Annotated in this window: 54 protein-coding genes, 1 tRNA gene, 2 pseudogenes and 1 riboswitch (1 of these 58 only partly in view); of the genes and pseudogenes, 16 read left to right on the forward strand and 41 right to left on the reverse strand. The window is 72.1% G+C overall.

Annotated elements, in window-relative coordinates:
- Positions 1-3 precede the first annotated feature (3 nt).
- Genes AB0E85_RS10640 through AB0E85_RS10650 form a run of 3 tightly spaced genes read right to left on the reverse strand, consistent with a single transcriptional unit; the run spans position 4 to position 2,994 of the window.
- On the reverse strand, positions 4-903 hold the full coding sequence (locus AB0E85_RS10640) for a thiamine pyrophosphate-dependent dehydrogenase E1 component subunit alpha (RefSeq protein WP_361924732.1): 900 nt from the start codon (positions 901-903) through the stop codon (positions 4-6).
- On the reverse strand, positions 903-2,300 hold the full coding sequence (locus AB0E85_RS10645) for a Xaa-Pro peptidase family protein (RefSeq protein WP_361924735.1): 1,398 nt from the start codon (positions 2,298-2,300) through the stop codon (positions 903-905). Before AB0E85_RS10645 ends, AB0E85_RS10640 begins: the two co-directional genes overlap by 1 nt.
- A 52-nt stretch (positions 2,301-2,352) precedes the next feature.
- Entirely contained in the window at positions 2,353-2,994 is a 642-nt protein-coding gene (locus AB0E85_RS10650; RefSeq protein ID WP_361924737.1) for a cupin domain-containing protein, read from the reverse strand.
- A gap of 321 nt (positions 2,995-3,315) precedes the next feature.
- Between AB0E85_RS10650 and AB0E85_RS10655 the strand changes: the two genes are divergently transcribed.
- The 8 genes and pseudogenes from AB0E85_RS10655 to AB0E85_RS10690 all read left to right on the forward strand — a co-directional run.
- Positions 3,316-3,492 (forward strand): hypothetical protein, encoded by a 177-nt coding sequence (locus AB0E85_RS10655; RefSeq protein WP_361924739.1) that lies wholly within the window; start codon positions 3,316-3,318, stop codon positions 3,490-3,492.
- A 191-nt stretch (positions 3,493-3,683) separates the two neighbouring features.
- Positions 3,684-4,107, forward strand: a pseudogene (locus tag AB0E85_RS10660) (response regulator transcription factor).
- 110 nt (positions 4,108-4,217) lie between these two features.
- On the forward strand, positions 4,218-5,033 hold the full coding sequence (locus AB0E85_RS10665) for a hypothetical protein (protein WP_361924741.1): 816 nt from the start codon (positions 4,218-4,220) through the stop codon (positions 5,031-5,033).
- Between the two features lie 148 nt (positions 5,034-5,181).
- Positions 5,182-5,994, forward strand: coding sequence for an SAM-dependent methyltransferase (locus tag AB0E85_RS10670; protein WP_361924743.1), 813 nt, complete (start codon positions 5,182-5,184; stop codon positions 5,992-5,994).
- A gap of 47 nt (positions 5,995-6,041) precedes the next feature.
- Positions 6,042-7,445 (forward strand): glutamine synthetase family protein, encoded by a 1,404-nt coding sequence (locus AB0E85_RS10675; RefSeq protein WP_361924745.1) that lies wholly within the window; start codon positions 6,042-6,044, stop codon positions 7,443-7,445.
- A gap of 1 nt (position 7,446) precedes the next feature.
- Entirely contained in the window at positions 7,447-8,586 is a 1,140-nt protein-coding gene (locus tag AB0E85_RS10680) for an amidohydrolase family protein (RefSeq protein ID WP_361924747.1), read from the forward strand.
- Between the two features lie 85 nt (positions 8,587-8,671).
- Positions 8,672-9,199 carry an NUDIX hydrolase family protein gene (locus AB0E85_RS10685; RefSeq protein WP_361925033.1) on the forward strand — a complete coding sequence of 176 codons (528 nt, stop codon included), beginning with the start codon at positions 8,672-8,674 and terminating at the stop codon, positions 9,197-9,199.
- Between the two features lie 33 nt (positions 9,200-9,232).
- Positions 9,233-9,448 (forward strand): annotated as a pseudogene (locus tag AB0E85_RS10690) (glycoside hydrolase); the annotation flags it as partial.
- 209 nt (positions 9,449-9,657) lie between these two features.
- Here the strand turns inward: AB0E85_RS10690 and AB0E85_RS10695 are convergent.
- Positions 9,658-9,731: transfer RNA gene (locus AB0E85_RS10695), tRNA-Pro, on the reverse strand.
- Positions 9,732-9,863: 132 nt separating this feature from the next.
- Between AB0E85_RS10695 and AB0E85_RS10700 the strand changes: the two genes are divergently transcribed.
- Both AB0E85_RS10700 and AB0E85_RS10705 read left to right on the forward strand, forming a co-directional pair.
- The gene (locus AB0E85_RS10700) at positions 9,864-10,568 is read left to right on the forward strand and encodes a transketolase (protein ID WP_361924749.1); all 705 of its coding nucleotides are present in this window, start codon (positions 9,864-9,866) and stop codon (positions 10,566-10,568) included.
- A gap of 27 nt (positions 10,569-10,595) precedes the next feature.
- The gene (locus AB0E85_RS10705) at positions 10,596-11,507 is read left to right on the forward strand and encodes a transketolase C-terminal domain-containing protein (RefSeq protein ID WP_361924752.1); all 912 of its coding nucleotides are present in this window, start codon (positions 10,596-10,598) and stop codon (positions 11,505-11,507) included.
- Between the two features lie 13 nt (positions 11,508-11,520).
- On the opposite strand, the gene AB0E85_RS10710 is transcribed toward AB0E85_RS10705, so the two are convergent.
- From AB0E85_RS10710 to AB0E85_RS10765, 12 genes are all read right to left on the reverse strand, one after another.
- Positions 11,521-11,877, reverse strand: coding sequence for an MmcQ/YjbR family DNA-binding protein (locus AB0E85_RS10710; protein WP_361924754.1), 357 nt, complete (start codon positions 11,875-11,877; stop codon positions 11,521-11,523).
- Between the two features lie 30 nt (positions 11,878-11,907).
- Complete coding sequence (locus AB0E85_RS10715; RefSeq protein WP_361924756.1) at positions 11,908-12,390, reverse strand: GNAT family N-acetyltransferase; 483 nt, start codon at positions 12,388-12,390, stop codon at positions 11,908-11,910.
- Positions 12,391-12,431: 41 nt separating this feature from the next.
- Positions 12,432-13,004, reverse strand: coding sequence for an XRE family transcriptional regulator (locus tag AB0E85_RS10720; RefSeq protein ID WP_361924758.1), 573 nt, complete (start codon positions 13,002-13,004; stop codon positions 12,432-12,434).
- 46 nt (positions 13,005-13,050) lie between these two features.
- Entirely contained in the window at positions 13,051-13,953 is a 903-nt protein-coding gene (locus AB0E85_RS10725) for a LysR family transcriptional regulator (RefSeq protein WP_184852357.1), read from the reverse strand.
- 36 nt (positions 13,954-13,989) lie between these two features.
- The gene (locus AB0E85_RS10730) at positions 13,990-15,183 is read right to left on the reverse strand and encodes a glycine C-acetyltransferase (protein ID WP_361924761.1); all 1,194 of its coding nucleotides are present in this window, start codon (positions 15,181-15,183) and stop codon (positions 13,990-13,992) included.
- 36 nt (positions 15,184-15,219) lie between these two features.
- On the reverse strand, positions 15,220-16,248 hold the full coding sequence (tdh, locus tag AB0E85_RS10735; protein WP_361924763.1) for an L-threonine 3-dehydrogenase: 1,029 nt from the start codon (positions 16,246-16,248) through the stop codon (positions 15,220-15,222).
- Positions 16,249-16,428: 180 nt separating this feature from the next.
- Complete coding sequence (locus tag AB0E85_RS10740) at positions 16,429-17,001, reverse strand: GAF domain-containing protein (protein WP_361924765.1); 573 nt, start codon at positions 16,999-17,001, stop codon at positions 16,429-16,431.
- A gap of 61 nt (positions 17,002-17,062) precedes the next feature.
- A complete protein-coding gene (locus tag AB0E85_RS10745) occupies positions 17,063-17,692 on the reverse strand; it encodes an ATP/GTP-binding protein (protein ID WP_361924767.1) in 630 nt (209 codons plus the stop codon).
- Positions 17,670-18,041, reverse strand: a complete 372-nt coding sequence (locus AB0E85_RS10750) for a DUF742 domain-containing protein (RefSeq protein WP_359630657.1) — start codon at positions 18,039-18,041, stop codon at positions 17,670-17,672. Before AB0E85_RS10750 ends, AB0E85_RS10745 begins: the two co-directional genes overlap by 23 nt.
- A 2-nt stretch (positions 18,042-18,043) precedes the next feature.
- The gene (locus AB0E85_RS10755; RefSeq protein ID WP_031135180.1) at positions 18,044-18,475 is read right to left on the reverse strand and encodes a roadblock/LC7 domain-containing protein; all 432 of its coding nucleotides are present in this window, start codon (positions 18,473-18,475) and stop codon (positions 18,044-18,046) included.
- A 68-nt stretch (positions 18,476-18,543) separates the two neighbouring features.
- The gene (locus AB0E85_RS10760; protein ID WP_361924770.1) at positions 18,544-20,787 is read right to left on the reverse strand and encodes an ATP-binding protein; all 2,244 of its coding nucleotides are present in this window, start codon (positions 20,785-20,787) and stop codon (positions 18,544-18,546) included.
- Between the two features lie 655 nt (positions 20,788-21,442).
- Positions 21,443-22,708 carry an MBL fold metallo-hydrolase gene (locus AB0E85_RS10765; protein WP_361924772.1) on the reverse strand — a complete coding sequence of 422 codons (1,266 nt, stop codon included), beginning with the start codon at positions 22,706-22,708 and terminating at the stop codon, positions 21,443-21,445.
- A gap of 128 nt (positions 22,709-22,836) precedes the next feature.
- Here AB0E85_RS10765 and AB0E85_RS10770 point away from each other — a divergent pair, with 128 nt between their 5' ends.
- Together AB0E85_RS10770 and AB0E85_RS10775 are read left to right on the forward strand one after the other, a co-directional pair.
- Positions 22,837-24,015: a Glu/Leu/Phe/Val dehydrogenase dimerization domain-containing protein gene (locus tag AB0E85_RS10770; protein WP_361924774.1), complete on the forward strand. Its 1,179-nt coding sequence runs from the start codon at positions 22,837-22,839 to the stop codon at positions 24,013-24,015.
- Between the two features lie 97 nt (positions 24,016-24,112).
- Positions 24,113-24,772: a TetR/AcrR family transcriptional regulator gene (locus AB0E85_RS10775; protein ID WP_361924776.1), complete on the forward strand. Its 660-nt coding sequence runs from the start codon at positions 24,113-24,115 to the stop codon at positions 24,770-24,772.
- 193 nt (positions 24,773-24,965) lie between these two features.
- On the opposite strand, the gene AB0E85_RS10780 is transcribed toward AB0E85_RS10775, so the two are convergent.
- From AB0E85_RS10780 to AB0E85_RS10795, 4 genes are all read right to left on the reverse strand, one after another.
- On the reverse strand, positions 24,966-25,751 hold the full coding sequence (locus AB0E85_RS10780) for an SGNH/GDSL hydrolase family protein (RefSeq protein ID WP_361925036.1): 786 nt from the start codon (positions 25,749-25,751) through the stop codon (positions 24,966-24,968).
- A 145-nt stretch (positions 25,752-25,896) separates the two neighbouring features.
- Positions 25,897-26,613, reverse strand: coding sequence for a DUF6250 domain-containing protein (locus AB0E85_RS10785; RefSeq protein ID WP_361924778.1), 717 nt, complete (start codon positions 26,611-26,613; stop codon positions 25,897-25,899).
- Between the two features lie 193 nt (positions 26,614-26,806).
- The gene (locus AB0E85_RS10790; protein ID WP_361924780.1) at positions 26,807-27,736 is read right to left on the reverse strand and encodes a peptidoglycan DD-metalloendopeptidase family protein; all 930 of its coding nucleotides are present in this window, start codon (positions 27,734-27,736) and stop codon (positions 26,807-26,809) included.
- Positions 27,737-27,740: 4 nt separating this feature from the next.
- A riboswitch (cyclic di-AMP (ydaO/yuaA leader) is annotated at positions 27,741-27,903 on the reverse strand.
- A 310-nt stretch (positions 27,904-28,213) separates the two neighbouring features.
- Positions 28,214-30,289, reverse strand: coding sequence for an alpha-galactosidase (locus AB0E85_RS10795; RefSeq protein WP_361925038.1), 2,076 nt, complete (start codon positions 30,287-30,289; stop codon positions 28,214-28,216).
- Positions 30,290-30,468: 179 nt separating this feature from the next.
- On the opposite strand from AB0E85_RS10795, the gene AB0E85_RS10800 reads away from it, so the two are divergent.
- Positions 30,469-31,266, forward strand: coding sequence for a tyrosine-protein phosphatase (locus tag AB0E85_RS10800; RefSeq protein ID WP_361924783.1), 798 nt, complete (start codon positions 30,469-30,471; stop codon positions 31,264-31,266).
- Between the two features lie 16 nt (positions 31,267-31,282).
- Here AB0E85_RS10800 and AB0E85_RS10805 read toward each other — a convergent pair whose 3' ends face one another.
- From AB0E85_RS10805 to AB0E85_RS10900, 20 genes are all read right to left on the reverse strand, one after another.
- Positions 31,283-31,402, reverse strand: a complete 120-nt coding sequence (locus tag AB0E85_RS10805) for a DUF6126 family protein (protein WP_361924785.1) — start codon at positions 31,400-31,402, stop codon at positions 31,283-31,285.
- The gene (locus AB0E85_RS10810) at positions 31,399-32,043 is read right to left on the reverse strand and encodes an XRE family transcriptional regulator (protein WP_361924787.1); all 645 of its coding nucleotides are present in this window, start codon (positions 32,041-32,043) and stop codon (positions 31,399-31,401) included. The genes AB0E85_RS10805 and AB0E85_RS10810 overlap by 4 nt, the downstream gene beginning before the upstream one ends.
- A gap of 111 nt (positions 32,044-32,154) precedes the next feature.
- A complete protein-coding gene (locus AB0E85_RS10815; protein WP_361924789.1) occupies positions 32,155-33,570 on the reverse strand; it encodes an aspartate aminotransferase family protein in 1,416 nt (471 codons plus the stop codon).
- Positions 33,567-35,462 carry a 1-deoxy-D-xylulose-5-phosphate synthase gene (dxs, locus tag AB0E85_RS10820; protein ID WP_361924792.1) on the reverse strand — a complete coding sequence of 632 codons (1,896 nt, stop codon included), beginning with the start codon at positions 35,460-35,462 and terminating at the stop codon, positions 33,567-33,569. Before dxs ends, AB0E85_RS10815 begins: the two co-directional genes overlap by 4 nt.
- 28 nt (positions 35,463-35,490) lie before the next feature.
- Positions 35,491-36,648: a flavodoxin-dependent (E)-4-hydroxy-3-methylbut-2-enyl-diphosphate synthase gene (gene ispG / locus AB0E85_RS10825; RefSeq protein ID WP_361924794.1), complete on the reverse strand. Its 1,158-nt coding sequence runs from the start codon at positions 36,646-36,648 to the stop codon at positions 35,491-35,493.
- A 4-nt stretch (positions 36,649-36,652) separates the two neighbouring features.
- Entirely contained in the window at positions 36,653-37,675 is a 1,023-nt protein-coding gene (gene hpnH / locus AB0E85_RS10830; RefSeq protein WP_361924796.1) for an adenosyl-hopene transferase HpnH, read from the reverse strand.
- 5 nt (positions 37,676-37,680) lie between these two features.
- The gene (locus tag AB0E85_RS10835; RefSeq protein ID WP_361924798.1) at positions 37,681-38,322 is read right to left on the reverse strand and encodes a 1-hydroxy-2-methyl-2-butenyl 4-diphosphate reductase; all 642 of its coding nucleotides are present in this window, start codon (positions 38,320-38,322) and stop codon (positions 37,681-37,683) included.
- Positions 38,322-40,316: a squalene--hopene cyclase gene (gene shc / locus AB0E85_RS10840; RefSeq protein ID WP_361924800.1), complete on the reverse strand. Its 1,995-nt coding sequence runs from the start codon at positions 40,314-40,316 to the stop codon at positions 38,322-38,324. The genes AB0E85_RS10835 and shc overlap by 1 nt, the downstream gene beginning before the upstream one ends.
- Positions 40,317-40,438: 122 nt before the next feature.
- Complete coding sequence (locus AB0E85_RS10845) at positions 40,439-41,572, reverse strand: polyprenyl synthetase family protein (protein WP_361925040.1); 1,134 nt, start codon at positions 41,570-41,572, stop codon at positions 40,439-40,441.
- Positions 41,572-42,984 carry a hydroxysqualene dehydroxylase HpnE gene (gene hpnE / locus AB0E85_RS10850; RefSeq protein ID WP_361924802.1) on the reverse strand — a complete coding sequence of 471 codons (1,413 nt, stop codon included), beginning with the start codon at positions 42,982-42,984 and terminating at the stop codon, positions 41,572-41,574. The genes AB0E85_RS10845 and hpnE overlap by 1 nt, the downstream gene beginning before the upstream one ends.
- A complete protein-coding gene (locus AB0E85_RS10855; RefSeq protein WP_361924804.1) occupies positions 42,981-43,172 on the reverse strand; it encodes a DUF6380 family protein in 192 nt (63 codons plus the stop codon). The genes hpnE and AB0E85_RS10855 overlap by 4 nt, the downstream gene beginning before the upstream one ends.
- A complete protein-coding gene (gene hpnD / locus AB0E85_RS10860) occupies positions 43,169-44,119 on the reverse strand; it encodes a presqualene diphosphate synthase HpnD (RefSeq protein ID WP_361924806.1) in 951 nt (316 codons plus the stop codon). Before hpnD ends, AB0E85_RS10855 begins: the two co-directional genes overlap by 4 nt.
- Entirely contained in the window at positions 44,116-45,018 is a 903-nt protein-coding gene (hpnC, locus tag AB0E85_RS10865) for a squalene synthase HpnC (protein WP_361924808.1), read from the reverse strand. Before hpnC ends, hpnD begins: the two co-directional genes overlap by 4 nt.
- A gap of 359 nt (positions 45,019-45,377) precedes the next feature.
- On the reverse strand, positions 45,378-46,157 hold the full coding sequence (locus tag AB0E85_RS10870) for an ABC transporter ATP-binding protein (RefSeq protein WP_107454001.1): 780 nt from the start codon (positions 46,155-46,157) through the stop codon (positions 45,378-45,380).
- Positions 46,150-47,079 carry an ABC transporter permease gene (locus AB0E85_RS10875; protein ID WP_062930346.1) on the reverse strand — a complete coding sequence of 310 codons (930 nt, stop codon included), beginning with the start codon at positions 47,077-47,079 and terminating at the stop codon, positions 46,150-46,152. The genes AB0E85_RS10870 and AB0E85_RS10875 overlap by 8 nt, the downstream gene beginning before the upstream one ends.
- Before the next feature lie 107 nt (positions 47,080-47,186).
- On the reverse strand, positions 47,187-48,059 hold the full coding sequence (locus AB0E85_RS10880) for a glycosyltransferase (RefSeq protein ID WP_361925042.1): 873 nt from the start codon (positions 48,057-48,059) through the stop codon (positions 47,187-47,189).
- A 5-nt stretch (positions 48,060-48,064) separates the two neighbouring features.
- Positions 48,065-48,844 carry a CDP-alcohol phosphatidyltransferase family protein gene (locus AB0E85_RS10885; protein ID WP_361924811.1) on the reverse strand — a complete coding sequence of 260 codons (780 nt, stop codon included), beginning with the start codon at positions 48,842-48,844 and terminating at the stop codon, positions 48,065-48,067.
- Positions 48,822-49,883, reverse strand: coding sequence for an iron-containing alcohol dehydrogenase family protein (locus tag AB0E85_RS10890; protein ID WP_361924813.1), 1,062 nt, complete (start codon positions 49,881-49,883; stop codon positions 48,822-48,824). Before AB0E85_RS10890 ends, AB0E85_RS10885 begins: the two co-directional genes overlap by 23 nt.
- Entirely contained in the window at positions 49,871-50,623 is a 753-nt protein-coding gene (locus AB0E85_RS10895; RefSeq protein WP_062930342.1) for a phosphocholine cytidylyltransferase family protein, read from the reverse strand. The genes AB0E85_RS10890 and AB0E85_RS10895 overlap by 13 nt, the downstream gene beginning before the upstream one ends.
- The gene (locus AB0E85_RS10900; protein ID WP_361924816.1) at positions 50,620-52,437 is read right to left on the reverse strand and encodes a DUF5941 domain-containing protein; all 1,818 of its coding nucleotides are present in this window, start codon (positions 52,435-52,437) and stop codon (positions 50,620-50,622) included. Before AB0E85_RS10900 ends, AB0E85_RS10895 begins: the two co-directional genes overlap by 4 nt.
- A gap of 277 nt (positions 52,438-52,714) precedes the next feature.
- Between AB0E85_RS10900 and galE the strand changes: the two genes are divergently transcribed.
- From galE to idi, 3 genes are all read left to right on the forward strand, one after another.
- Positions 52,715-53,686 (forward strand): UDP-glucose 4-epimerase GalE, encoded by a 972-nt coding sequence (gene galE / locus AB0E85_RS10905; RefSeq protein ID WP_361924818.1) that lies wholly within the window; start codon positions 52,715-52,717, stop codon positions 53,684-53,686.
- Positions 53,687-53,833: 147 nt separating this feature from the next.
- Positions 53,834-54,772 carry a cation diffusion facilitator family transporter gene (locus AB0E85_RS10910; protein ID WP_361924820.1) on the forward strand — a complete coding sequence of 313 codons (939 nt, stop codon included), beginning with the start codon at positions 53,834-53,836 and terminating at the stop codon, positions 54,770-54,772.
- Between the two features lie 292 nt (positions 54,773-55,064).
- Positions 55,065-55,658 carry an isopentenyl-diphosphate Delta-isomerase gene (gene idi / locus AB0E85_RS10915; protein ID WP_361924822.1) on the forward strand — a complete coding sequence of 198 codons (594 nt, stop codon included), beginning with the start codon at positions 55,065-55,067 and terminating at the stop codon, positions 55,656-55,658.
- 24 nt (positions 55,659-55,682) lie between these two features.
- Here the strand turns inward: idi and AB0E85_RS10920 are convergent, their stop codons facing one another.
- A protein-coding gene (locus AB0E85_RS10920) for an ATP-binding protein (protein ID WP_361925044.1) crosses the window boundary here: on the reverse strand, positions 55,683-55,695 show its 3' end. 494 nt of this gene lie beyond the right edge of the window; only the last 13 of its 507 coding nucleotides appear in the window; its start codon lies beyond the right edge, outside the window — the gene reads right to left on this strand; its stop codon occupies positions 55,683-55,685.

The raw sequence follows: 55,695 nt of genomic DNA on the forward strand, positions 1-55,695 counted from the left end.
TTTTCACTGCCCGCAACGCTTCCGGTCATGCACATCGACACGATCACCTCGCCCGAACTCGAATGGCAGCAAGAGGCGTTGTGCGCGCAGACGGGTCGACGACCGGGCCAACGGGTCGTGCTTCAGCCAGCGTTCGACCTCCTCGGGCGGGCGGTAGGACGCCGGGTCGGCGCGGCTGTGGCCGTAGTGCCGGTACGTCTCGGCCTCCAGCACGGCGGGCCCGTCTCCGGCCCGGGCCCGCCGCGCGAGCCGCTCCACCGCCTCCTCGACCGCGACGACGTCGTTGCCGTCCACGACCTCGCCCGGGATGCCGTGGGCGGGGGCCCGGTCGGCGGCGGGGCGGGGCACGGCCGTGACGTCGGCGATCGGCGTGTACTCCATGTACAGGTTGTTCTCGCACACGAACAGCACCGGCAGCTTCCACACGGCGGCCAGGTTGAGCGACTCGTGGAAGGCGCCGATGTTGGTCGCGCCGTCGCCGAAGAAGGCGACCGCGAGCTGCTCGGTGCCGCGCAACCGGGCCGACCATCCCGCGCCCACCGCCATCGGGAGATGGGAGCCGACGATGGCGTACGAGCCGAGCATGCCGGTGGCCGCCTTGGTCAGGTGCATGGAGCCGCCCTTGGCCTTGCACAGCCCCGTCGCCCGGCTCATCAGCTCGGCGAGGCACTCCTCGGGGGTGGCGCCCCGGGCGAGGGCGTGGTGGTGGCCCCTGTAGGTGGCGAACACATAGTCGTCCGGGCGCAGGGCGGCGCTCGCCCCCACGGCGATCGCCTCCTGCCCGGCGGCCAGGTGCGTGGTGCCCTTCACCAGGCCCCGCAGGAACAGGTCGTGAGCGGCCTTCTCCGTGCGGCGGATGACGTTCATCCGCTCGTACCGGTCGAGGAGCGCGGCGGCGTCCATCAGCGGTCCCGGCCGGTCGTCCGCGGGCGGTCCGTGGTGTGCGCGTGTGAGCGCTCGCCTCCGTCCGCCCGCGCACGGTCCCCGGTGTTGAGGTGGGACTGCGCCTCGCGCCGGGTGTTCAGCTCGCCGCCCACCGTCCAGTACTTGCGCCCGGCCACCAGCAGTTCGTCGGCGGGGAACTTGGTGATGACCTCGCAACCGTCGGCGGTGACGACCAGTTCCTCCTCGATCCGGGCGGCGGACCAGCCGTCGGCGGCCGGCCAGTACGTCTCCAGGGCGAACACCATGCCCTCTTCCAGGACTTCGGGGTGGTCGAGGGAGACCAGCCGGCTGAAGATCGGCTTCTCCCAGATCGACAGGCCGACGCCGTGGCCGTACTGGAGGGCGAATGCCGCGGTCTCGTCGGCGAAGCCGAACTCCTCGGCGCGCGGCCACACCCGGACGATGTCGGCGGTGGTCGCACCGGGCCGGACGAGCGCGATCGCCTCGTCCATGTACGCGCGGCAGCGCACGTACGCGTCCCGCTGCGCCCGCGAGGCGCTGCCCACGGCGAACGTGCGGTAGTAGCAGGTGCGGTAGCCGAGGTGGCTGTGCAGGATGTCGAAGAACGCCGGGTCGCCGGGGCGGATCAGCCGGTCGCTGTAGACGTGCGGATGCGGTGAACAGCGTTCGCCCGAGATGGCGTTGACGCCCTCGACGTACTCGCTGCCGAGGTCGTAGAGGACCTTGCTGACCACGCCGACGCACTCGTTCTCGCGCACGCCCGGGCGCAGGTACCCGTACAGCTCCTCGTACGCCGCGTCGACCATGGCGCAGGCCTGGGTGAGCAGGGCGATCTCGTCGCCGGTCTTGATGCGGCGGGCCTCCAGGAAGACCTGCTGCCCGTCGACGACGTCGATGCCCTCGGCGCGCAGCGCGGCGAGGACCGGCATCTCGGCGACGTCGACGCCGAGGGGTTCGCCCGCCAGCCCGTGCTCGCGCAGCTCGGCGGCGATCTTGGCGGCCACGTCCTCGGCGATCCCGGCGTCCGGGTGGAAGGCGCCGCGCAGGGTGGAGATGCCGGCCCGGGCTCCGGTGGGCGGGCCACCCTTGCCGTCGCTGTAGTCGAGCCACGGGTTGTACAGCTGGTGGTGGCGGGCGGCGGAGCCGAAGTCCCAGACGACCGGTTGTCCGTCGCGCACCAGCAGGGCGAAGCGGATCAGCTTGTCCATGGCCCAGGTGCCGATGTGGGTGGCCGTCATGTAGCGGATGTTGGCGAAGTCGAAGCCGAGCACCGCGCCCAGGCCTGAGCGGTTCAGGGACTCGTGCAGCCGGGCCAGCCGCTGCCCGCGCAGCCGGTCCGGGTCGATGCGCTCTTCCCAGTCGACGGCGTTGGGGCCGTATGTGCGGATCGCCATGGCGACCACCCCCACTCCGGAGTGAACGCCCGTGTGCGATGGGTGTCAAGTGTCACTGAACATCGCCGGACACGAACCAGACGCCCACCGCCGGTACCTCTCCATCGTTGCGGTAGCGGTGGGGTGTCGTCGACTCGAAGCAGACGGAGTCGCCCGGCCGCAGCGTGTACTCCTCGAATCCGAGGGTGAGGACCAGCTCACCGGAGGTGAGGTAGCCGTACTCCGTGCCCGGGTGCCGCATCAGCGCGCCGGAGCCGGAGGAGGAGCCGCCTGGCCGGTACGTCACCAGCAGGAAGCCGGTCTCCGCGCCCGGCACCCGCCCGAGGCGCTCCCACACGACCCCCGAGTCCAGCTCCAGCGTCTCGCGCCCGCCCGCGCCGACCAGCGGCCCGATCCGCCGCCCCGGCTCGGCGGCGAGGGCGGCCAGGGCATGCGGCACGGTGCCGGGTGCCGCCTCGGGCGAGGACGCGACGGCGCTGTCCCGGATGTCGAAGAGGGACTCGACGGAGATGCCCAGGGCCGTCGTGATGGCATACAGCGTGCTGACCGACGGCTGGCTCTTGCCCGTCTCGATCTGCGACACGAGACTCGGCGACACACCGACCTGACGGGCCAGCGCGCGCAGGCTCGTACCGCGCTCCAGACGCGCCTGCCGGATGCGCGCGCCGAGGGGCGGTACGACGGCGGCGGACACGGGCGGCTCCTCTGCTCGGGCGGTGTGCGCAAGGCGTGCAGCCTCATTGAACAGCGGACGGAGGTCCCGACGCCAGAAGTCCAGCCGCCCCTGCTTCCCCGCCGGGAACACCGCTCGCCCCTGCCACCCCGGTCCCCCTGCCCTGGTGGCCGTCGGGGCGGTCGGCACGCAGCTGCCGGCCGGCACCGAGTCCACCAGCGAGCTGGACCGGCACTCCTCGGTGACGGTGGGCGGTCACCGGGTCCTGGCGGCGGACATCGTCGCGGGCCGCACCGCGAGCAGGTACCACGCGCTGCCTGGCTCGGCGGGAAGCTCACGGACGTGTCCTGCCCGACCGGTCCGAAGGCGGTGGCCGTGTCCTGCCCGACCGCTCCGAAGGCGGTGGCCGGGGCGATGATCACCTGCACCGGCAGGGGCGGCGAAGAGCGGGACGTCGACATCCCCGTGCGCGTCGTCCGGGCCGACAGCGGCTCCGTCACCCGGACGTCCGGGCGCTGACCCCGCCCCCGTCATCTCGACGTCCGGGCGCTGACCCCGCCCCCCGTCACCTCGACGTCCGGGCGCTGACCCCGCCCCCGGTTCCCCTGAGACGTGATCGACCCATGACGCCCCCCGTCCCGCCGGGCCCGGCCGGCGCCGCCCCCCGCTCCGGCGGTCCCAGCCGGGTGCTCATCGCGGACGACCAGGACATGGTGCGCACCGGGTTCCGCTTCTTCCTCGACGCCCAGCCGGACATCACCGTGGTCGCCGAGGCACGCGACGGCGAGGAGGCCCTCGCGCTGGCCCGCAGCGAGCGGCCGGACGTGTGCCTGCTGGACATCCGGATGCCGAAGCTGGACGGCCTGGAGGCGACCCGGCTGCTCGCCGGCCCCGGCGTCGCCGACCCCCTGCGGGTGGTCGTGGTCACCACCTACGACGACCGAGCGGGAACTGGACGTCGTGCGCCTGGTCGCCCTCGGCCGCACCAACGCCGAGATCGCGGCGGAACTGTACGTCTCCCTGTCCACGGTCAAGACGCACCTGTCCAGCGTCCAGCTCAAGCCGGCCGCCCGGAACCGCGTCGAGATCGCGGCCTGGGCCTGGCAGAACGGGCAGGCCCGGCCCGGAGCGTGACCGCCGGGCACCCCCGGCGGCGCTCACCCGAACGGTCCGGCGCCGGTGGTGGGCTCCCGGCGCCGGTGATGCGCTGAGGACACGCGTCACGTTCCCAGGAGGCACTCCCGATGACCCGTCGTCCGTCCCGGCTCGTCCGCGTTCTCTCCCCCGCCCTGGCGGCAGGCACGCTGCTGTGCACCGCCGCCTGCTCGGACGACGGCGGCACGGACGGCTCGCGCGTCCGGGGCGTCACCGCGTCACAGGTCGCGGGACAGCGGCAGACCCCCTCTCCCACCGCCACCCTCTCCACGGACGGCGCCCGGACCGCGCTGATCACCGAGGCGGACATCGAGGACGACTGGACGCAGGTGAAGGACACGGAGGCGGAGAACTGGCACGACAGCCTGCTCATCGGCACCGTCGACGTCTCCGACTTCCTCACCGCCAAGGCCCAGGCGTCCGATTGCCAGCGGCTCCTGGACTCGCTGTTCGACGACGATCTGCTGGGCAGGCCCTCGGGCGCGTCCGAGCTGCGCGGCTTCCAGCAGGGCGACTCCCGCCTGCTGTACCAGGTCGCCTCCTACGACCGGACCGACCCGCAGGACTCCCTGAACTGGCTGGGCACCCTGCCGGAGAAGTGCGACCAGTTCACCGTGACCGACGGCAGCGAGAAGCGCACCGTCCAGGTCATCGAGATCTCGCTGCCCAAGGTGGGGGACGCCCGTCAGGGGCTGCGCGTGACGGTGCAGGGCTCAGCCGGCGGCGACGACGCGACGCTGACCCTGGACGTCGCCGCCGTGCGCGTCGGGGACGACGCGATCACCGTCACGGCGGGCGGGCTCGACGGGGACGAGAACGACTCCGCGCAGCAGGCCGTGCAGCAGGGCACCCAGCGGCTCAAGGACGTCCTGGCCGGGAAGTCGCCCGCCCCGAGCCCCAACTGAGCCGTCCCGGACGGCGATCGACTCCCTGCGAGCCGCCGGCGCCGACCGCCGTGCCCGCTCCGCCGATTCCCGGGACAGCGTGATCATCGGAGCGGCACAATGGCGGCGACGACCGGTTGCGGTCGGGCGGGCGAGGAGAGGACGCGTCGTGAGTGATGGCCACACCCCTTCGGGAGGGTCGGCGAGACTGAACACCGGTGTGGCGCACAACGCCCGCGTGTGGAACTTCTGGATCGGCGGCAAGGACAACTACGAGGTCGACCAGCAGGTCGGCGAGCAGGTCGCCGGCATGTTCCCGGTCATCCGCGACATCGCCCGGGCGGACCGGGACTTCCTCGGCCGGGCCGTGTCGTTCCTCGCCGCCGAGCGCGGAGTGCGGCAGTTCCTCGACATCGGCACGGGACTGCCGACGGCGGACAACACCCACGAGATCGCCCAGCGGCTCGCGCCCGACTCCCGCATCGTCTACGTCGACAACGACCCGATCGTGCTGGTGCACGCCCGCACCCTGCTCACCGGCACCCACGACGGTGTCACCGCCTACATCGACGCCGATGTGCACGATCCGGACGCCATCCTCGAACGGGCGGGGCACACCCTCGACTTCACCCGGCCCGTCGCCGTGATGATGCTCGGCATCCTCAACTTCGTCCTCGACGTCGAGAAGGCCCGTGACATCGTGCGCCGGGTGATGGCCGCGGTGCCGTCCGGCAGCTTCCTCGTCCTCACCCACCCCACCTTCGACGACGAGCTCGGCGGCGCGGGCCAGATCCCGGCCATGAAGTTCTGGAACGAGAACGCCACTCCTCCGATCACCGCCCGCAGCGGCGCGGACATCGCCGCGTTCTTCGAGGGCCTTGAGGTGCTCGAACCCGGCATGGTGTCGTGCGGGCAGTGGCGGGCCGAGCCCGGAGCGGGCGTGCTGGTGCCGCAGTACGGCGCGGTGGCCGTGAAGCCCTGACGGCGCCGCCTTCGCCGGAGAGGAACCAGGACAACCGCGGAGGACGTATGACCACCCTGGCCGATCCCGTACCCGGCGGCCGTCCCGGCGATGTCGAGCGGGCCACCGCGCTGAGCGGCGAGCTCGCCGGCCGGGGCGTGCACGGTGTGGTGCTGGCCTACGTCGACACCGCGGGCATCGGCCGGGTGAAGACCGTTCCGACGGCCCGGCTCGCCGCCGCGGCAGCCTGGGGCGTCGGCATGTCGCCGGTGTTCGACACGTTCCTGGCGAACGACTCCATCGTCACCACCGACGTCCTCGGCTCCCCCGACGGCGATCTGCGCCTCTACCCGGACCTGGACCGGCTCGTCGTCCTGGCCGGGCAGCCCGGTTGGGCCTGGGCGCCGGTGGACCGCGTCACCCAGGACGGGCAGCGGCATCCCGGCTGCACCCGCACGTTCCTGCGCCGCACGGTCACGGAGGCGGCCGAGCGGCACGGCCTCACCTTCAGGGCCGCCATCGAGGTCGAGTGGACCGTGGCCCGGGGCGACGCCCCCGGCGACACGTTCGTGCCCGCGACGACCGGCCCGGCGTACGGGGCGGCCCGGCAGGTCGAGCTGGGCGATTACACCGCCGACGTGCTGGCGGCGTGTGCGGCCCAGGGCATCGACGTCGAGCAGGTCCATCCCGAGTACGCGGCCGGGCAGTTCGAGATCTCGGTGGGTGCCGTCGACCCGGTCGCGGCGGCCGACCGCAGCGTGCTCGTCCGGCAGACCGTGCGGGCGGTGGCCCAGCGGCACGGATTGCGGGTCTCCTTCGCTCCGGCCGTCGTGGGCCGGGGCGTCGGCAACGGCGGGCACGTCCACCTGTCCGCATGGCGTGACGGGGTCAATCTGCACGCGGGGGGCGGGGGCAGGTACAGCATGACGGCCGAGGCGGAGTCGCTCACGGCCGGCGTCCTCGCCCACCTGCCCGGTCTCACGGCCGTCACCGCCCCGAGTCCCGCCAGCTATCTGAGGCTCAGGCCCTCCCAGTGGGCCGGCGTGTTCACGGCCTGGGGCCGTGAGACCCGGGAGACGGCGCTGCGCGTCGTCACTGGCACCGCGGGCCTGCGCGACCGGGCGGCCAACCTGGAGATCAAGCCCGTCGACCTGGCCGCCAACCCCTACCTCGCGATCGGCTCCCTGATCGCCGCCGGGCTGGACGGCCTGACGTCGTCCGCCGCCCTGCCGGACGAGACCACCGGCGATCCGGCCGGCCTGGGCGAGGCGGAGGCGGCCGCCCGGGGTGTGCGGCGGCTGCCGGTGTCGCTGGAGCGGGCCGTCGAGGAGTTCCGCGCGGACGACGTCCTGCGGGCGGCCCTCGGCCCGGTCCTGGCCGACGCGGTGATCGCCGTGCGGCGGGGAGAAGCGGCGTCCGTGGCCGGGCTGGACGACGACCGGGTGGCGGCGGCGTACCGCTGGAAGTACTGACATGGGAGCGGTCCGCGAGGCGCTCGACTCCGTGCGGCTGGTCGACCACCACTGCCACGGCACCGTCACGGCCGACCTCGGCCGTGAGGCCTTCGAGTCCCTCATCACGGAGGGTGAGGTGTGGCCGGGCGTCTCGCCCTTCGACAGCCCTGTGGGCGTGGCCGTGCGCCGTCACTGCGCTCCGCTGCTCGACCTGCCCCGGCACGCCCCCGCGGAGGAGTACCTCGCCCGCCGCTCGGATCTGGGCTGGCGCGAGGTGCAGCGCCGCTTCCTGCGCGCCGCGCGCACGGACGTCTTCTGCGTCGACACCGGCTACGTCCCCGAGCAGATCACCACGCCGGGTGACATCGCGGCGGCCGCGGGCGGGACGGCGTACGAGGTCGTACGGCTGGAGGGCGTCGCGGAGTCGGTGCGGGCCGCCGGGGTCGAACCGGCCGCGTACGCCACGGCCTTCGGTGCGGCCGCGCTGGAGGCCGGGCGGCGGCCCGGCGTGGTGGCCGTGAAGTCGGTGGCGGCCTACCGCACCGGCTTCGGTCTCGACCCGGCCCGCCCCTCGGACGCGGAGGTCACCGAGGCCGCCCGGCACTGGCTCGCACGGGGCGGGCGTCTGGACGACCCGGTCCTCGTACGGCACCTGCTGTGGACGGCCGTCGACCTGGGCCTGCCGCTCCAGCTGCACACCGGGTTCGGCGACAACGACATCCGGCTGCACCGCGCCGACCCGGCCCTCCTCACGGACTGGCTGCACCTCACCGCCGGCACGATCCCCGTCCTGCTCCTGCACTGCTGGCCCTACCAGCGACAGGCCGCCTACCTCGCGGCGGTCTTCGAGCAGGTGTACCTCGACGTCGGCCTCGCCCTGCACTACGTCGGTCCCGCCCGGGCCGGTGCGGTCCTCGCGGAGGCCCTGGAGATCACACCGTTCCGCAAACTCCTGTACAGCTCCGACGCCTACGGTGTGCCCGAGTTCCACCACCTCGGGGCGCTCGCCTTCCGGCAGGGCCTGGCGGGCCTGCTCCAGGAGCGGGTGGACGCCGACGAACTGGCCCTGCCGGACGCACTGCGGTTCGCCCGGTGGGCGGGGCGGGACAACGCCCTGCGGGTCTACCGGCTGGAGACCGAAGGGCCGGAGGACGATTGAACAGGCGTGTGGCCGGTCACAGTTCTCCAGGAGCGGCTACCCAGGAAGTCCGAACGGCTGAAAGTATGATCAAGCAATGTCTGACATGACCGAAACCACGCCCGGCTGGCTGACCTCCGACGAACTGGAGATGACACGCGCCCGCATGCCGATCCTGTACGTCGAGGCCGTCCCGGTCCGCGTCGACGACAGCGGCGAAGTCACCAGTGTCGGCCTGCTGCTGCGCATCGGGCCGGACGGTACGGTCAGCCGGACGCTCGTCTCCGGCCGCGTGCTGCATCACGAACGCGTCCGCGACGCCCTCCTGCGCCATCTGGAGAAGGACCTCGGCCCGGTCGCGCTGCCCCGGGTCCCGGCGTCGCTCCAGCCGTTCACGGTCGCGGAGTACTTCCCCACTCAGGGGATCACGCCGTACCACGATCCGCGCCAGCACGCGGTGTCCCTCGCCTACATCGTGCCGGTGTCGGGCGACTGCCGGCCCCGGCAGGACGCCCTCGACCTGGTGTGGTTCAGCCCGCAGGACGCCGTCTCTGAGGCGGTGCAGAGCGAGATGCCGGGCGGGCACGGGGTGCTGCTGAAGCAGGCGCTGGCGCATGCGGGCTGCATGATCTGACCGTCCCGGACGGTCGGGAAAGGACCTCCGCCGATGCGGCTTCCCGACATGCCGCTGCACGACCCGTTCGTCGTCGCCGACGACGCGACGCACAGCTACCACCTGTACACGTCCGACGTTCCCTCGGTGTCGGGTGTGGGCGGCACCGGCACGATGGTCTACCGCAGCCGTGACCTGCGCGACTGGACGCCGCCGGTGGTGGTCTTCCTGACGGCCGGACAGGAGGGAATCCGGGCCACGGACGGCGCGTGAGCGCCGGAGGTGCACGCGTGGGACGGCGGGTACTACCTGTTCAGTACGCCCGCGGCAAGCCGTACGAGATGCGGCTCGACGGCCATGAGCTGGAGGTCGTGCGCCGGCGCGACGACCTGGACGGTGGTGGCTGACGCCGGCCGACCACTTCCCCTGAACGCGATCAGCGGGTCTGCCGATATCGGCAGACCCGCTGATCGATGCTGTCGGGACGACAGGATTTGAACCTGCGACCCCTTGACCCCCAGTCAAGTGCGCTACCAAGCTGCGCCACGTCCCGTCGCCCGTCTGACCTGGGGATTCCCCCGGCCGAACGTGCAGGGAAACAATACCGCACTCGCACCGCTGATCGCGCATCCGTTTCCGGGACGTGCTTGACCTCAAGCTTGGTTGAGGTTGCACGCTCGTCGTCATGACCGACACGACGCTGACGCACACGTACACCTATGCCGATCTGCCGGGGCTGATGGGCCTGATGACCGGCGACGAGAAGCACGGCCCGGCCGCGACGTCCACGCTGGACGTGCTGTGGGTCCTCTACGACCGCGTGCTGCGGGTGAGCCCGGAGGGCCGGCAGGACCCGGGGCGGGACCGGTTCCTGCTGTCGAAGGGGCACGGACCGATGGCGTACTACGCCGTACTGGCCGCCAAGGGGTTCCTGCCGGTGGAGTGGCTGCCCGGCTTCGGCTCGTACGACTCCCCGCTCGGCCACCACCCGGACCGGACGCTCGTGCCGGGGGCCGAGATCGGCAGCGGATCCCTGGGCCACGGGCTGCCGATCGCAGTCGGCACGGCCCTGGGGCTGCGCGCCCAGGGGCTCGACGAGCCGCGGGTGTGGACGCTGATCGGGGACGCGGAGCTGGACGAGGGCAGCAACCACGAGGCGATCGCCTTCGCCGGGCCCGCCGGGCTCGACCGGCTGCACACCGTCGTCGTGGACAACTCCTCCGCCACCTACGCGCGGCCCGGCGGGATCGCCGCCCGCTTCGAGGCGGCGGGCTGGTCCGCGCTGACCGTCGACGGCCGTGACCACGACGCCCTGTACGCCGCCTTCACCGCCCCGCACCCGGGCCGCCCGCACGTGGTCGTGGCCCGGGTCGAGCCGAAGTCCGCCTGAGCACCACAGCGAAAGGAACCCCTTCCCATGGACACCATGCGTGACCGTTTCGCCCCTGTCGTCTCCCGGCTCCTCGACGAGGACCCCCGGGTCGCCGTGGTCCTGGCCGCGATCGGCACGGACGGCTTCGCGGGGGCCGCCCGCCGCCATCCCGGCCGGGTCGTCGACGTCGGCATCCGCGAGCAGCTCCTGGTCGGGGCGGCGGCGGGGCTGGCGCTGACGGGGCTGCGGCCCGTCGTGCACACCTTCGCCAGTTTCCTCGTGGAGCGGCCCTTCGAGCAGGTCAAGCTGGATCTCGGGCACCAGGACGCGGGGGCGGTGCTGGTGAGCGCCGCCGCCTCCTTCGACTGGCCGGCCGGGGGCTACACCCACATGGCGCCGGGCGACGTGGCGCTGCTCGACACCCTGGACGGCTGGACCGTCCATGTGCCGGGACACCCGGACGAGGCCGAGACGCTGCTGCGGCACGCGGTCGCCGCGGGGGACGACAAGGTGTACGTCCGCCTGTCCGTGCAGTCCAACGGCCGGGCCCTGCCGGTCGACGGGGAGCGCTTCCATACCGTCCGGGAGGGGCGCTCCGGTGTCGTGGTCGCCGTCGGGCCCATGCTCGACGCCGTCCTCGCCGCCACCGAGGGGCTGGACGTCACCGTCCTCTACGCCACCACCGTCCGCCCCTTCGACGGCGCCGCCCTGCGGCGGGCCACCGAGAGGGCCGGGACGGACGTCGTCCTCGTCGAGCCCTACCTGGCGGGCACCTCGACGGCCGCAGCGAACGACGCACTGGCGGATGTGCCGCACCGGATCCTCGGACTGGGCGTGGGCCGTCGCGAGCTGCGGCGGTACGGGCAGCCGGAGGAGCATGTCGCCGCCCACGGTCTCGACGCCCGGTCGCTGCGGGAGCGCATCGGGGGCTTCGTCGGAGCGGCCGTGCGGGTGTGAGACCGGGCGGGCGTCACTGCGCCGGCAGGCCGAGCCGGGGGTGGGCGTCGAGGAGCCGGGTCGGGGCCGCCTGGCGCCAGGAGTCGGCGAGGATGTCCCGCAGCTCGCCCTCGTCCTCGATGGCTTCGAGCCGGGCCCGCACCCAGGCGAACTGGGACTCGTGGTCGGCGATCCAGAACTTCCCCGGCTCGGCGAGCACCAGTTCGTCGCGCTCCTCCTTGGGGCAGCGCACGGCGATGGAGGTCTCGTCCTCCGGCAAGGTGGCGAACATCTTGCCCGCGACGCGGAACGTGGGCATGTTCCAGGCGATCTTCTCCGTCGTGTCCGGCAGGGACAGGGCGATCCGTCGTACGTCTTCGGCATCCGGCATGGCTGGCACGGTATCGGCTCCCACCGACAATCACCTGGTGAGAGCTGCTGCCGGTACGTGCTTGTAGTAGATCGTCGTCGGGCGCAGCACTCCGCCCGGGTCCGCCGCGTAGTCGGGGATCGCGCCGGCCGGGGTCCAGCCGGCGGACCGGTACAGCCGCTCGGCGGGGCTGCCGGTCTCGGTGTCCAGGTGCAGGAGGGTGATGCCCGCCGCCGCGGCGGCCTCCTCCGCCGTGGTCAGGAGCCCGCGGCCGAGGCCGCGCCCGCGGGCGTCCGGGTGCACCATCAGCTTCACGAGCTCGGCGCGGTGACGGCTGTTGGCCTTGTAAGGAAAGGCCAGGCTCACCGTGCCGAGGGCCCGGTCCCCGTCGAGCGCCGCCCAGACGGCGAGCCGCCCCGCCGCGACGTCCTCGGCCCGGTCCTCCCACCAGGACAGGGCCTGCGCGCTGCCGAGCGGGGCGAGGAAGCCGACCGAGGCACCACCGTTCACGGTGCCGGCCAGCAGATCCGCCAACTCCCCAGCGTGTTGCAGTAGTTGTGCTGCGTCCAGGAGGATCACGGCCGCACCACCGCCAGCAGGTACCGGACGCCCTCGGGAGCGGCGCACCGGAACCGGGTCGGGCCCCACACCCGCATCCGCAGGCAGTCCCCGGTGGCGAGGTGGTGTTCGGTGTCCTGCTCGGTCACGTCGAGAGCCCCTTCCAGGATCCAGATGTGCTGTTCGAGACCGGCCACGGGCGGACGGTCGTAGGCGAGGTCGGCGCCGGGTGCGAGGCGGGCCTCGACCAGTTCGCCGCGCAGGGCGGGGTGCGGGGGTGACACGGACCGCCGGACGAAGCCGGACGTCCTGTCCTGCCAGACGGGCTGCCCGGCGGAGCGGAGCACGGCCTCCGGTTCCGCCTCGACCTCGCTGAGCAGCTGGGACATGGTGCGCCCGTAGACGGCGCACAGGCGGTTCAGGAGCGATGCCGTCGGGCTGGTCTCCGCCCGCTCGGCCCGCGACAGGGTGGACCGGCTCACGCCACTGCGCTCCGCCAACTCGCCCAAGGACCAGCCGTGTTCGGTCCGCAGCTCGGCCAGGCGTGCGCCCAGCCGCGCGTCGACGGGGTCCGTCTCGTCGTTTCCCATATCCGGGACGCTATCCCGGATATGAGACGGAGGTGTTACGGGCCGCTCACACCCGGGCCGCGGCGCCGAGCGCGTCCAGCACCGGGCGGATGAGGGGGTGCTCCTCGGCTCCCCTGCGGACGGCGGCGAAGACCCGGCGCGTCGGGGCCGTTCCGTCGACGGGGCGTACGACCACCCCGGTGAGGTCCATGCCGCGCAGCGCCGAGCGCGGCACCAGGGCGACGCCCGCGTCGGCCGAGGCGAGGGCGACGACCGCGCGGAAGTCGTCCGAACAGTGCTCCATGCGGGGCTGGAAACCGGCGTTCTCGCAGGCCAGGATGACCACGTCGTGGCAGGGGTTGCCGGGGTACTGGCCGATCCACGGGTCCTTGGCCAGGTCGGCGAGCGGCACCTCGGCCGCGTCGGCCAGGCGGTGGGTGACCGGGACGACCGCGTCGAAGGGCTCGGCGTACAGCGGGACGTGGGTCAGGCGCGGGTCGTCGGCGGGCGGCGCCCCGCGGTACTCGACGGCGACGGCGACATCGACCTGCCGGTCCAGCACCATCGGCAGGCTGGCGTCGCCCTCGGCGTCCTGGACGCGGATGCGGATCCCGGGCGCCGACCGGGCGAGGCCGGCCACGGCGGGCGCGACGACCAGGGCGATGCCGGTGGCGAAGGAAGCCACCGTGACGGTGCCGGCCGCTCCGGAGCTGTAGGCGGCGAGCTCGGCCTCGGCCCGCTCCAGCTGGGCGAGGACCGCGTTGGTGTGGTTGAGCAGGATCTCACCGGCGGGGGTGAGCCGTACGCCCTTGGCGCCGCGCTCGACGAGCCGGTGGCCGGTCTCCTGCTCCAGGGCGGCGAGCTGCTGGGAGACGGCCGACGGGGTGAGGTAGAGCGCGGCGGCAGCCGCCGTCACCGTACGGTGGTCGGCCACCGCCCGGAGGATGTGGAGCCGCCGCGCTTCGATCATGCGATCGATTGTCTCAAATGCACCGGGTGCTGCGGGTCAGCCCTCCAGCTCGGCCCGGGCCGCCACGAAGGCGTCGACCGCGCGGTTGACGTCGTCCGTGGAGTGCGCGGCCGACAGCTGGACGCGAATCCGGGCCTGGCCCTGCGGCACCACCGGGTAGGAGAAGCCGATGACGTAGACGCCGCGCTCCAGCAGCAGCTCCGCCATGCGGCCGGCGACCGCCGCGTCACCGATCATCACCGGGGCGATGGCGTGGTCGCCGGGGAGGACGTCGAAGCCCTCCTCGGTCATGCGGCGGCGGAACAGGGCCGTGTTCTCGGCCAGCCGGACGCGCAGGTCGTCCGCCGCCTCCAGCAGGTCGAGGACCTTCAGGGAGGCCGCCGCGATCACGGGGGCGAGGGTGTTGGAGAACAGGTACGGCCGGGAGCGCTGGCGCAGCAGGGCGACGATCTCGGCGCGGGCGGCGACGTAGCCGCCGGAGGCGCCGCCGAGTGCCTTGCCGAGAGTGCCGGTGACGATGTCGACGCGGTCCATGACGCCGTGCAGTTCTGGCGTGCCCCGGCCGCCGGGGCCGACGAAGCCGACCGCGTGGGAGTCGTCGACCATGACCATCGCGTCGTAGCGGTCGGCGAGGTCGCAGATCTCGCGCAGCGGGGCGACGTAGCCGTCCATGGAGAAGACGCCGTCGGTGACGATCAGGCGGCGGCGCGCGTCGGAGGCCTCCTTGAGGCGGGCTTCCAGCTCGGCCAGGTCGCGGTTGGCGTAGCGCAGCCGGCGCGCCTTGGACAGGCGGATGCCGTCGATGATGGAGGCGTGGTTGAGCGCGTCGGAGATGACCGCGTCCTCCGGGCCGAGCAGGGTCTCGAACACGCCGCCGTTGGCGTCGAAGCAGGAGGAGTAGAGGATCGTGTCCTCCTGGCCGAGGAAGGCGGACAGGCGCGCCTCCAGCTCCTTGTGCACCTCCTGGGTGCCGCAGATGAAGCGGACGGAGGCCATGCCGTAGCCCCAGCGGTCCAGGGCCTCGTGGGCGGCGGCGACGACCTCGGGGTGGTCGGCGAGACCGAGGTAGTTGTTGGCGCAGAAGTTGAGGACCTCGCCGGGACGGCCGCCCGCGGTGACGCCGACGGTCGCGGACTGCGGGGTGCCGATCACTCGCTCGGGCTTGTGCAGGCCGGCGGCGCGGATCTCGTCGAGGGTGGCGCGCAGGTCGTCGCGCACGGAGTCGAACATGAGGGAAGCTCCTAAGGTGCTTACGGTGGCAGGGAGTTACGCGGTCCAGTCGAGGATGACCTTGCCGCCGCGGCCGCTCGCCGCGTCCTCGAACGCCGCCTCGAAGTCGCGGTGACCGTAGCGGCCGGTGATGACGGGCGCGAGGTCCAGGCCGGCCTCCAGCAGGACCGACATGGCGTACCAGGTCTCGAACATCTCGCGGCCGTAGATGCCCTTGATGGTGATCATCGAGGTGACGACGCGGGACCAGTCGACGGGGAACTCCTCGGCGGGCAGGCCGAGCATCGCGATCCGGCCACCGTGCGTCATGTTGGCGATCATGTCGCGCATGGCCTCGGGACGGCCGGACATCTCCAGGCCGATGTCGAAGCCCTCGCGCAGTCCGAGCGTGCGCTGCCCGTCGGCGATGCCGGAGCCGGAGACGTCGAGCGCGAGGCTGACACCGATCTTGCGGGCCAGCTCCAGCCGCTCCGGGCTGACGTCGGTGATCACGACGTTGCGCGCGCCGGCGTGCTTGGCCACCGCGGCGGCCATCAGGCCGATGGGGCCCGCGCCGGTGATCAGGACGTCCTCGCCGACGAGCGGGAAGGACAGCGCGGTGTGCACGGCGTTGCCGAACGGGTCGAAGATCGCGGCCACGTCGAGGTCCACGGGCACCCGGTGCACCCAGACGTTGGCGGCGGGCAGGGCGACGTACTCGGCGAACGCCCCGTCCCGGCCCACGCCGAGACCGACGGTGGCCCGGCACAGGTGCCGGCGCCCGGCCAGGCAGTTGCGGCACTTGCCGCACACCAGGTGGCCCTCGCCGCTGACCCGGTCGCCGATGCCGATGTCGGTGACGTCGCGCCCGGTCTCGACGACCTCGCCGACGAACTCGTGCCCGACCACGAGCGGGGTGCTGATCGCCTGCTGGGCCCAGCCGTCCCAGGCACGGATGTGCAGGTCGGTGCCGCAGATGCCGGTGCGCAGCACCTTGATGAGGACGTCGCCGGGCCCGACGGTGGGCTCGGGGACGTCCGCGAGCCACAGCCCGGGTTCCGCCTTCTGCTTGACCAGCGCCTTCACCGCTACGGCTCCTGGGGGTGAGTCCCGGCTCCGGGCACTCCGAAGGAACCCCTGGGCCGGGAGAGGAGTGGGATCGCAGTGCAATCTGCCGCACGGCGGCCGACCGGTCCATCGAGGATTTCTTAAGCGCCGCCTCAGCTTTCCTTCACGCCCTCGGGGTTCCCGCGGGAAGCCCGGGCTTCAGTAGGGCGGCAGGCCGTCCCGGCTCTCCAGTTCCGCGACGAGCAGCGCGGCGTGCTCCTTGATCGCGGTCAGCCCGGGCTTCCCCCAGGGGCGCGGTTCGACGTCCGCGACGCTGACTGTGCCCAGCACCAGGCCGGTGCCGTCGAGGAGCGGCGCCCCCAGGTAGGAGCGGATGCCGAACTCGTCGACCACCGGGTTGCCCGCGAACCGCGGGTAGTCGCCGACGTCCTCCAGGACGAGCGCCTTGCGGCGTGCCACCACATGGGGGCAGAAGCCGTGGTCGCGGGGCAGGGAGCGGCCGAGGCGCGGGCTGGTGCCGTCGCTGCGCACCACCGGCGCGATGGCCGGCACGCACAGGCCGGCGTAGAACTGCCCGTGCTCGTCGGGGAGGTTGACCATGGCGTACGGCGCCCCGGTGAGCTCGGCGAGGCGGTGTGCGAAGGCGTCGAGAGCGGGTTCGGGGCGCTCCCCCAGATCCAGCCGGCGCAGACGGCGGGTGCGGGCGGGAGCCTCCTTGTCCTCGGGTGTGAGCAGCAGACGACCGGCCGGGCGTGGCGGGTCGTAGGTCATGGGCGAGCTCCTGGGCTGTGGGCTTGCGTCATATATGAACTCCGTGGCGGGTGTGAAGGGGTCACATGTGGGCGCCGTACTCCGTTGCAGGGGCCGGGGTATGGGCGATGAGATGGCGTACCAGAGTCAGCAGGGTCTGGACTCCGGAGCTGGAGATCCGCGCGTCGCAGCACACGACCGGAACGTCAGCGGACAGGTCCAGCGCGCCGCGCACCTCCTCGGGGTCGTAGCGGTAGGCGCCGTCGAACTCGTTGACGGCGATGATGAATCCGAGGCCGCGCTGTTCGAAGAAGTCGACGGCGGCGAAACACTCCTGGAGCCGGCGGGTGTCGGCGAGGATGACCGCGCCGAGTGCGCCCTCGCACAACTCGTCCCACATGAACCAGAAGCGCTCCTGTCCGGGCGTGCCGAACAGGTACAGCACGTGTTCCGGGTCGAGGGTGATGCGGCCGAAGTCCATGGCCACGGTCGTCTCGACCTTGTTCTCGATGCCGTCGAGGTTGTCGGTCGCGGCGCTGACGGTGGTGAGCAGTTCCTCCGTGCTGAGCGGCGCGATCTCGCTGACCGCGCCGACGAAGGTCGTCTTGCCCACGCCGAACCCGCCCGCCACCAGGATCTTCAGCGCGGTGGGGAACGGGTCGGCGCCGTGGCCCGGTCCGTCGGTGTAGTCAGAGCTGTCGTCGTAGTCCATCGAGCACTGCCTCCAGAAGGGCCCGGTCCGTCGGGTTGTGGTGGAACGCGGGGGGCTTGGTGGTCAGCGCCCCGCAGTCGACGAGGTCCGCCAGCAGCACCTTGGTGACGGCCACCGGCAGTTCGAGATGGGCGGCGACCTCCGCGACGGCGACGGGCACCCGGCACCGTTCGAGCGCCTGCGCGTGTTCGGGGCCCAGATAGCCGAGGGGGGTCGCCCCGGTGGCCATCACCTGCGACACGAGGTCGAGCGCGACGGTCGGACGGGTGCGGCCGTTGCTGACCGTGAACGGCCGTACCAGCCGCCCGGCCGCGTCGTCGAGCCAGGGCCCGTCACCGGCCGCCGTCACGCTCAAGGCCTCATCGCCGGGGATTCGACGGACTGCCGGGGTGCGGTCACCAGGTAGGGGCGGACGCTCTTGACCAGCATGGCCATCTCGTAGCCCAGCACGGCCGCGTCGGCCTCGCGGCCGGCGAGCACGGCCAGGCAGGTGCCGGAACCGGCGGTGGTGACGAACAACAGGGTCGAGGCGAGCTCGACGACGACCTGCCGCACGTCGCCCCCGTCGCCGAAGCGGACGCCGGCGCTGCGGCCGAGTGAGTACAGCCCGGAGGCCAGGGCGGCCATGTGGTCGGCGCTGTCCGGGTCGAGGCCGTGCACGGATTTCACGAGGCCGTCGCAGGACAGCAGCACGGCGGCACTCGTGTGCGGTACGCGCTGTACGAGGCCGCTCATCAGCCAGTCGAGATCGGAAACATGGGCGGTCGGCGCATCGCTCGCCATGGTGGATCGACTCCTTGGGGTACGAAGGTCTGCGGGAGCGCTGGGGGTGGGGGTGGGAAGGGGGGTGGTCATCCGGCGGGTGCGCTCCCGTCCTGCCGGGTGGTGGTCGTGCGGTGGTCGGAACGGGACCCGGAGGCCGGCCTGGTCGAGGGGGACGGCTCCGAGGGGAGCGCCTCCAGGTGGACCGGACGGACGGGCATCGGGTCCCGGTGTGCGGGCCCTGTGGAGGCCGGGTCCACGCGGGCGGAGTCCATGTGGGCCGAGGCCATGTGTGCGGAGCCCATGTGGGTGAGGTCCGTGGAGGTGGGGTCCGTGTGGATGGGGTCCGTGTGGATGGGGTCCGTGCCGCCCCACTCCGTGTTCCGGGCCTCCAGGTTCTGCTGGGCCTCCGCGAGGCTGATGCCGCGCTGGAAGGCCGCCATCAGTCCGGGGTCGTGGCCCACGAGGTGTTCGGGATCCTGACGTGGCGTCGGGCCGTCACGCAGCTGGGGCACGATGTGCTCCTGGGCGCGGCGGCGGGGCAGTTGGGGCTTGCCCATGGTGCCGCGCACGGTGCCGTTGCGTGGGGTCGGCGGCTCGGTGACGTTCTCGGCGAGGGTCCGCCGGTCGTCGGGACCGATGCCGGGCCGTGCCTCGGCGGGGGTGGGACGCTCCCGACGGGCCCCGCGCACGGGCAGGGGCGCGGGCCGGCCGCCTTGCGCACTCCCGCCCGGGCCTGCTTCGGATTCCTGCTCGTGCCCTCGGGACGCCGAGGGTGAGGAGAGCGGGGCGGAGGGTTCGGCCCCGGACACGGGCAGCGGCACGGACGAGATCCCGAAGTCGGCGCCCTCGGCCGTGGATTGCCCGCGGGACGTGCCCGGACCGGTGCTGGTGCCAGGGCGGCTCGCGGTCCCTCTCGGCCCGAGCAACCCGGCCTGCCCGGAATGCCCGGAATGCCCGTCCGCCCGCAGCGGCGCGGCTGGACGATCCGTACCGCTCGCTCCGGTCGCTCCGGTCGCTCCGGTCGGGCCGCTTGCTCCGGTCGGGCCGATCGCTCCGGTCGGGCCGATCGCTCCCGCCGCCGGCTGCCCCGCTCCCCCGGGCGTCCCCGCCCCCGGCTCCGCTCCCAGCAGCGCCTGCGGCACGACGAGCACCGCCTGCACTCCGCCGTAGATGTTGGTCTGGAGACGGACGGTGATGCCGTGCCGCCGGGCGAGCTGGGAGACGACGAACAACCCGATGCGGCCGTCCGCGAGGAGCCGGGCGACGTTCACCTGGTCGGGGTCGGCGAGCAGCGCGTTCATCCGCGTCTGCTCCTCCAGGGGCATGCCCAGTCCGCGGTCCTCGACCTCGACGGCGAGCCCGGAGGTGACGAGGTTGGCGCGCAGTAGGACCTGCGTGTGCGGGGCGGAGAACACCGTGGCGTTCTCGACGAGTTCGGCCAGGAGATGGATGACGTCGGCGACGGCGTGGCCGCGCAGCTGCCCGTCGATCGGCGGCACCAGTTTGACCCGCGAGTACTGCTCGACCTCGGCGATCGCCGAGCGCAGCACCTCGGTCATCGAAACCGGATTGCTCCACTGGCGGCGGGAGACGGCCCCGCCGAGCACGGCGAGGTTCTCGGCGTGGCGGCGAATGCGGGTGGCGAGGTGGTCGACGTGGAAGAGCCCCTTGAGCAGGTCGGGGTCCTCCATCTCGTTCTCCAGCTCGTCGAGGATGGAGATCTCGCGGTGCACCAGCGACTGAAGGCGCCGGGCGAGGTTGACGAACACCTCCAGCTTCTGTTCGCTGCCGGCCTGGCTGGAGAGCTGGGAGGCCTGCACCACGGCGGTGACGGCGCCGTCGTGCGCGCGGGACAGGTCGACGGAGAGGAGGTCGAAGTCGTCGGCGTCCTCGGCGGGGCCTCCGGGCCGGCTCTGCGGTGCGAGTGGGGGCGGCCCGTCGCCGCGACGCAGCGTCTCGACGAGGGTGCGCAGGTCGGCCTCGCGCCGGGCGGTGCTGCGGCGCAGCGCACCGATGCGGTCGCGCACGGACCGGGCGGCCCGGTTGGCGGCGACCGCGGCGACGGCGATGCCGACGAGGGCCACGAAGACGGCGCCGCCGAGCACGGCCCCCAGGGTGAGGCCCGGCCGCGCTCCGGTGGAACGCACGGTGAACAGGACGGCGGCGCAGCCGCTGAGGGCGACGGCTACCGGGGGCAGCACCGCGAGACGCAGCAGCTGGGGCCGTATGTGGGTCTCGGGCAGCGCGGTTGCGGTGCGGACGGCGGGCCGTCCGTGCCGCCCGCCCTCACGGCGGTCTGCGCGTGCGGCCGGAGCGCGGAGGTGAGACATCGGTGTCCTCGTACTGGTCCGTCGGGCCTGGCTGCCAGGGGGGCTCGCGGGGGTGCGTCCGGGCTCGCGTGGCCGCTTACGCGCCCCCCGTGCCATACGCCCGGACTCCCCTCGCTTCCGGCCGGCCGCGGGGTCACCGGGGCCGGCGTGCCGGCCCGGGCCGCGGACCCCGGCACCACGAGCGCCGGCCGCGGCCATGCCCGCGCCGCCCACGACGGCGACGGTGCCTCCCGCCCGGGACCCCGTGTCGGTGACCTCGGCGCCCGTGTTCGTGGCCTTGTCACCCGCGTCGCCGGCCGCGCCCTGGCCGGCGTCGGTGGCGCGCGGGCAGCGGGGATCCCCGTCGCGTCGACTCCCTCGTCCGCCCTGCGCCTGCACGTGCCGGCCCCCGCTCCCTTGATCCGCCCTGCTTCCCGACGGCCACTGACAGTAGTCGCCACAGCATCATGTGCGGTGGGCAGTTGACAAACTCATACGGTGAGCGTCCCGCTCTGGTATGAGGTCTCGTACGACAGACCGATAACACCGTCGTACATCCGACGGCGAACGAAGCATGTTCGATCCGACCTGGTCAGAAGCGGTCACACAAAGACGGCGAGGGCCGGGGAGCCTCTCGCTCCCCGGCCCTCGCCGTGGGTCTGGCGTACGCCCCGTGTCAGCCCGCCGGGAGCGTCTCGGGGTCCTCGGTACCCTTGCCGGCCCGACGGACACCGTCACTCACCGTGTCGGCCTGGGCCATGGCTGCCGCGTCCGACGCGGTCTTGATGCCGGCTCCGGTGAGGGCCTGCGCGGCCGCGCGGCCGTCGGCCGGAGCAAGCGCCACCCCACGCCACCACGGCTCGGACGGCACGTTCTCCGCCGTGGGCTCGAAGGGCTCGCCGGGGCGGGGCAGGGCCACGGCGGCGCCCACCGCGCGGGCCGCCTCCAGCGTCCCCTCGCCGGGGTCCGCCCACGGATGCGTCGCCAGATTGAAGGTGGCCCAGTGGATCGGGAGCATCGGGCCGTGCTCCGGGCCGCCCTGGAGGTCGAGGTGGGCGCGCATGCCCTGCTCGGGCGTCATGTGGATGTCGGGCCAGAAGTCGGAGTACGCGCCGACCTGGATCATCGTGGCGTCGAACGGCCCGTGCTCGGCGCCGATCTCCTTGAAGCCGTCGAAGTAGCCGGTGTCACCGCTGTGGTAGATCCGGCGCTCGTCCCCGGCGACGACCCAGGAGGCCCACAGGGTGTGCTGGGTGTTGCGCAGCCCGCGACCGCAGAAGTGCCGGGCCGGGGTGGCGGTGAGGCCGATCCCGCCGATCTCGGTGGTCTCGTGCCAGTCCAGCTCGCGCAGCCGGCCGGCGGACACGCCCCAGTGCTCCAGGTGCGCGCCGACGCCGAGGGGCACGGCGAACAGCGTGTCGGTGCCCGCGAGCGCCTTGATGGTGGGCATGTCCAGATGGTCGTAGTGGTCGTGCGAGATGACCACGACGTCGACCGGGCCGAGCGCGGCCAGCGGCAGGGGCACGGGATGCAGCCGCTTGGGCCCGGCGAAGGAGAAGGGGGAGCAGCGCTCCCCCCACACCGGGTCGAACAGGACGCGCCGGCCGTCGATCTCCGCGAGGACGCTGGAGTGCCCCATCCAGGTCAGCCGCAGACCGGTGGCCGGGGGCCTGGCGATGTCGGCGAGGGTGGTGGAGTGCACCGGGACGGTGCCCTTCGGGGCGCGGCGGGGCCGGGTGTCCTTGTCGAAGAAGACCTTCGCGAAATCCAGGGTCGAGCCCGAGGGCCGGGTCCGGGCGGGGCCGCCGGGGTTCTGGAAGACCCCGTCCTTGAAATGGGGCGATCTGCGGATGCGCGCCATGCGCTCACCGCTCGGATCCGCGCCGAACGCCCCGGGCCGAAGCGCACGGAGCCCGGAGCTCAGGGTACGGAAACCGGCCACGGTACCTCCAGGTGGAGTCGGTCAGGCTTTCCATTATGGTCGGCCCCTCCGACACCACCGGGTCACAGGGGCCTCACGGGAGTGGATACTGACCGGTGATTCAGTATCCCGGCGGCGAAGGAGCCCGTATGGCCACCCCCCTGCTGTCCCTGACCTGGACCGATCACCTCACGGGACGGCAGGGCTTCCTGGTCGTCGACCGGCTGGTGCGCGGGGTCGCCAGTGGCGGCCTGCGGATGCGCGCGGGCTGCACCCTGGACGAGGTCACCGGCCTGGCCCGCGGCATGACCGTGAAGGAGGCCCTGCACTACGACCCGGCGAGCCGCTACGTCCCGCTCGGCGGCGCCAAGGGCGGCATCGACTGCGACCCCCGGGCTCCCGAGGCGTACCCGCTGCTGGTGCGCTACCTGCGGGCGATGCGGCCGTACATAGAGAGCTGCTGGACGACGGGCGAGGACCTGGGACTCACCCAGGATCTGGTCGACCGGGCCGCCGCCGAGGCGGGTCTCGTCTCCTCGATCCAGGCCGTGTATCCGCTGCTGGACGACGAGGCCGAGGCCCGGCGGCGCCTGCGGGACGCGTTCGCGGTCGAGGTCGACGGCATCGGCCTGGACGAGCTGGTCGGCGGCTGCGGAGTGGCCGAGGCGACCCTGGCCGCTCTCGACCGGGACGGTGTGCCGTACGCGGGGACGCGCGTCGCGCTCCAGGGTCTGGGCACCATGGGCGGGGCCACCGCCCGCTTCCTGAGGCGTGCGGGGCTCACGGTCGTGGCCGTGGCCGACCTCAAGGGCACGATCGCCAACGAAACGGGCCTCGACGTCGAGTCGCTGCTCGCCGCCCGGGACGCCCACGGCACGGTGGACCGTTCCGCTCTGCGCCCCGGCGACCGCGAACTGCCCGGCGACGCCTGGCTGTCGGCGGATGCGGAGGTGCTGGTGCCGGCGGCGGTGTCGTACGCGATCGACACGGCGAACCAGGAGCGGATCACCGCCCGCTGGGTGGTGGAGGCGGCCAACATGCCCGTACGGCCGGAGGCGGAGGTGCTGCTGGCCGCGCGCGGCGTGACCGTGCTGCCGGACGTCGTGGTCAACTCGGGGACGAACGCCTGGTGGTGGTGGACGCTGTTCGGGGACGTCGGCGCCGACGCCGGGGAGGCGTTCACCCACACCCGCCGCTCGATGCGGGCCCTGGTCGAGCGGATGCTGGACCGCGCGCAGGCCGACGGGTCGACAGCGCGCGCCGCCGCCCACGCGATCGCGGCGGACCGGCTGCCGGTGATCGCCGAGCGGTTCGGCTGGTTCCGGTGAGGCACCCGCCCTCCTCGACGGCAATCGTCGCGGGCCCCGCCCGGACAGGCCGAAACGCTCCGTCGAGGGGCCGCACGCGCGTGGGTAGGGTGACGGCGTGACGAGAGTCCGGTTGAGTGTGGCCCAGCGGCGCGGGGATCTGCTGCGGGCCGCCATCGAGCAGATCGAGGCAAGGGGTGTGGCGGCGGTCAGGATCGCCGACGTGGCCTCGGCGCTCGGCGTGAGCAACGCCTTGGTCCTCTACCACTTCTCTTCGAAGGAGCAACTGGTCGCCGCCGCCTTCCGGCACGCGGCGGAGGGCGATTTGGCACATCTGCGCAAGCTGCTCGGCCGCCGCTCACCGGCGCTGCGCCGGCTGCGGTCGGCCGTGCGGTGGTACGCCCCGACCGGGCAGGCCAAGGGCTGGCGGCTGTGGATCGAGGGCTGGGCGGCGGCGCTGCGTGATCCCGCGCTGCGGGAGGTCGCCCAGGACCTCGACCGGCAATGGAAGGCGGCCCTCGCCGAGGTCATCGCGGAGGGCGTGGCGGCCGGCGAGTTCCGCTGCCCGGACCCGGCCGGCACGGCCCTGCGGCTCACCGCCCTCCTCGACGGCCTCGCCGTCCAGCTGACGTCCTACGCCGGCGCGGTGCCGCGAGCGCGGGCGCAGGAGTGGGTGGAGGAGGCGCTGGCCCGCGAGTTGGGCCTGACGGAGGAAGCGCGGCCCGGCGCCCTGGACACGGCCCCGACCGGCACGGCACGGCCACCGAGGGGCCCCTGACCGGCGAGCCTGCGCCACCAAGAAGACCCCGACCGGCACGCCAGCGCCACCAAGAAGACCCCGACCAGCACACCAGCGCCACCAAGGGGCTCCGGCCCACGGCTGCGACGTCTGCGGGCCGCGCCGGTTTCCGGCCGGCGCGGCCCGCAGACGCAGGAGCCGCTACGCAGAAGCCGCTACGCAGGAGCCGTTGTCACGCCACCGACGCGATCCGCATCCTGATGTCGTCCGGCGACAGCGCCCCCTTGGCCGTCACATGGTCGCCCGACGACTCCCCGCGCAGTCGGCGCCCGATCCACGGGACCAGGAACTCGCGCGCCCAGGCGACGTTGTCCCGCCGCATGTCGAGAGCGCCGCGCGGGGGCAGCGCGGGCCACTCCTGCTCGGGGTCGGCCGGGACGTCGAGGCCGAGCACCTGGCCGGCTCGGAGCGCCACCCGCGTGTGTCCCTCGGGCGACAGGTGCAGCCGGTCGGCGTCCCAGGCCCGGCGGTCCCGCACGCTGCGCAGGGACCACAGGTCGAGCACCGGGCAGCCGTACCGGTCGGCGATGGCACGGACGTGTCCGTTGTACGTGGCGATCTTGCCGCGCAGGTGCTTGAGCACGGGCACGCCACGGGTGTCGAACCCGGTCGTCACCATGACCGTGCCGGACACGGCGGTGAGGCGGGCCAGGGCCCGCTCGAAGCGTTCGGCCACCTCGTCGGGGTCGGTGCCCGGCCGGATGATGTCGTTGCCCCCGGCGCAGAACGAGACGAGGTCCGGGGCCATGTCGACGGCCCGCGGAACCTGGTCCGCCACGATCTGGTCGAGGAGTTTTCCGCGTACGGCGAGATTGGTGTACCGGAAGTCGCCCTCGGGCCTGCGGTCGGCGAGCAGGACGGCGAACCGGTCGGCCCAGCCGACGAACGACCCGTCGGGCCCGGGATCGCCGACGCCCTCGGTGAAGCTGTCCCCCACCGCCACGTACGACCCGATCACTGCTTTGCTGTCACTCTTCGAATCGTCTGCCACAGCAGCTCATGATTCACCTTCGAATGTGACCTACGCGACCGTAGGAAAGGGTTGACGGGCGGTGAGATAGCCCACTCCTAAAGTGTTCGCCAACTCCGGAATACGCCGCTTGTCAGGGGTGTTCCGGGGTGAGCCGCCAGACCCGGAATCGACTGATCCGGAAATGGCTCCAGACGGTCCGGAAGGCGAAGTGGCCGCCCGTGTAGGGCTGCGGGTCGGTGTGGTCGAAGACGAGCCGCCCGTTGTTCCACCACCGGACCGTCGAGCCGTCGGAGACGATCCGGACCCGGTTCGGCTCGTTGGGCACCAGCAGCGGCTCGGTGTAGTCGAAGACCAAGGGGCGGACGCCGGGCTCGCCGACGTAACGGCGGAGCCGGGTCGTGGTGTTGTAGTTGGCTCCGTATCCCGCGTAGTACGTCGTGAGGTGGTCGTACTCGTCGAGGGCGCCGCCGCGCGGAGTCGCGAAGAGGTCGTCCGGGGAGCGTACGTCGGTCGCGTTCCAGAAGTTGTTGAGGTCCGAGACCCGGTCGTTGACCCCGCCCTCACAGACGGCGGTCGCGGTGTATTCGAGGACGTACGGCCCTTCGAGCCGCCGCCTGAACCACACGGTCGCGCCGCCCGGCACGTCGATCTCCAGGATGCCGCGGGAGGCGGTGACGGTGCCGCCGTCCTGGAGTTCGGTCGCCCACTGCCCGAGACCGTGACAGAAGTCGTCGCGCGCGACGAGACGGCGGTGACGGGGCGCGGCGTGCGCGGTGGCCGTGGGAACGAGGGCCGCCAGGGCGGTTCCGGCGGCCAGGGCTCCGAACGCTCTGCGGGTGGTCGGCACGGGACACAGCTCCTCGGGATCCGCCGGGAAGGCTCTGAAAGCGCTTGCACTCCGGACGGGATCACTCTGTCCCAACTGCCGCCGCCTGTCGATCCCTTGACGCGGCTGACGGCATGCGCACACACCGAAGGCCGGACCCGGGGATCGGGGTCCGGCCTTCGGCCGCGTGTCAGGCAGGTGGTCGTGCGGTGGGTCAGCCGACGGAGACGCCGTGCGAGCGCAGGAAGGCGACCGGGTCCACGTCCGAGCCGTAGTCCGGCGTGGTGCGGATCTCGAAGTGCAGGTGCGGTCCGGTCACGTTGCCGGTCGCGCCCGACAGGCCGACCTGCTGCCCGGCGGTCACGGTCTGGCCGGCCGAGACGGAGAGCTGGGACAGGTGGGCGTACTGGGCGTAGTGGCCGTCGTTCAGCTTGATGACGACCTGGTTTCCGTACGCGCCGCCCCAGCCGGCGGAGACGACGGTGCCGGCGCCGACCGCCTTGAGGGAGGTGCCGGTCGGGACGACGAAGTCGACACCGGTGTGGTAGCCGCTGGACCACATGCTGCCGGACATGCGGTACGGGGTGCCGACGGTGGCACCGGCCACCGGGAGGGTGTAGCCGCTCGCGTTGCTCTCGGCGGCGGGCTTGGCGGCGGCCGGCTTCGCGGCGCTCTCCGCCTTCGGGGCCGACTCGGCGGCGGACGGCTTCGCGGCCGAGGGCTTCGGGGCGGAGGCCTTCGGCGCCGACGGCGCCGAGGACTTCGGCTCGCTCGCCGCCTTCTTGCCGATCGACAGCTTCAGGCCCGGGTGGATCAGCGACGGGTCGGAGCCGACGGCGTCGCGGTTGTCGGCGTAGAGCCTCTTCCAGCCGCCGCTGACGTCCTGGTCGTCGGCGATCTTCGCGAGGTAGTCGCCGGCCTTCACGGTGTACGTGCGGGGGCCATTGGCCTTTTCGGCGGCCTTCTTCTCGGCGGCCGGAGCGGACTGGACGGCCTTTTCCGGAGCCGACTGCGGGGTGGCGGCGTGGGCGCCGGCGGTCCCCATGAGCGGCAGCGCGAGAGCGGCTCCGCCGGTTCCGGCGACGGCGATGGAGCGGGTGAAACGCTGGGTCTTGGGACGGCGGTGCTTACCCTTCGCGGGCATGGCGAATTCCTCTCCGTCGCCTGCGAGGTGAGCTGTCGGGTGCGGGCTGGAGATGCCCGGCCGCGCCGGGGGCGCGGCTTAACCCCAAGCCGTTCCGGGAACCGGAACAGGCGTCTTACCTGTGGGTCCCCCGCTCCTGCCGTACGTCGGGTCAGTGTGTGCGGGCTCCGGTCGGCGGCAGGATTAGGCGTCCGTCCGGATTGGTGTGGAACGTAAGCGACCAGGACGCAAACGGACAAGCTTGCGGTTGCCCGTGACGGTGTTTTCCTTGACGCGTCGCCACATCCGCGGTCACCGAGCGTGGATTACCGATCTCCCGCTTTCCGCAACAGCCTTGAACCACACGAGAATTACGTGCACATGGCGACAACGGATCGTCACGAATATGACGATGGTCACGCACCCCGACCTCATCTCCTTTACAGTCGGGGCACGTTATCCCTAAGCGGTTTAAGCGCCTTATTCGGACAGAAAGGACTACTTCCTCTTAAGGCGGACGACCGTGGCATCCAGATCCCCCCGCAGGCCGACCCGCAGCCCGTGATGGAGCAGCACGGCCCCACGGTAAATTTCGCCCGTTTCAAGGCATTCGTACGATGCGGCCGGATCGAGGGCCCGCAGCCGGAGGGCCGGTACGGGCTCGCCGTAGCGCTGCGCCTGGAGCCAGGCGAGGACGACGGTCTCGTCGCCGAGGACGTACTGCACGGCACTCGGTCCGCCCTGCGGGGGACGCAGCCGGTACTGGTCGCCGCGTTGCACCACGGGCCGGATCTCCTTGTAGAGCTCCACCCACTCCCGGGCCTCGGCGAGTTCCTCCCGCGTCCACCGCGTGAGGTCGCCGCCGACTCCCAGCACCCCGGCCATGGCGCTGACGAACCGGAACCGCAGGGAGCTGGCCCGCTGGTTGAGCATGACGTTCGGGCTGTCGGTGACCCAGGCGGCCATGACCCTGGCCGGGTGGATCTGGCTGAAGCCGTGCTGGATGGCGAGCCGGTCGAGAGGGTCGGTGTTGTCGGAGGTCCACACCTGGTCCGTACGGCTCAGCACTCCGAGGTCGATCCGCCCGCCGCCGCCCGAGCAGGACTCGAAGGCCACGCCGGGATGGGCGGCCCGCAGCCGGTCCAGCAGGGCGTACAGGCCGCGCACGTGGTCGACCCACAGCCGCTGCGGGTAGGGGTCGTCCGGCCAGCCGGCGTCGGTGAAGCAGCGGTTGAAGTCCCACTTCACGTAGTCGACGGGAGCGCTGGAGAGAAGCTCGTGGAGCTGCTCCCAGAGGTACTCCCTCACGTCCTCGCGGGCGAGGTTGAGCACGAGCTGATTGCGAAACTCCGTCCGCTTTCGTCCCGTTTGGTACTGCACCCAGTCGGGGTGCGCGCGGTACAGGTCGCTGTCCGGGTTGACCATCTCGGGCTCGACCCAGATCCCGAACTGCATGCCGAGTCCGTGCACGTGGTCGGCGAGCGGCTTCAGCCCGCCCGGGAAGCGGTCGGGGTTCGGGGTCCAGTCGCCGAGGCCGGCCCGGTCGCTGGTGCGGGCCCCGAACCAGCCGTCGTCGACGACGAACAGCTCGACGCCCATCGCGGCGGCCCGCTCGGCGAGCGCCCGCTGCTGCTCCTCGGAGATGTCGAACTCGGTGGCCTCCCAGGAGTTGAACAGCACCGGCCGGTCCCGGCCCGCGTCCGGGATCACATGCGCCCGCTGGTAGGCGTGCCAGGCGCGGCTCGCCCCGCCGAATCCGCCGTCGCTCCAGAGCCCGGCGAAGACCGGGGTCGTGTACGACTCCCCCGTGCCCAGCGTCAGCAGGCCCGAGTCGTCGTGGCCGGCGCCGCCGGTGATCTGCACGCGCGCGTCCGGGAGCTGGGCCACGGCGATGCGCCAGGACCCGGACCAGCCCAGGGCGCAGCCGTAGACCTCGCCGCGCTCCTCGGTGGCGTCGGTGTCCAGGGCGACCCACGGCAGGTGCTGGTGCGAGGTGTGGCCGCGGCGGCTGCCGATGATCTTCTCGCCGTGGGTGAGATCGGAGCGCGTCAGGCGGGACTCGGCTCCCCAGCGGCCGTGCAGCTGGGACAGCCGCCAGGCGTCGCGGTCGGGCAGGGTCCAGGTCGCGGAGTCGGCGCGCAGCAGCTCGACGGCCGGTCCCCGGTTGTCCAGGGTCACCCAGCGCTCGACGACGTCCGTCGAGGAGGGCATCCGGTAGTGCAGCGTGACGGTCAGGCCGCCGTCGCGGAACCGGAGGCGCAGCTCGCCGTCCGCGGCGTCGTGCCCGTCGAAAACCCACTCGGTGCCGCGCCGCTCGGCCGTGCGCACGGACAGGGCGGGCCGGACGAAGCGGGGGCCGCCCTCGACCGGGTACTCCTCGCGTCCGTCGAGCGGGGACTCGAAGGGCCAGTAGTCCGGCAGCGGCCGGACGGCGAGGGCCTCGGCGTCGGCGAGGCCGATCCTCGAGCCCCAGTGCAGGTGCAGCAGCTCGTCCCGGTCGGTGACATGGACGGCGTAGCTGCTGGCCGGCCCGGAGAGCACCCACGTACGACCGTCTTCGGAGATCTCCAGCATCATGCCCTCACAGATTCGAACAAGCCCGATCAGGTGCGACCAGGCCGCAACATCATCGACGGCCGCGGGGCCTCCGGGCAACGCCTGTGGACAACTCATTGCCCCAGGCAGGCATGTCGTATCGTCGAGTGACGCCGGGCGACGAGCCGCGTCGGCGGCGCCGAAGGGGAGGAGCCCTCGTGACACAGCAGGTCCCGTCGACCGAGCCCGAGCTGGCCGGAGTGCGCAACTTCCGTGACGTGGGCGGGCTTCCGACCGTGGACGGACGGCGGGTACGCCCGGGCGTGCTGTTCCGCAGCGGGCACCTCGCCCACGCGACCGGGGAGGACGCCGCCTTCCTGACCACGCTGGGCCTGCACACGATCTTCGACTTCCGCAACGCGGCCGACCAGAAGCTCGAAGGGCCGGACGTCGCGCTGCCGGGCGTGCGCAACGTGAACCTGCCGCTGAGCGACCCTGCCGACGGCGCCGAGTTCTGGAAGATGGTCCGCGACGGCGACCTGGAGCAGCTGCGCGCGATCCTCTCGGACGGCAAGGGCGCGGACCGGATGATCGCCTCGTACCGCATGATCATCAAGGACCGCACGGGTGAGCACTCCCAGGTGCTGCACGCGCTCGCGCAGGACAGCGTTCCCGCGCTGATGCACTGCGCGGCGGGCAAGGACCGCGCGGGTCTGTCCGTCGCGGTGACGCTCCTGGCGGTGGGCGTCGAGCGCGAGGCGATCGTCGACGACTACCTGAAGTCGAACGCCAAGCACCGCCGGTACAAGGTGCACCGCAGCAGCTCCGCCGCCTCGGCCTACTCCCCCGAGGTCATGGAGCTGCTCAGCCCCCTCTTCGACGCGCGCGCCGAGTACCTGACGGCGGCCTTCGACACCATCGAGGAGAACTGGGGCGGCGTCGACACCTACCTGGAGAAGGGGTTGAAGCTGGCCCCGGAGACCCGGGAACGACTGCGCGAGCGGCTCCTCGACTGAGGCGCCCGGGCGGGTGCTACTTCGCCCCGAGCGCGAACAGCAGGTAGATGAACGCGGCGAAGATGTGGCCTGCGATGAGGTAGACGAACAGCCTCACCCACAGGGCGCGGGGGAACTTCTCCTCCATGTCCCTCATGACATGTCTCCTGGGGTGGAGCCGAGGCACAGGGCGGCCGTGGGGCTCTGGAGCAGGGTGTGGACGAAGAGCAGCTCGACGCCGTCGTGGTCCTCGGCGGCGATCCGGTGCGGGGTGAGCGAGTCGAAGTGGGCGCTGTCGCCGGGCGCCAGCCGGTGCGTGGTGTCCCCGAGCCGCAGCCGCAGCCGGCCGCGCAGCACGTGGAGCCACTCCTCGCCGGGGTGGACGCGCACGATGTCGCCCTGGGAGCCGTGGGGGACGTGGACGCGCAGGGCCTGCATCCCGCGGCCGGGGGCGCCGGCCTGCCAGTAGGTCCAGCCGCCCGCCGCGGTGGGTTCCATGTCCGCCGCGCGGATGACGGAGTCCCGTTCGGCGGCCTTCTCGCCGAGCAGCTCGGCAACCGTCGTACCGTAGACCCGGGCGAGCGCGAGCAGCATCGGCAGCGAGGGCTGGCGCTGTCCGGTCTCCAGCCGCGAGAGGTGGGCGGGCGACAGCCCGGCCGCGCGGGCCGCGGCCTCCAGCGTCAGGGAGGCCTGGCGCCGCAGCGCCCGCAGCCGGGGTGCGACAGCGGGCAGCGCACCGGTCGCCGGTTCGGCCGGCGAGGCGGCCCCGGAGGGCCGCTCGGTCTCGGAGGAGCTCATGCCTCCATTCAGCCGGAGTGTTGCCTCTGCGGCAAATTTCTTGCCCCACAGGCAAAAGCGGCCGACGGCGCCGCCGGCTTCGCACCTCGGTCAGGGCACTCGGACAGGCCCTCAGCGGTTGGCGACCGCCTGCTTGACGAGCGTCTTGCCGAAGTCCCACACCAGGCCACCGTTGTGCGCGTCGTCCATGACGGCCGTGAAGGCGTCGACGAACCGGTCCACCTCCCGCTCGCCGATGATCAGTGGCGGGATCAGCTTGATCACCTCCATGTGGTCGCCGGAGACCTGGGTGAGGATCCGGTGCCGCTGGAGCAACGGCACGACGACCATCTGCGCGAAGAGTCCCTTCCGGGCGGCCTGGAGCATGGCCCAGCGGCTGCGCAGCTTCAGCGACCTGGGCCGGCCGAACTCGATGCCGATCATCAGGCCCCGGCCGCGGACCTCGGCGAGCATCTCGTACCGGTCCGTGAGCGCGGCCAGCCGGGACCGCAGCCGCTCCCCGGTGGCCCGGACGTTCGCGACGATCTGCTCGTTCTCCATCACCGACAGCACTGCGAGGCCCGCCGCCATGGCCTGTGCGTTGCCCCCGAAGCTCGCCGAGTGCACCAGCACCCGGTCCATGGACGAGTAGACCTTCTTGAAGATCCAGTCCTTGCCGATGGTGGCGCCCACCGGCACATAGCCGCCCGAGAGCGCCTTGGCCACGCACACCAGGTCCGGTTCCACGCCGTCCTCGTGCTGGTAGGCGTAGAAGTCGCCGGTCCGGCCGAGGCCCGTCTGCACCTCGTCGGCGATGAGCAGGGCCTTGTGCCGGTGCAGGAGCTCCTGCGCGGCCCGCAGCCAGCCGGGCGGGCCCGTGAGGACGCCCTTGCCCTGGATCGGCTCGACGATCAGGGCGGCGACGTCGCCCTTCTTCAGCTCCCTCTCCAGCGCGTCGAGGTCGCCCAGCGGTACGGCCGTGTCGGGCAGCAGCGGGGCGAAGCCGTCACGGAAGCCGGACTCGCCGTTCACCGAGAGGGAGCCGGTGGTCAGGCCGTGGAAGGCGTGGGCGCAGTAGAGGACCCTGGGTCTGCCGGTGACGAACCGGGCGAACTTCAGGGCGCCCTCGACGGCCTCGGTGCCGCTGTTGCCGAAGAACACCCGGTCCAGGTGGGGGCTGTGCGCGAGCAGCTTCTCGGCCAGCAGGCCCGGCAGCGGCTGGCAGTCGAACCGGGTGAGGTCGGCCAGGCCGGCGTCCACCACGTCGTGCAGCGCCCTGCGCACCACGGGATGGTGGCGGCCCAGCCCCATCACCCCGAACCCGGCGAGCATGTCCAGGTAGTCGTTGCCGTCCGCGTCCCAGAAGTAGGCGCCCTCGGCGCGCTCGTAGACCTTGTCGAAGCCGATGGTGTGCAGCATGCGCGGGAGCTGGTGGTTGAGGTGGCGGGTGTGCAGCTCGTAGCGCTCGGCTCCGCGCTCGGCCAGCAGCTTGCCGAGGTCGAACTCCCCGGCCGGCGACGACTCCGACGCGGACTCGGCGGTTGTCATTCCTGTGGCTCCTTGGACAGCTCTTCCTTGACGGCCAGGCTCGCGCTGATCCGTCCGGCGACCTCGACGGGTGTCAGGCCGATGTCGGCGAGCACCTCGCCGCGCTTGGCGTGCGCGAGGAACTGCTCTGGAATGCCGAACCGCCGTACCGGTACGTCGACCTCGGCATCGCCCAGGGCGAGCGCCACGGCCGAACCGACGCCGGCCGCACGGCTGTTGTCCTCGACGACGGCGACCAGGCGGTGCTCGGCGGCGAGCCCCGGCAGCGCCGGGTCGACGGGCTTGACCCAGCGCGGGTCGACGACGGTGCAGCCGATGCCGCGGGCTTCGAGCAGTTCGGCGGCCTGGAGGCAGACCGGTGCCATCACGCCGACGGCCACCAGGAGAACCTGCGGCTCGGCGGACCGGTGCAGCACGTCCAGCCCTCCCACCCGGTCCACCGCCGGGACCGACGGGCCGACGGACTCCTTGGGGAACCGCAGCAGCGTCGGCGCGTCGTCCACGGCGACCGCCTCCCGCAGCTGGGCGCGCAACTGGTCGGCGTCCCGTGGCGCGGCGATCCTGAGCCCGGGCACGACCTGGAGGACGGACATGTCCCACATGCCGTTGTGGGAGGCCCCGTCGACGCCGGTGACCCCGGCCCGGTCCAGGACGAAGGTCACCCCGCAGCGGTGCAGGGCGACGTCCATGAGGAGCTGGTCGAAGGCGCGGTTGAGGAAGGTGGCGTAGACGGCGACGACCGGGTGCAGGCCGCCCGTCGCCAGGCCCGCAGCGGACACGGCCGCGTGCTGCTCTGCGATGCCGACGTCCCACACCCGGTCCGGGAACCGCTCGGCGAACCCACCCAGACCAACGGGGTGCAGCATGGCGGCGGTTATGGCCACCACGTCCTGGCGCTCCTCCCCGATCCGGACGATCTCCTCACCGAACACCGAGGTCCAGGAGGGGCCACCGGACGGGGAGAGCGGTGCGCAGGTCAGCGGGTCCATGACGCCGACGGTGTGGAAGTGGTCCTCCTCGTGGGCGAGGGCGGGCTCGTAGCCGCGGCCCTTCTCCGTGAGGCAGTGGACCAGCACCGGCCCGTGGAAGCGCTTCGCGCGCCGCAGCGCGGACTCCACGGCCCCGGTGTCGTGCCCGTCGATCGGGCCGAGGTACTTCAGCCCCAGGTCCTCGAAGAGGCCTTGGGGTGCGAACGCGTCCTTGAAGCCCTTCTTCGCTCCGTGCAGGGCCTCGTAGAGGGTGCTGCCGACCAGGGGCGTGCCCTGGAGGACGTCCTTGCCCCAGGCGAGGACCCGCTCGTAACCGTCCGTCGTGCGCAGCGTGGCGAGGTGGTTGGCGAGGCCTCCGATGGTGGGGGCGTAGGAGCGTTCGTTGTCGTTGACGACGATGATCAGCGGCCGGTCCTTGGCGGCCGCGATGTTGTTCAGGGCCTCCCAGGCCATGCCGCCGGTGAGCGCCCCGTCGCCGATGACCGCGACGACATGGCCCTTCTCGCCCTGCACCTGGCGGGCCTTGGCGAGCCCGTCGGCCCAGCCGAGGGCGGTGGAGGCGTGGCTGTTCTCGATGACGTCGTGCTCGGACTCCTCGCGCGAGGGGTAGCCGGACAGGCCGCCCTTGCCGCGCAGCTTGGAGAAGTCCTGGCGGCCGGTCAGCAGCTTGTGGACGTAGCTCTGGTGGCCGGTGTCCCACAGGATGCGGTCGACCGGCGACTCGAAGACCCGGTGCAGCGCGATGGTCAGCTCCACCACGCCCAGGTTGGGGCCCAGATGGCCGCCGGTCCTGGCGACCGCGTGCACCAGGAACTCGCGGATCTCTTCGGACAGTTCCCCCAGTTCTGCCTCGGACAGCGCCTTCAGGTCGCGTGGTCCCCGGATGTTCTCCAGAATCGTCACGCTCGGGCCCCCTTCGGTTCCGTGCTGCTCAGCTCACGGTGACGGCCGGCTCCCCCGACCCCACGCCGTCCTGCTCCATCTGCTCGGCGATCTTCATCGCCTCTTCGATCAGCGTCTCGACGATCTTGGACTCGGGGACGGTCTTGATGACCTCGCCCTTGACGAAGATCTGCCCCTTGCCGTTGCCGGAGGCCACTCCGAGATCGGCCTCCCGCGCCTCGCCGGGCCCGTTGACCACACACCCCATGACGGCGACCCGCAGCGGCACCTCCATGCCGTCGAGCCCGGCCGTCACCTCCTCGGCCAGCTTGTAGACGTCGACCTGGGCGCGCCCGCAGGACGGGCACGACACGATCTCCAGCCGGCGCTCCTTGAGCCCCAGGGACTGCAGGATCTGGATGCCGACCTTGACCTCCTCGGCCGGCGGCGCGCTCAAGGACACCCGGATCGTGTCGCCGATGCCCCGCGACAGCAGCGCCCCGAACGCCACCGCCGACTTGATCGTGCCCTGGAAGGCCGGCCCCGCCTCCGTGACGCCCAGGTGCAGCGGGTAGTCGCACTGTTCGGCCAGCTGGCGGTACGCCTCGATCATGACGACCGGGTCGTTGTGCTTGACGGAGATCTTGATGTCCCGGAAGCCGTGCTCCTCGAACAGGGACGCCTCCCACAGAGCGCTCTCCACGAGCGCCTCCGGGGTCGCCCTGCCGTACTTCTGGAGCAGACGCCGGTCCAGCGACCCGGCGTTGACGCCGATCCGGATCGGGGTGCCGTGGTCCTTCGCCGCCTGGGCGATCTCCTTGACCCGGTCGTCGAACTGCTTGATGTTGCCGGGGTTGACGCGGACGGCCGCACAGCCCGCCTCGATGGCCGCGAACACGTACTTCGGCTGGAAGTGGATGTCCGCGATCACCGGGATCTGCGACTTGCGTGCGATGGTCGCCAGCGCGTCCGCGTCGTCCTGCGTGGGGCAGGCGACCCGGACGATCTGGCAGCCGGACGCGGTGAGCTCCGCGATCTGCTGAAGGGTGGCGCCGACGTCGGAGGTCCGGGTCGTCGTCATCGACTGCACCGACACCGGGGCTCCGCCCCCGACCGCCACCGGACCGACCTGGATCCGGCGCGACGCGCGCCGCTCGGCGACCGGCCGGAGCGGCACCTCGGGGACGCCCAGCTCAATGGCGGTCATGGCCTCACTCCCGGTTCCCGGAGACCGTCTCGCGCAGGGCGCGCAGGGATTCCTTCAGCGATCCCATGGTGGCCAGGACGGCGGTGGGCTCGTAGCCGCAGTGCGCCATGCAGTTGGCGCAGCGGGGGTCCTTGCCACGGCCGTACTTGTCCCAGTCGGTGTCCTCGACCAGCTCCCGGTACGTCGGCACGTACCCGTCGCTCATCAGGTAGCAGGGGCGCTGCCAGCCGAAGAGCGAGTAGTTCGGGATCGCCCACGCGGTGCAGGGGAAGTCGACCTTGCCCTCCAGGAAGTCCAGGAAGAGCGGGGAGTGGTTGAGCCGCCAGCGCCGCCGGTTGCCGCCGGAGAAGGACTTCTTGAACAGCTCGCGGGTCTGCTCCACGCCCAGGAAGTGCTCCTGGTCGGGGGCCTTCTCGTAGGCGTAGGCAGGCGAGATCATCATCTCGTCGACCTGGAGGTCGTCGTTGAGGAAGTTCAGCACCTCGATGATGGTCTGCGGGGTGTCGGTGTTGAAGAAGGTCGAGTTGGTGGTGACCCGGAAGCCGCGCCGCTTGGCCTCCTTGATCGCTTCCACGGCCTCGTCGAAGACGCCCTCCTTGGCGACCGACTCGTCGTGCCGCTCGCGCAGGCCGTCGATGTGCACCGCGAAGGCGAAGTAGGGCGACGGCGTGAACTGGTCCATCTTCTTGCGCAGCAGCATCGCGTTGGTGCAGAGGAAGACGTACTTCCGCTTGGCGACCAGCTGACGCACGATCTCGTCGATCTGCGGGTGCATCAGCGGCTCACCGCCGGCGATGGACACCATCGGGGCACCGGACTCCATGACCGCCCCCACGGCCTGGGCGACGGGCATCCGCTGTTTCAGCACCCCGGCCGGATGCTGGATCTTGCCGCACCCCTCGCACTTGAGGTTGCAGGCGAACAGCGGCTCCAGCTCCACGATCAGCGGGAACTTGTCCCGCCGGCGCAGCTTCTGTTCAGCCAAGTATGTAGCGACCTTGATGGACTGTCGGAGCGGCATGGCCATCTGGCTCACCTCCTGGGGAGCAGCAAGGAACGGTGCCATTCGAAGAAAGCGGGAAGGACGGAACGAAGGACACGGAAAGCTGATATTCCACCGCGCACCGTGCCGATCCGGACGAGTTCATGTTCAGGAGCGTCCACGACCACCCGGACGGCCGCAACCGGGCGCTCGCCCGCACGCACGGCGCTCAGGAGCGTGACGGCGGACTCCATGTCGACCGCGATCGCGCCGGTCGCGCGCAGAGCGGACCGTTCCGGGCCGCGCACGACGTGGTCGGAGCCGGTGAGCGGCCCGGTGTGCACGGTCCGGCCGGGCAGGGCGCGGGCCAGCTCCTTCACCAGCAGCTCGGTCCCGACGCACGGTGTCGTGCCGCGCGCGTCGCGGGTCTCCTCGGCGACGACCAGGTCACCGGGGTGCATGCCCGGCGCGAGCCCCGCGCAGAAGCCGGTGGCCAGCACGGCGGCGTCGCGCAGGGCCGGGTCGGCCAGCATCCGGGTGACGGCCCGCTCGGCGGCGACCGGACCCATGCCCGTGCGCAGCACCGTGACCGGCCCGTCGGCCCCGCCCCGGCCGCCGGCGCGCAGGGCGAACTGCTCGATACCGAGTGCGCAGGCGATCAGCAGCGGGACCGGGGCGGGCTGCGCGCTCATCAGCTCCCCTTGAGCCGGTCGGCGAAGGGCTCCCCGTGGACGTACCGGCCGAGTGCCGTGAGCGGGAACACCTGCCGGTAGAGGTGGTAGTTGATCGAGAAGTCCCACGGGAAGCCCGTCCCCGTGAAGTACGGCTCGTCCCAGGAGCCGTCCTCCCGCTGGGTGGCGGCGAGCCACTCGACACCGCGTTCCACGGCCTTGGAGTCGCGCTCCCCCGCCGCGAGCAGGGCCATCAGTGCCCAGGCCGTCTGCGAGGCGGTCGAGGCACCCCGGCCGCTCCACCGCCTGACGTCGTGGTAGGAGCGCAGGTCCTCGCCCCAGCCGCCGTCGTCGTTCTGGACGGACTCCAGCCAGGCGACGGCCCGCCGGATCGCCGGGTGCGCGGCGGGAAGGCCGGCCGCGGTCAGGGCGGGCACTACGGAGCCGGTGCCGTAGACGTAGTTGACGCCCCAGCGCCCGAACCACGAGCCGTCCGGTTCCTGCTCGGCCAGCAGCCACTCGATGCCGCGCCGGGTGCGGGGGTCGTGGGCGAGACCCTCGACGGCGAGCATCTCCACGACATGAGCGGTGACGTCCGCGGAGGGCGGGTCGATGACCTCGCCGAAGTCGCAGAACGGCAGCCGGTTGGGGAAGGGGCTGGTGTTGTCGACGTCGAAGGCCGCCCACGCGCCGTTCCTCGACTGCATGCCGAGCGTCCAGCGCATGCCGCGGACGATGGCCCTGTCGAGGCGCTCCGGGTCGTGGTGGGCGATCCGGCGCAGCGCGAGGATCACCTCCGCGGTGTCGTCGATGTCGGGGTAGTTGTCGTTGTGGAACTCGAACGCCCAGCCCCCGGGCGGCAGTCCGGGCCGCTTCACGGACCAGTCGCCGGGCCGGACGATCTCCTCGCCCAGCATCCAGTCGGCCGCCTTCACCAACTGCGGGTGATCGGGGGGCAGTCCGGCGTCGACGAGGGCGATCGCGGCCAGGCAGGTGTCCCACACGGGCGACTGGCAGGCCTCGATCATCCGGGCCCCGTCCTCGCGCCAGACGGCGAACCGGTCCAGGGACGCCAGCCCCTCGCGCATCACGGGGTGTCCGAGGTCGTAGCCGAGCAGGTGCAGGGCGATGATCGAGTACACGGCGGGGGGCTGGATGCCGCCCCAGCAGCCGTCGTTCTCCTGCCGCTCGATGATCCAGCGGGCGGCGCTGTTCATGGCGGCCCTGCGCAGCCTGCGCGGGGCGACCTTCCGCAGGGCGTGCAGCCCCTTGTCCATCCGCTGGAACGCACCGTCCCAACTGAACGGCGACGCCAGGGGCTTGGGCGGGTTGGGCCGGTCCGGGTCGGTGTGCAGCTCGTCGAGCGCGAAGGGCGCCGGGCGTACCGGCCGCTTCGCGGAGACGATCGTCAGCGGGACGATGGTCTGCCGCGCCCAGCAGCCGAAGTCGTAGATGTTGAGCGGCACCCACTTGGGGAAGAAGACCAGCTCCGGCGGGAGTTCGGGCAGGTCCTCCCACTTCCACCAGCCGAACAGGGCCAGCCAGATCCGGGTGAAGACCCGGGCGGCGGCGATGCCGCCCCGCGCCCGGATCCACGCGGAGGCCTTCGCCATGTGCGGGGCGTCGGGCGCGTCACCGGCGAGGCGGAGGGCGACGTACGCCTCGATGCTGGCGGACAGGTCGCCCGGTCCGCCGTAGAACGTGGCCCAGGCGCCGTCCTCGCCCTGCTCGCCGCGGATGAAGAGGGCGGCGGCCTGCGTGGTCTTCTCGTCGCGGATGCCGAGGAACTGACGGAGCAGCAGGTCCTCGGAGTCCATCGTGACGTTGGTCTCGAGGTCGCCCTTCCACCAGCCCTGGGCGTCCTGGAGGGAGAGCAGGAAGTCGGTGGCGCGCCGGGCGGCGCGGGCGGCGGCTTCCGGTACCCCGGCCGCCCCGGGGGTGTGCGTGTCGGTGTCGCTGGCCGCGGCGGCGCGGGGCGGCAGGGCCCCGGTGCTTCCGTCGGTCGTCGCTGTCATGGCTTCCCCTTCGTGCAGTCCTGCATGGCGTGCATCTGCTGTGGGTCCGCCGTCGGCCGGTGCTCCGTGATGACTCACGGCACCGGCCGGCGACTACGCGAGGGCTATTCGGCCGATAGTGATCATCTCTTTCGTACGACGACGAAGTCCGCGAGGGCCGTGAACTGTGCCCGCACCCGGTCGGGCATGTCCACGGCGTCGAGGGCTTGGATGGCGATGGTGTGCTGACGGCGTGCCTCGTCGGCGGTCCATTCGCGGCCGCCGGCCTCCTCGATGAGGGCGGCCCGGGCCGCGAACTCCTCCTCGGAGAAGTTCTCGAAGTCGTGCGCCTTGGCGTCGGCGGCGAGGATCTCGCCGAGTCGCTCGGAGGCGGAGCCGCCCGCCGCGAGGGCCGCCACGACCGGCAGGGACTTCTTGCGCTGGCGCAGGTCGCTCCAGGTCTGCTTGCCGGTGGAGACCGGGTCGCCCCAGATGCCGAGCAGGTCGTCGACGGCCTGGAAGGCGAGGCCCAGGTGGTAGCCGTACTTCTCCAGCGTGTCGGCGGTGTGGTCGTCGGCGCCGCCGAGGACCGCGCCGATGGAGCTGGCGCAGGCGAGCAGGGCGCCGGTCTTGTTGCCCTCCATCTCCAGGCACTCCTCGACGCTGACGCGGTCGCGGTGCTCGTAGGAGATGTCCTGGGCCTGACCGTCGATCAGGGCGCGGCTGGCGGTGGTCAGGCGGCGGGTGGCGCGGCCGGCCTCGACGGTGCCGAGTTCGAGGAGGACTTCGTTGGCGAGGGCGAACAGGGCGTCGCCGACCAGGATGGCCTGGGCGGGGCCGTGCACCTTCCAGACCGTGTCGCGGTGACGGCGCTGCTCGTCGCCGTCCATGAGGTCGTCATGGAGGAGGGAGAAGTTGTGGACCAGTTCCACGGCGACGGCGCCGGGGATGCCGGTCTCGGGGGCTGCGGACATGACCTCGGCGGACAGCACCGCGAGGGCGGGACGCACGGCCTTGCCGCCGTCGCCCTCGGCGGGCCTGCCCTGGGCGTCGATCCAGCCGAAGTGGTAGGCGGCAACAGTGTCCATGGGAGGTGCCAGGCGGTCGACGGCCGCCCGCAGTACCGGAGTGGCCAGGGTCCGGCCGCGCTCCAGCAGCGCGGTCACGTCCACCGCCTCGGCAGTCTTCGAGGCCGGGGGCACAGTGGGCACAGTCTCTCCTCTTGTTGCGGTACCGGGGGTGCGGGGGCCGTCTGCCGCGCCGGTCCGAGCCGGCATCATGCCGCCTCCTCGAACTCGAAGAGGGCTTGCGGGCGGGGCCGGCCCAGGGCGCCCAGCACGGCGTCCGCCGCGCTCACACCACTGCGGACCGCACTCTCCATGGTCGCGGGCCACCCGGTGGCGGTCCACGCTCCGGCCAGGTAGAGGCCGGATGCCTTGGTGCGGGCGCCGGGCCTGAGGCGCCCGACGCCGGGGGTGGGAGCGAACGTCGCGGTGCGCTCCCGGGTGACGAAGAAGTCCCTCACTTCGGCGCCGCGGGCCGGCGGCAGCAGCCGCTCCAGCTCGGGCAGGTACCGCTCGCGCAGCACCGCGACGGGCGCGTCGATCTCGTCCTGCGCCGCCGACTGGGACACCGCCAGGTACTGCCCCTCGCGCAGTCCGGACGACTCGGTCCGGTCGAAGACCCACTGCACGGGGCTGCCGAGGGCGGTGAAGAACGGCCGGCCGAGGACCTTCCGGTCGTACACCACATGGACGTTGAGGATGGGCGCGGTACCGATCTCCAGGAGCCGTTCGGGCGCGTCCAGCGCACCCGCGGGCAGCAGATCGTGCGCCTCGCGCTGCGGTACGGCGAGGACGACGGCGTCGGCCCGGAGCGTCTCGCCGGGGACTTCGACGGTCCACTGCCCGTCGCCGTCCGGGGAGACGGAGGTGACGCGGGTGCGCAGCTCGGTGCGCACGCCCGCGGAGTCGAGCGCCTTGCGGGCCAGCCGGTCGTGCAGCTCGCCCAGCGGGACGCGTGCCCAGCCGATGTCGGCCGCGCCCGGGTCGGACAGCAGACCGGTCTTGAACACCATCGCGGCGAGCGCCAGGGAGGCGTCGCCCGCTACCGCGTTGAGGGTGGCGACCCCGACCAGGTCCCACAGGGCCTCGACGGCGCGCGCCGACTGGCCGTGCGCGCCCAGCCAGCTGCCGAAGTCCTGCGTGTCCAGCGCCGGGTCGGCGAGGTCGAGTTTCCGGAGCGCGAGCGCGGCCCGGCCGACCCTGGCCCGGTCGGCGAGCGACAGGTGCGGATAGGTGGCGAGGCTGCGCCCCAGGTGCAGCGGCACGGGCAGGGCGTCGCGCCGGAGCCTGCCCAGCCGGCGCCCCTCGGGCCGGGCGAGGTCCAGGACGGGTACGTCGAGCCGGTCCTGGAGCGGGGCGAGCCCCGCGCCCTCGACGCGGTCGAGGAACCAGCGGTAGGCGGTGCAGCAGCGCAGGTACACGTGCTGGCCGTTGTCGACGGTGAGGTCGCCGCGCCGGAACGAGAAGGCCAGGCCGCCCAGTCTCGGCCTGCCCTCCAGCAGGGTGACGCGTACCCCGGCGTCGGCGAGCGCGAGCGCGGTGGTGACACCGGCGAGCCCGCCGCCGACCACGACCGTGTGCCGCGCGCGTACCGCCGGTTCCCCGGACCGTGTGCCGTGGGTCATCGCGCACCCTCCCCCAGGGCCGGGGCGTGCTGCTCGAGCGGTGCACGACCGGCCGTCTCCGTCAGGGACGCGGCACCGCACCGGAGGGTTGCCCGCCGGTTGTCCCCGACGGGTCGGCCAAGAGGCGCGTCGCATCCGCGCCCCGCCTCCCGGGCCACACCGCCGACGGCGGCCGCTGTGCCGTTCACGCACGCCTCCTGACGGTCCGCCGGGTCACGTGCCGGGCGTCGAGACCGGACAGGCCGCGCACGGCGACGTACGCCTTCTCCCGGCCGGGCAGGGAGACCCGGCCGCGCAGCACGGCCTCCGGGTCGCGTTCGATGCGGTCGAGGAGGCGGCGGTAGATGCCGGCCATGGCGGCGACACAGGCGCCGCTGCGCCGGTCGAGCATGGGGAGCAGCCGGTAGCCCTCGGCGAACAGCGCCCGGGCCCTTCGCACTTCGAAGTGCACGAGGCCCGCGAAGTCGGAGCCCTCCGGTGGCCGCGGCCCGCTGAAGCCGGTCGAGCAGCCGAACTTGGCGAGGTCGTCGGCGGGCAGATACGTGCGCCCGCCCTCGGCGTCCTCGCGGACGTCCCTGAGAATGTTGGTGAGCTGGAGCGCGAGCCCGAGCGTGTCGGCATACTCCGGCGCGCGGTCCACGCCGCGCGCCCCCGGCTCCGTGCCGAAGACGCCGAGGGAGAGACGGCCGATCGCGCCCGCCACGCAACGGCAGTAGACCTTCAGGTCGTCCCAGGTCTCGTAGGTCTCGCCGCGGACGTCCATCAGGACGCCGTCGATGAGTTCGTCCAGGCCGCCGAGCGGGATCGGGAAGGCCCCGGCGGCGTGCGCGAGGGCGACGGCCACCGGGTCGGTGTCGTCCTCGGCGACCTCGTCCTCGCGGATCCGGGTGAGCAGCGCCCGGGTCTCCTCCAGCCTGGCCACCTTGACGTCGTCGGCGAGCGCACCGTCGCCGATGTCGTCGACCCGCCGCGAGAACGCGTACAGCGCCGACATGGCCCGGCGCTGGGGCGCCGGCAGCAGCCGGATGCCGTAGGCGAAGTTGCGGGCCTGGCGCCCGGTGACGGCCTCGCAGTAGCTGTAGGCGGCGAGTACCGGTGGGGACGCGTGTGGTTCCGGCTCCACGGTCCGGATCACCCCTCTCCTCGCAGTGTCACGCCCACCTCACGCAGCAGCCGGACCTTGCCGGGCTTGGGCGGGCCGGGAAGTACGTCGTATTCGGCGGCGGCGATCGCGTGGACGGCCGCCCTTCCCCCCGCCACGAACCCCGCGAGCAGCAGTTTCAGCCTGCCGTGGACGCTACCCACCAGGGGGGCGCCTTCATTCAGGAGATCCCGGGCCCTTTGCGCTTCGTACGCAATCAGCGCACGGACCGACGCTCCGGCGGATTTCGTGGCGAGATCCGCTTCCTGGACGTGGAAACGCTTCATGTCGGCCGCGGGCAGGTAGATCCGGTCGCGGGCGAGGTCCTCGGCGACGTCCTGGAGGTGCTCGACGATCTGGAGGGCCGTGCAGATCATGTCGGAGCGGCGGATCCGCTCGGGTGTCGAGGTGCCGGTGACGGCGAGGACGAGGCGGCCGACGGGGTTGGCGGACAGCTCGCAGTAGGCGAGCAGGTCGTCGTAGGTCTCGTAGCGGCCGACCAGCTGGTCCTGGCGGTTGGCGGCGATCAGGCCGAGGAACGGCTCGGGGGTCAGTGAGCAGCGGCGCACGGCCGGCTGGAGGCGGCGCAGCAGGGGGTGGCGCGGGGTCGCGTCGAAGACCCGGCGCAGGTCGGCCTCGAAGGCGTCCAGCAGGACCAGCCGGTCCTCGGCCTCCCGCGGGGACACACCGAGCAGCCGGGCGTCGGCGCCACCGGGGGTCAGGTCGCCGTCACCGATGTCGTCGACCAGGCGGGCGAAGCCGTAGACGGCCATGAGGTCGGTGCGCCAGGCCCGGGGCAGGAAGAAGGGGGCCACCGGGAAGTTCTCGCCGGCGGCCTTGTCGAGCGTGCCGCGCTCCGGATCGAGGGGGCGCGCCGTGCCGGTTCCCGTCACCGCCGGCTGCCCGGCGCGGGGACGGCACGTGCTGCGTGGAGCTGGGGAGTTTCCGAAGCCATCGCCGTCACATCTCCCGTTCTACACTGCCGACCCAATACACACTATTTCGGACACGCCGCCCGGCCGTCCGCACGGTGGTCCGACGGGCGGTGTCGCGCATTATCGCCCTGATTGCCGTGTTTCGGGACCGGTCCAGCTTACGTTGTACAACGCGACACGGTTCGTCAGGGTCTACCGCACATCACGAGAACACACCGATTGGCCCCAAGATTCCTGAGATGGGCCGGAGTTGACGTTTCCTTTGCAGACGCCGGGCCCCGCCGGAGCAGTTCCGTCGGGGCCCTGTCCGCATCGGGCTACTTGCCCGTGAACTTCTCGTACTCCTTGAGCACCTCGTCGGTGGGGCCGTCCATGCGCAGCTCGCCGCGCTCCAGCCACAGGACACGGTTGCAGGTGTCGCGGATGGACTTGTTGTTGTGGCTGACCAGGAACACCGTGCCCGCTTCCTTGCGCAGCTCCCGGATGCGGTCCTCGGAGCGCTTCTGGAACTTGCGGTCGCCGGTGGCCAGGGCCTCGTCGATCATCAGGACGTCGTGGTCCTTGGCCGCGGCGATGGAGAAGCGGAGCCGGGCCGCCATGCCGGATGAGTAGGTGCGCATGGGCAGGGTGATGAAGTCGCCCTTCTCGTTGATGCCCGAGAAGTCGACGATGTCCTGGTAGCGCTCCTTGATCTCCTCGCGGGACATGCCCATGGCGAGCCCGCCCAATATGACGTTCCGCTCGCCGGTGAGGTCGTTCATCAGGGCGGCGTTGACGCCGAGCAGCGAGGGCTGGCCGTCGGTGTAGACCTTGCCCTGCTCGGCGGGGAGCAGGCCGGCGATGGCCCGCAGCAGGGTGGACTTGCCGGAGCCGTTGGAGCCGATCAGGCCGATGGCCTCGCCGCGGTACGCCACGAAGGAGACGCCGCGCACGGCGTGCACCTTGCGCACGCCCCGCTCCTCGCCCCGCTTGATGATGCGGCTGAGGGCGGCGGTGGCGCTGCCCTTGCCGGTCTTGGCGCCGTTGACGCGGTAGACGATGTGCAGGTCGTCCGCGACGACGGTGGGGATCCGCGCGTCCTGCTTCTGCTCAGCCACGGCCGTACCTCTCCTCCGCCTTCCAGAAGTACACGAAGCCGCCCAGGGCGAAGAGCACGGCCCAGGCGCCCGCGGCCGCCCAGACGTGGTCGGGCAGGAACTTCTGGTCGTAGTCGTCGATGAGGGCGAAGCGCATCAGGTCCATGTAGATCGCGGCCGGGTTCCACTGGAGGACGTTCGCGATCCAGGCCGGCTTGTCCGCCAGGAAGATCGGGATGGAGAACATCACGCCGGAGGCGTACATCCACGTCCGCATCACGAACGGCATCAGCTGCGCAAGGTCCGGGGTCTTGGCGCCCGCCCGGGCCATGATCAGCGCGAGGCCGGTGTTGAAGCAGAACTGAAGGACCAGCACCGGCACGATCAGCAGCCAGGACAGGTCCGGGTAGTGGCCGAAGCCGATCGTGACGGCGAACAGCACGATCATCGAGAACAGCAGCTGCTGGAGCTGCTGGAGCGCGAAGGAGACCGGCAGCGAGGCCCGCGGGAAGTGCAGGGCCCGGACCAGGCCGAGGTTGCCGGAGATCGCGCGCACGCCCGCCATCACCGAGCTCTGCGTGAAGGTGAACACGAACACGCCCGTGACCAGGAACGGGATGTACACCTCACGGGACATGCCGCGGTCGGCCTCCAGCAGCAGGCCGAAGATGAAGAAGTACACGGCCGCGTTCAGCAGCGGCGTGGCCACCTGCCACAGCTGGCCGAGCTTGGCCTGGCTGTACTGGGCGGTCAGCTTCGCGCGGGAGAAGGCGAGGATGAAGTGCCGCCGGTCCCACAGCTGACGGACGTACTCGATGAGGGACGGCCGGGCGCCGCTGACGGTCAGCCCGTGCCTGGCGGCGAGTTCTTTCGCCGTGAGGCCCTCGTCGGGCGCCGCGGGCGCGCTCACCGCGACCGTGGCGTCGTGCGTTGTCTCACTCACTAGTGGAAACTTTCGTCTTCGAGATGCTCGGCCTGTGCCGGGGTCTGGCATGAGCCGGGGCCAGGGTACGGCCCGGGGGCTCCCGGGTATCGCCGGATACGAGCTTGTCAGATGACGGGGGGCCGGCCCAGCCGGGTCAGCCGCCACACCGTACGCCACTTCATGGGGCGGCGGGGACCGCACGAGGTGGTCCAGCCTTCGCGGAACCCGCCGAACCAGGCCCGCAGCGCGCTGCGGGAGGGACGGCGCAGCAGGGTGAGCAGCAGCCACACGCCGAGGTAGACCGGGACGAGCGGCGCGGGGAGGTTGCGGCGGGCCAGCCAGACCCGGTTGCGGGCGACCATGCGGTGGTAGACCGCGTGCCGCGAGGGAGCGGTCGTCGGGTGGTACAGCACCATGTCGGACCGGTAGTCGATCATCCAGCCCGCGTCGAGGGCCCGCCAGGCCAGGTCGGTTTCCTCGTGGGCGTAGAAGAACGCGTCCGGGAGACCGCCGACGTCGGCGAGGACCCGGGTGCGGACGGCGTTGGCGCCGCCGAGGAAGGTGGTCACGCGCGAGGAGCGCATCGGGTCGGAGGCGCGCAGCCGCGGGACATGGCGGCGCTGGGTGACGCCGGTCTCGGGGTCGGCTATGCGGAAACTCACGATGCCGAGCTTCGGGTCGGCCTCGAACGCCTTCCGGCACAGCTCGGCGGTGTCGTGGCTCGCGAGCAGTCCGTCGTCGTCCAGGAAGAGCAGGATGTCGACGTCCCGGCCGGCCGGGCCGAAGGCCTCGATGCCGACGTTGCGGCCACCGGGGATGCCGAGGTTCTCGGGCAGTTCGATGGTGCGGACGCCCTCGGGGACGTCCGGGACGGGTGAGCCGTTGCCGACGACGACCACCTCGACCCGGTCGCCGTCCTGCTTGGCGACGGAGTCGAGCAGGGCGCGCAGCTCCTCGGGCCGGTTGCCCATGGTGATGATGACGGCGCCGACCTTCATGCCGCTCACTTCAGCCTGCTGGAGGCGAGGATGGACACCAGGTGCAGCAGGGTCTGCACCAGCGCGATGCCGACCAGCACCGCGACGCCGAGCCGGGTGAAGAACAGGTCACCGCGGGCCTGGTCGACGATCGCCAGCACGAGGATCAGCAGGGACGCCTCGATGCCGAGGATGAGGCGGTGGAACTTCAGGGCGCCGGCGGCCCTGCGGGCCAGCGCCATGCCGGAGGAGCGCATCTCGGATGCGGCCTCCTGCACGGGAGGCTTGCCGGCCTGGTGCCGGGCGACGCCGACGAGGTCGGTCTCCGCCTTGATCAGGATGGCGCCGAGGGCGGCCAGGGTGCCGAGGAAGGCCCACAGCCAGTCGATGCGGCCACTGCCCCACAGGTCGGCGGCGCGCAGACCGAAGCCGGTGAGCACCGCGGCGTCGGTGAGGTAGGCGCCCACCCGGTCCAGGTAGACGCCGTTGAGCGAGTACTGCTTCTTCCAGCGCGCGATCTCGCCGTCGACGCAGTCCAGCAGCAGGTACATCTGGACGCACACCACGCCGAGGACGGCGCCCGCGATCCCCGGCACGAGCAGTGCCGGGGCCGCGAGCACACCGAAGACGGTCATCAGGTAGGTGAGCTGGTTGGGCGTGACCCTGGTGTTGACCAGGTAACGGTCGACCCGCAGGGACACCTCACGCATGTAGAGGCGTCCCATCCAGTGCTCACCGCTGCGCCGGTCCTTCACCCCCGCGGGGTGAACGACGGGGCGGAGTTCAGCTACCGATGGCCTTGACATAGTCGGCGTATGTGTCCTTGATCTGTTCGGTGTTCAGGTCGAGGTGTTCGAGGATGGTGTAGCGGCCGGGGCGGGTCTCCGGGGCGAACTCGACGGCCTTGACGAACTCGTCCGTCGTGAAGCCGATCTCGTCCGGCAGTACGGGCAGGCCGTGCCGGCGGAGCACCTCGGCCATGTACGCGGACTCCTCGTGCGCGCCGCGCAGCCACATCGCGAAGGCCGCGCCGAGACCGCACTGCTCGCCGTGGGAAGCGGCGCGCTTGGGGAACAGCAGGTCGAAGGCGTGGTTGATCTCGTGGCACGACCCCGAGGCCGGCCGCGAGTCGCCCGAGATCGACATCGCGATGCCGGTGAGGACGAGCGCCTCGGCGAGCACCTGGAGGAAGTCGTTGTCCCCGACCCCGCCCGGGTGCCGGAGCACCGCCTCGCCCGCCTGGCGGGCCATGGCCGCGGCGAGTCCGTCGATCTTCTCGTCCTTGACGCGGTTGGCCAGTTCCCAGTCGGCGATCGCGTTGATGTTGGAGATCGCGTCACCGATGCCCGCGCGCACGTAACGCACCGGGGCCTCGCGGATGACGTCCAGGTCGATGACGACCGCGATGGGGTTCGGCACACCGTAGGAGCCGCGGCCCGCGTCGTTGTCGAGGGTGGCGACCGGCGAGCACAGGCCGTCGTGCGCGAGGTTCGTGGGCACGGCGACCAGGGGCAGGCCGACGCGTGCCGCGGCGAACTTGGCGCAGTCGATGATCTTGCCGCCGCCGAGGCCGACGACCGCGTCGTAGTGGCCGGCCTTTATGTCGCTCGCCAGCCGGACCGCGTCGTCGAGGGTGCCGCCGCCGACCTCGTACCAGGTGGCGCCGGGCATGCTCGGCGAGATGCGCTCGCGCAAGCGGGCGCCGGAGCCGCCGCTGACCGCGACGGCGAGGCGGCCGGAGTGCGAGATGCGCTCGTCGGCGAGGACGCACGCCAGGTCGTCGAGGGCACCCGCGCGGATGTCGACGACGAGCGGGGAGGGGATGAGCCGGGTCAGTACTGGCACGCGATCTCCCGTCCGCGGGCGAGATCGTCGTGGTTGTCGATCTCCACCCACTTGACGTCGCCGATCGGCGCGACGTCGATCCGGAAGCCGCGGTTGACCAGCTCCTGGTAACCGTGCTCGTAGAACTGCTGCGGGTCGGTCTCCCACACGGCCTTGAGCGCGTCGGCCAGCTCGGGGGCGGCGTCGCCCTCGATCAGCGTCACGCCGATGTACTCGCCGGTGGCCTCGGCGGGGTCCATCAGCTTGGTGATCTTCGTCATGCCCTTCTCGGGGTCGACGACGACCTTCATCTCCTCGTCGGCCAGGTCCTTGACCGTGTCCAGGGCGAGGATGATCTTCTTGCCGTCGCCGCGTGCGGCGAGCAGCGTCTTCTCGACGGAGACCGGGTGGACGGTGTCGCCGTTGGCGAGGATCACCCCGTCCTTGAGGGCGTCACGCCCGCACCACAGGGAGTAGGCGTTGTTCCACTCCTCGGCCTTGTCGTTGTCGATGAGGGTGAGCTTGAGGCCGTACTTGGCCTCCAGCGCCTCCTTGCGCGCGTACACGGCTTCCTTGCGGTAGCCGACGATGACCGCGACCTCGGTGAGACCGATCTCGGCGAAGTTGCCGAGGGTCAGGTCGAGCACCGTGGGTTCGCCTTCTATGCCCGCGGGGCCCACCGGCACCAGTGCCTTGGGGAGGCTGTCGGTGTAGGGGCGCAGACGCCGTCCGGCGCCGGCCGCGAGCACGAGGCCGATCATGCGGTTTCTCCTTCATCGTGTACGGCGGGTGCGCCGCCCTTGTGGGCGCCGACCCAGAAGCGGATGCTCTCGACGAGCACCACCAGGGCCACGGCCACGGCCAGTGCCGTGAGCGCGACCGTGAACTGCGAGGCGGTGAGCAGCGCGGCGAGGACGGTGACGAGCAGCGTCCGCCCTTCGTGCCCTCCGATGGAGCGCACCAGCCAGGCGGGAGGCGCTCCGGCGTCGCCGCGGATGCGGTAGACCGTGTCGTAGTGATGGTAGGCGACCGCGGCGACCAGCCCGAATGCCGCGGGAAGGGCTCCGTTCACGTCCGCCTCGGCCGCCAGGACCAGGACCGTGCCGTACTCGGCGGCGCGCAGGAACGGGGGGACCAGCCAGTCGAGGGCGCCCTTGAGGGGGCGGGCGACGGCGAGGCCGGAGGTGAGGGCGTAGGCGACGGCGGCGACGACCGGCCACGGTCCGCCGAAGCCGGTCAGCGCGGCCGTGAGGACGACGGCGAGGCCGCCCAGGAGGGCGACGGCGGGGGCGGTGAAGCCCGGCAGCCCGCGGGCGGGCTTCCTGAACGCCTCCGCGCAGCCCTGGGCGAGCAGGCCGCTGTCCGCGAGGTCGGCCAGGGCCGCGGCCGCCCGGTCGGTCCGCCGGGCCTTGCGGGTCAGGGAGCGCAGCACCCGGCCGGCCGTGGTGTACGTCGCCGCGAAGGCGCAGCCGATGAGCAGCGCGTAGAAGGTGATGCGGGGGGTGGTGACCGCCGTGAGCACGGCGATCATCGCCCAGCGCTCGCCGATGGGCAGGACGATCATCCGCCGGACCCAGACCGTCCAGCCGACGCTGTCGAGCTTGTCGGAGAGGGCGGCGGTGGGGCTGGTGTTGGCGGTGGCGTCGTGGTTGGCCTCGTTGAAGGAGAAGTCCACGACGTGCCGGCAGGTCTGAAGGACCATGGCGCCGAGGGCCAGTGCCCAGACGTCGTCGCCGCCGCGGGCGGCTCCCAGCGCGAGGCCGGCGTAGTAGGCGTACTCCTTGGCCCGGTCGAAGGTGGCGTCCAGCCAGGCGCCGAGCGTGGAGTACTGGAGGGAGTAGCGGGCGAGCTGGCCGTCGGTGCAGTCCAGCACGAACGACGCGATCAGCAGGACGCCGGCCGCGACGAAGCCGCCGCGGGTGCCGGTGGCCGCGCAGGCCGCCGCTATGAGGGCGGTGAGCAGGGAGGCGGTCGTGACCTGGTTCGGGGTCAGGCCGCGGCGGGCGCACCAGCGGGCGATGTAGCGGGAGTAGGGGCTGATGCAGTAGGTGGTGAAGAAGCCGTCGCGGGCCTTCACGGCGGACTTCAGGCGCACGGCCTCGTCGTCGACGTCGGTCACGGCCTGCCGTGCCTCGTTGCGGGCTTGCGGGTCGGCGGGGACGGCGGCGACGAGCGTGCCCAGCTCGGGGCGGTGCACGGCGGTGCCGTCGGCGTCCAGGGCGGTGAGGACGCGGTCGGCGAGGCTGCTGTCGACCACCGTGGTGCCGCCGCCCGCGGAGTTCTCGCGTGCCATGGCCCGGGTCAGGGCCTGGCGGCCGGCGGGCTGGGCCGTGACGGCACCGGGGATCGCGGCGAGCGGGAAGCGGGGGTCGGTGAGGCCGAGGCGCAGCGCGTGCACGTGTCCCACGAAGCGGGCGTCGACCAGGGCGACCCGTTCGTCGCCGGGCACCTCGGCGAGGAGGGTCTCGGCCTCGGTGGCGTCGGTCGCGATCCGGAGGTCGAACCCGAGGGACCGCAGGTCGGCCTCGATCGACGATCCGGGGACCGGCGGGCCGGTGAGGATGGCGGTCGACAACCGAATTCACTCCCTGGGTACCGCCGCGTCCGCGGCGGTGATGTACATGGTGGGGGCGCCCTCTCCGGTGCTCCCGGGCGGCATGTCGGCAGAGGCTATCGGATGCCGGGACGGCCACGTTCACCGCCCGTTCGGCGGATGGATCGACGTGGTTCGCACGAGCCTTTGCCGCGATCATCATCGTGGATCCGGGGCCCGCCCCACAAACCGCGCCCCCTAAGCGGACATCAAGGGACATTGCGGGGGCGGCCGCCGTGGCCGCATAGGGTGGGCGACCATGACGTGGCTGATCACCGGCGGTGCCGGCTATATCGGAGCACATGTGGCCAGGGCCATGGCCGAGGCCGGGGAGCGTGTCCTCGCGCTGGACGACCTGTCGGCCGGGGTGCCCGCGCGGCTCCCCGCCGAGGTCCCGCTCGTACGGGGCTCCTCGCTGGACGGGGAGCTGCTGAAGGGGGTCTTCGCCGAGCACGGTGTGACGGGTGTGGTGCACCTCGCGGCGCGTAAGCAGGTCGCCGAGTCCGTCGCCCAGCCGACGCGGTACTACCGGGAGAACGTCGGTGGCCTGGTGACCCTGCTGGACGCGGTGGCCGAAGCGGGGATCGAGCGGTTCGTGTTCTCGTCGTCGGCGGCCGTCTACGGCGACCCGGGTGTGGACCTCATCACGGAGGACACGCCCTGTGCGCCGGTGAACCCCTACGGCGAGACCAAGCTCGCCGGGGAGTGGCTGGTGCGGGCGGCGGGGCGGGCGCACGGGATCTCCACCGTATGTCTGCGCTATTTCAACGTGGCGGGCGCGGCCGCGCCGGAACTGGCAGACACGGGCGTCTTCAACATCGTCCCCATGGTCTTCGACCGGCTGACCCGCGACGAGGCGCCCAGGATCTTCGGTGACGACTACCCGACCCCGGACGGCACGTGCATCCGTGACTACATCCACGTCGCCGACCTGGCCGAGGCCCACCTGGCGGCGGCCCGGCGGCTGGCCGACGGGGGCGGCACGGGTGACCTGACGGTCAACATCGGCCGGGGCGAGGGCGTCTCGGTCCGCGAACTGGTCACGGTCATCGGCGAGGTGACCGGCGACCGCCGGCCGCCGCTCGTCGAGGGGCGCCGCCCCGGGGACGCCCCGCGGGCGGTGGCCTCGGCCGCCCGGGCAGCCGCCGAGCTCGGCTGGACGGCCCGGCGCGGGGTGCGCGAGATGACCGAGTCGGCCTGGCGTGGCTGGCTGCTCCACCACGGCTCCTGACCCGCTGAGGGTGCCCTGACCTGCATATCGTTTCCGCAGGTCAGGGCACATGACAACGGTGTTCAGTGCCGCTTTGCACATACCCCCTCCCCGTAGTTCACTGGGCCCCCCGAGCACGATCGAACGGACACAGGGAGCTGACTTCTCATGGGGGCTGGGCACGATCACGGGCACGCGCACGGCGCGGCGGCCGGCGGTACGGCGACCTCGGCGTACCGCGGCAGGCTGCGCACCGCGCTGGCGATCACGCTCGGCATCGTGGTCGTGCAGATCGTCGGCGGCGCCCTCGCCGACTCGCTCGCGCTCGTAGCGGACTCCGCGCACATGGCGACGGACGCCCTGGGCCTGGGCATGGCGCTGCTCGCGATCCACTTCGCGAACCGGCCGCCCAGCGACCAGGCCACCTTCGGCTACGCCCGCGCCGAGATCCTCGCCGCACTGGCCAACTGCCTGCTGCTGCTCGGGGCCGGCGGCTACGTCGTGTACGAGTCGGTCCAGCGCTTCATCACCCCCGCGGAGACCGAAGGCAGGCTGGCCCTGCTGTTCGGTGCGATCGGCCTCGTCGCGAACCTGGTGTCGCTGGCGCTGCTGATGCGCGGCCAGAAGGAGAGCCTGAACGTACGCGGCGCGTTCCTGGAGGTCGCGGCCGACGCCCTCGGTTCGGTGACGGTGATCGTCTCGTCCGTGGTGATCATGCTCACGGGCTGGCAGGCGGCCGACCCGATCGCCTCGCTCGTCATCGCGCTGATGATCGCGCCCCGGACGTGGAAGCTGCTGCGCGAGACGCTCTCCGTGCTGCTGGAGACGGCCCCCAAGGGCGTCGACATGGCGGAGGTGCGCTCGCACATACTCGCGACGGACGGTGTGGAGGACGTCCACGACCTGCACGCCTGGACGATCACCTCGGGCATGCCGGTGCTGTCGGCGCACGTGGTCGTCAGCCCGGAGGCCCTGAACGCGATAGGCCACGAGAAGATGCTGCACGAGCTCCAGGGCTGCCTCGGTGACCACTTCGACGTGGAGCACTGCACGTTCCAGCTGGAACCGAGCGGGCACGCCGAGCACGAGGCCCGGCTCTGCCACTGAGGCGGCGGCTCACGCGGAGTGTGAGGCAGGTAGGGCGCATTCCGCTGCCCGTGCGCCGGGTAACGCAACCTTCCGCCGTGCGTCCGCGTCCTGAGCCCCACAGCTCCGGCATGGACGATTTTCCGCCTGCCCGGCCGGGCACGATCATCTACCGGGTCCCTTTCCCGGCCCCGGACCGGTGCCGGCCGCGGTCCGCGCCGCCGCGCGGGACATGCGGGCGGGCTGCGAAGTGCCGGGAGTGCCGGATTCGTACGGCAGACTTGGGGCGCGAAGACCGATGTGAAGGATGGGTATGCCGATCACACCTGCCACCGCGACGCACAACCCGTCGAACGGCGCCGCAGACGCGATTTTGCTGGAACTGGTCGACGAGGACGGCGTGACGATCGGCACCGCGGAGAAGCTCGCCGCCCACCAGCCGCCCGGACAGCTGCACCGCGCGTTCTCGGTGTTCCTCTTCGACGAGTACGGCCGGCTGCTGCTCCAGCAGCGCGCGCTGGGCAAGTACCACTCCCCCGGCGTGTGGTCCAACACCTGCTGCGGCCACCCCTACCCCGGTGAGGCGCCCTTCGCGGCGGCGGCGCGGCGCACCTTCGAGGAGCTCGGCGCCTCCCCGTCCCTGCTGGCCGAGGCGGGCACGGTCCGCTACAACCACCCGGACCCGGAGTCCGGTCTGGTGGAGCAGGAGTACAACCACCTCTTCGTCGGCATGGTGCAGGCCGTGGTGCGGCCGGACGCCGAGGAGGTGGCGTCGACGGTGTTCGTGACCCCGCCGGAGCTTGCGGAGCGGCACGCCAAGGACACCTTCTCGTCCTGGTTCATGACCGTCCTGGACGCGGCCCGGCCGGCGATCAGGGAGCTGACGGGCCCGTCGGCCGGCTGGTGACCCGGGCCCCGGCGGGACGGGGCCTCAGGCGAAGCGC

It is taken from the genome of Streptomyces sp. NPDC029044 (genome assembly GCF_040637495.1).
Taxonomy (GTDB): Bacteria; Actinomycetota; Actinomycetes; order Streptomycetales; family Streptomycetaceae; genus Streptomyces.

What these genes read in the sequence shown, in the direction of transcription:
- AB0E85_RS10640 (WP_361924732.1), bottom strand. Translation starts at nt 903, where the DNA reads ATGGACGCCGCCGCGCTCCTCGACCGGTACGAGCGGATGAACGTCATC.
- AB0E85_RS10645 (WP_361924735.1), bottom strand. Translation starts at nt 2,300, where the DNA reads ATGGCGATCCGCACATACGGCCCCAACGCCGTCGACTGGGAAGAGCGC.
- AB0E85_RS10665 (WP_361924741.1), top strand. Translation starts at nt 4,218, where the DNA reads ATGACCCGTCGTCCGTCCCGGCTCGTCCGCGTTCTCTCCCCCGCCCTG.
- AB0E85_RS10675 (WP_361924745.1), top strand. Translation starts at nt 6,042, where the DNA reads ATGACCACCCTGGCCGATCCCGTACCCGGCGGCCGTCCCGGCGATGTC.
- AB0E85_RS10680 (WP_361924747.1), top strand. Translation starts at nt 7,447, where the DNA reads ATGGGAGCGGTCCGCGAGGCGCTCGACTCCGTGCGGCTGGTCGACCAC.
- AB0E85_RS10685 (WP_361925033.1), top strand. Translation starts at nt 8,672, where the DNA reads ATGACCGAAACCACGCCCGGCTGGCTGACCTCCGACGAACTGGAGATG.
- AB0E85_RS10700 (WP_361924749.1), top strand. Translation starts at nt 9,864, where the DNA reads ATGACCGACACGACGCTGACGCACACGTACACCTATGCCGATCTGCCG.
- AB0E85_RS10705 (WP_361924752.1), top strand. Translation starts at nt 10,596, where the DNA reads ATGGACACCATGCGTGACCGTTTCGCCCCTGTCGTCTCCCGGCTCCTC.
- AB0E85_RS10710 (WP_361924754.1), bottom strand. Translation starts at nt 11,877, where the DNA reads ATGCCGGATGCCGAAGACGTACGACGGATCGCCCTGTCCCTGCCGGAC.
- AB0E85_RS10720 (WP_361924758.1), bottom strand. Translation starts at nt 13,004, where the DNA reads ATGGGAAACGACGAGACGGACCCCGTCGACGCGCGGCTGGGCGCACGC.
- AB0E85_RS10725 (WP_184852357.1), bottom strand. Translation starts at nt 13,953, where the DNA reads ATGATCGAAGCGCGGCGGCTCCACATCCTCCGGGCGGTGGCCGACCAC.
- AB0E85_RS10730 (WP_361924761.1), bottom strand. Translation starts at nt 15,183, where the DNA reads ATGTTCGACTCCGTGCGCGACGACCTGCGCGCCACCCTCGACGAGATC.
- AB0E85_RS10740 (WP_361924765.1), bottom strand. Translation starts at nt 17,001, where the DNA reads ATGACCTACGACCCGCCACGCCCGGCCGGTCGTCTGCTGCTCACACCC.
- AB0E85_RS10745 (WP_361924767.1), bottom strand. Translation starts at nt 17,692, where the DNA reads ATGGACTACGACGACAGCTCTGACTACACCGACGGACCGGGCCACGGC.
- AB0E85_RS10755 (WP_031135180.1), bottom strand. Translation starts at nt 18,475, where the DNA reads ATGGCGAGCGATGCGCCGACCGCCCATGTTTCCGATCTCGACTGGCTG.
- AB0E85_RS10760 (WP_361924770.1), bottom strand. Translation starts at nt 20,787, where the DNA reads ATGTCTCACCTCCGCGCTCCGGCCGCACGCGCAGACCGCCGTGAGGGC.
- AB0E85_RS10770 (WP_361924774.1), top strand. Translation starts at nt 22,837, where the DNA reads ATGGCCACCCCCCTGCTGTCCCTGACCTGGACCGATCACCTCACGGGA.
- AB0E85_RS10790 (WP_361924780.1), bottom strand. Translation starts at nt 27,736, where the DNA reads ATGCCCGCGAAGGGTAAGCACCGCCGTCCCAAGACCCAGCGTTTCACC.
- AB0E85_RS10795 (WP_361925038.1), bottom strand. Translation starts at nt 30,289, where the DNA reads ATGCTGGAGATCTCCGAAGACGGTCGTACGTGGGTGCTCTCCGGGCCG.
- AB0E85_RS10805 (WP_361924785.1), bottom strand. Translation starts at nt 31,402, where the DNA reads ATGAGGGACATGGAGGAGAAGTTCCCCCGCGCCCTGTGGGTGAGGCTG.
- AB0E85_RS10810 (WP_361924787.1), bottom strand. Translation starts at nt 32,043, where the DNA reads ATGAGCTCCTCCGAGACCGAGCGGCCCTCCGGGGCCGCCTCGCCGGCC.
- AB0E85_RS10815 (WP_361924789.1), bottom strand. Translation starts at nt 33,570, where the DNA reads ATGACAACCGCCGAGTCCGCGTCGGAGTCGTCGCCGGCCGGGGAGTTC.
- ispG (WP_361924794.1), bottom strand. Translation starts at nt 36,648, where the DNA reads ATGACCGCCATTGAGCTGGGCGTCCCCGAGGTGCCGCTCCGGCCGGTC.
- hpnH (WP_361924796.1), bottom strand. Translation starts at nt 37,675, where the DNA reads ATGGCCATGCCGCTCCGACAGTCCATCAAGGTCGCTACATACTTGGCT.
- AB0E85_RS10835 (WP_361924798.1), bottom strand. Translation starts at nt 38,322, where the DNA reads ATGAGCGCGCAGCCCGCCCCGGTCCCGCTGCTGATCGCCTGCGCACTC.
- shc (WP_361924800.1), bottom strand. Translation starts at nt 40,316, where the DNA reads ATGACAGCGACGACCGACGGAAGCACCGGGGCCCTGCCGCCCCGCGCC.
- AB0E85_RS10845 (WP_361925040.1), bottom strand. Translation starts at nt 41,572, where the DNA reads ATGCCGGCTCGGACCGGCGCGGCAGACGGCCCCCGCACCCCCGGTACC.
- hpnE (WP_361924802.1), bottom strand. Translation starts at nt 42,984, where the DNA reads ATGACCCACGGCACACGGTCCGGGGAACCGGCGGTACGCGCGCGGCAC.
- AB0E85_RS10880 (WP_361925042.1), bottom strand. Translation starts at nt 48,059, where the DNA reads ATGAAGGTCGGCGCCGTCATCATCACCATGGGCAACCGGCCCGAGGAG.
- AB0E85_RS10885 (WP_361924811.1), bottom strand. Translation starts at nt 48,844, where the DNA reads ATGTCAAGGCCATCGGTAGCTGAACTCCGCCCCGTCGTTCACCCCGCG.
- AB0E85_RS10895 (WP_062930342.1), bottom strand. Translation starts at nt 50,623, where the DNA reads ATGATCGGCCTCGTGCTCGCGGCCGGCGCCGGACGGCGTCTGCGCCCC.
- galE (WP_361924818.1), top strand. Translation starts at nt 52,715, where the DNA reads ATGACGTGGCTGATCACCGGCGGTGCCGGCTATATCGGAGCACATGTG.
- AB0E85_RS10910 (WP_361924820.1), top strand. Translation starts at nt 53,834, where the DNA reads ATGGGGGCTGGGCACGATCACGGGCACGCGCACGGCGCGGCGGCCGGC.
- idi (WP_361924822.1), top strand. Translation starts at nt 55,065, where the DNA reads ATGCCGATCACACCTGCCACCGCGACGCACAACCCGTCGAACGGCGCC.